At 72.3% G+C, this 57,454-nt stretch carries 47 protein-coding genes and 1 pseudogene (2 of these 48 only partly in view); 27 read left to right on the forward strand and 21 right to left on the reverse strand.

Annotation, left to right across the window (positions count from 1 at the left end):
- Window positions 1-250: the 3' end of a peptide-methionine (S)-S-oxide reductase MsrA gene (gene msrA / locus AY578_RS31525; RefSeq protein WP_019527300.1), read on the forward strand. Its footprint begins 263 nt before the window's first position; only the last 250 of its 513 coding nucleotides appear in the window; the start codon falls outside the window, past its left edge; it ends in the stop codon at window positions 248-250.
- A 74-nt stretch (window positions 251-324) separates the two neighbouring features.
- On the opposite strand, the gene AY578_RS31530 is transcribed toward msrA, so the two are convergent.
- Genes AY578_RS31530 through AY578_RS31550 form a run of 5 tightly spaced genes read right to left on the reverse strand, consistent with a single transcriptional unit; the run spans window position 325 to window position 5,777 of the window.
- Window positions 325-1,206: a Gfo/Idh/MocA family protein gene (locus AY578_RS31530; protein ID WP_019527301.1), complete on the reverse strand. Its 882-nt coding sequence runs from the start codon at window positions 1,204-1,206 to the stop codon at window positions 325-327.
- Window positions 1,203-2,435 carry an ROK family transcriptional regulator gene (locus AY578_RS31535; protein WP_028961009.1) on the reverse strand — a complete coding sequence of 411 codons (1,233 nt, stop codon included), beginning with the start codon at window positions 2,433-2,435 and terminating at the stop codon, window positions 1,203-1,205. The genes AY578_RS31530 and AY578_RS31535 overlap by 4 nt, the downstream gene beginning before the upstream one ends.
- Window positions 2,436-2,439: 4 nt before the next feature.
- On the reverse strand, window positions 2,440-3,324 hold the full coding sequence (locus tag AY578_RS31540) for a carbohydrate ABC transporter permease (RefSeq protein ID WP_019527303.1): 885 nt from the start codon (window positions 3,322-3,324) through the stop codon (window positions 2,440-2,442).
- The gene (locus AY578_RS31545; RefSeq protein WP_019527304.1) at window positions 3,321-4,340 is read right to left on the reverse strand and encodes a carbohydrate ABC transporter permease; all 1,020 of its coding nucleotides are present in this window, start codon (window positions 4,338-4,340) and stop codon (window positions 3,321-3,323) included. Before AY578_RS31545 ends, AY578_RS31540 begins: the two co-directional genes overlap by 4 nt.
- 30 nt (window positions 4,341-4,370) lie before the next feature.
- Complete coding sequence (locus tag AY578_RS31550) at window positions 4,371-5,777, reverse strand: ABC transporter substrate-binding protein (protein WP_136237488.1); 1,407 nt, start codon at window positions 5,775-5,777, stop codon at window positions 4,371-4,373.
- A gap of 127 nt (window positions 5,778-5,904) precedes the next feature.
- Here AY578_RS31550 and AY578_RS31555 point away from each other — a divergent pair, with 127 nt between their 5' ends.
- From AY578_RS31555 to AY578_RS31570, 4 genes are read left to right on the forward strand one after another with little or no spacing between them, the layout of a single operon-like run.
- Window positions 5,905-6,951: a zinc-dependent alcohol dehydrogenase gene (locus AY578_RS31555; RefSeq protein WP_019527306.1), complete on the forward strand. Its 1,047-nt coding sequence runs from the start codon at window positions 5,905-5,907 to the stop codon at window positions 6,949-6,951.
- 20 nt (window positions 6,952-6,971) lie between these two features.
- Entirely contained in the window at window positions 6,972-7,772 is an 801-nt protein-coding gene (locus AY578_RS31560; protein WP_136237487.1) for a sugar phosphate isomerase/epimerase family protein, read from the forward strand.
- On the forward strand, window positions 7,769-9,199 hold the full coding sequence (locus AY578_RS31565) for an MGH1-like glycoside hydrolase domain-containing protein (RefSeq protein WP_136237486.1): 1,431 nt from the start codon (window positions 7,769-7,771) through the stop codon (window positions 9,197-9,199). The genes AY578_RS31560 and AY578_RS31565 overlap by 4 nt, the downstream gene beginning before the upstream one ends.
- Complete coding sequence (locus AY578_RS31570; RefSeq protein WP_136237485.1) at window positions 9,196-11,106, forward strand: amylo-alpha-1,6-glucosidase; 1,911 nt, start codon at window positions 9,196-9,198, stop codon at window positions 11,104-11,106. Before AY578_RS31565 ends, AY578_RS31570 begins: the two co-directional genes overlap by 4 nt.
- Window positions 11,107-11,153: 47 nt before the next feature.
- Here AY578_RS31570 and AY578_RS31575 read toward each other — a convergent pair whose 3' ends face one another.
- Window positions 11,154-11,627, reverse strand: a complete 474-nt coding sequence (locus tag AY578_RS31575; protein WP_019527310.1) for a carboxymuconolactone decarboxylase family protein — start codon at window positions 11,625-11,627, stop codon at window positions 11,154-11,156.
- 183 nt (window positions 11,628-11,810) lie between these two features.
- Between AY578_RS31575 and AY578_RS31580 the strand changes: the two genes are divergently transcribed.
- The 6 genes from AY578_RS31580 to AY578_RS31605 all read left to right on the forward strand — a co-directional run bounded on the left by AY578_RS31580 (window position 11,811) and on the right by AY578_RS31605 (window position 20,155).
- On the forward strand, window positions 11,811-12,041 hold the full coding sequence (locus AY578_RS31580; protein WP_019527311.1) for a hypothetical protein: 231 nt from the start codon (window positions 11,811-11,813) through the stop codon (window positions 12,039-12,041).
- Window positions 12,042-12,352: 311 nt separating this feature from the next.
- Window positions 12,353-14,629 (forward strand): catalase, encoded by a 2,277-nt coding sequence (locus tag AY578_RS31585; RefSeq protein ID WP_028961016.1) that lies wholly within the window; start codon window positions 12,353-12,355, stop codon window positions 14,627-14,629.
- 388 nt (window positions 14,630-15,017) lie between these two features.
- The gene (locus tag AY578_RS31590) at window positions 15,018-16,175 is read left to right on the forward strand and encodes a spore photoproduct lyase family protein (protein WP_258906646.1); all 1,158 of its coding nucleotides are present in this window, start codon (window positions 15,018-15,020) and stop codon (window positions 16,173-16,175) included.
- Between the two features lie 132 nt (window positions 16,176-16,307).
- Entirely contained in the window at window positions 16,308-17,108 is an 801-nt protein-coding gene (locus AY578_RS31595) for an ABC transporter ATP-binding protein (protein WP_052183362.1), read from the forward strand.
- Window positions 17,105-18,085, forward strand: a complete 981-nt coding sequence (locus AY578_RS31600; protein ID WP_258906648.1) for an ABC transporter substrate-binding protein — start codon at window positions 17,105-17,107, stop codon at window positions 18,083-18,085. The genes AY578_RS31595 and AY578_RS31600 overlap by 4 nt, the downstream gene beginning before the upstream one ends.
- A 3-nt stretch (window positions 18,086-18,088) precedes the next feature.
- On the forward strand, window positions 18,089-20,155 hold the full coding sequence (locus AY578_RS31605; RefSeq protein WP_258906649.1) for an iron ABC transporter permease: 2,067 nt from the start codon (window positions 18,089-18,091) through the stop codon (window positions 20,153-20,155).
- Window positions 20,156-20,245: 90 nt separating this feature from the next.
- Here AY578_RS31605 and AY578_RS31610 read toward each other — a convergent pair whose 3' ends face one another.
- From AY578_RS31610 to AY578_RS31630, 5 genes are all read right to left on the reverse strand, one after another.
- Window positions 20,246-20,698, reverse strand: a complete 453-nt coding sequence (locus tag AY578_RS31610) for a phospholipase (RefSeq protein WP_019527317.1) — start codon at window positions 20,696-20,698, stop codon at window positions 20,246-20,248.
- 327 nt (window positions 20,699-21,025) lie between these two features.
- Window positions 21,026-23,068 (reverse strand): beta-galactosidase, encoded by a 2,043-nt coding sequence (locus AY578_RS31615; protein ID WP_028961021.1) that lies wholly within the window; start codon window positions 23,066-23,068, stop codon window positions 21,026-21,028.
- 74 nt (window positions 23,069-23,142) lie between these two features.
- A complete protein-coding gene (locus AY578_RS31620) occupies window positions 23,143-24,480 on the reverse strand; it encodes an ABC transporter substrate-binding protein (RefSeq protein WP_019527319.1) in 1,338 nt (445 codons plus the stop codon).
- Between the two features lie 96 nt (window positions 24,481-24,576).
- Entirely contained in the window at window positions 24,577-25,518 is a 942-nt protein-coding gene (locus tag AY578_RS31625; protein ID WP_019527320.1) for a carbohydrate ABC transporter permease, read from the reverse strand.
- 4 nt (window positions 25,519-25,522) lie between these two features.
- The gene (locus tag AY578_RS31630) at window positions 25,523-26,449 is read right to left on the reverse strand and encodes a carbohydrate ABC transporter permease (protein WP_019527321.1); all 927 of its coding nucleotides are present in this window, start codon (window positions 26,447-26,449) and stop codon (window positions 25,523-25,525) included.
- Window positions 26,450-26,808: 359 nt separating this feature from the next.
- Here AY578_RS31630 and AY578_RS31635 point away from each other — a divergent pair, with 359 nt between their 5' ends.
- Both AY578_RS31635 and AY578_RS31640 read left to right on the forward strand, forming a co-directional pair.
- Window positions 26,809-27,801 carry a LacI family DNA-binding transcriptional regulator gene (locus AY578_RS31635; RefSeq protein WP_037779402.1) on the forward strand — a complete coding sequence of 331 codons (993 nt, stop codon included), beginning with the start codon at window positions 26,809-26,811 and terminating at the stop codon, window positions 27,799-27,801.
- Between the two features lie 130 nt (window positions 27,802-27,931).
- Window positions 27,932-28,738, forward strand: coding sequence for an SAM-dependent methyltransferase (locus AY578_RS31640; RefSeq protein ID WP_019527323.1), 807 nt, complete (start codon window positions 27,932-27,934; stop codon window positions 28,736-28,738).
- 76 nt (window positions 28,739-28,814) lie between these two features.
- On the opposite strand, the gene AY578_RS31645 is transcribed toward AY578_RS31640, so the two are convergent.
- Window positions 28,815-29,426: an HAD domain-containing protein gene (locus tag AY578_RS31645; RefSeq protein ID WP_258906654.1), complete on the reverse strand. Its 612-nt coding sequence runs from the start codon at window positions 29,424-29,426 to the stop codon at window positions 28,815-28,817.
- A 360-nt stretch (window positions 29,427-29,786) separates the two neighbouring features.
- Between AY578_RS31645 and AY578_RS31650 the strand changes: the two genes are divergently transcribed.
- The 4 genes from AY578_RS31650 to AY578_RS31665 all read left to right on the forward strand — a co-directional run bounded on the left by AY578_RS31650 (window position 29,787) and on the right by AY578_RS31665 (window position 34,118).
- On the forward strand, window positions 29,787-31,550 hold the full coding sequence (locus AY578_RS31650) for a DEAD/DEAH box helicase (RefSeq protein ID WP_420341325.1): 1,764 nt from the start codon (window positions 29,787-29,789) through the stop codon (window positions 31,548-31,550).
- Window positions 31,490-32,020, forward strand: coding sequence for a GNAT family N-acetyltransferase (locus AY578_RS31655; RefSeq protein ID WP_258906656.1), 531 nt, complete (start codon window positions 31,490-31,492; stop codon window positions 32,018-32,020). Before AY578_RS31650 ends, AY578_RS31655 begins: the two co-directional genes overlap by 61 nt.
- A gap of 71 nt (window positions 32,021-32,091) precedes the next feature.
- Window positions 32,092-32,856 (forward strand): sulfite exporter TauE/SafE family protein, encoded by a 765-nt coding sequence (locus AY578_RS31660; RefSeq protein WP_136237478.1) that lies wholly within the window; start codon window positions 32,092-32,094, stop codon window positions 32,854-32,856.
- A gap of 143 nt (window positions 32,857-32,999) precedes the next feature.
- On the forward strand, window positions 33,000-34,118 hold the full coding sequence (locus tag AY578_RS31665) for a glycoside hydrolase family 5 protein (protein WP_258906658.1): 1,119 nt from the start codon (window positions 33,000-33,002) through the stop codon (window positions 34,116-34,118).
- A 76-nt stretch (window positions 34,119-34,194) separates the two neighbouring features.
- Here the strand turns inward: AY578_RS31665 and AY578_RS31670 are convergent, their stop codons facing one another.
- Window positions 34,195-34,989: an SDR family NAD(P)-dependent oxidoreductase gene (locus tag AY578_RS31670; protein ID WP_136237476.1), complete on the reverse strand. Its 795-nt coding sequence runs from the start codon at window positions 34,987-34,989 to the stop codon at window positions 34,195-34,197.
- A 233-nt stretch (window positions 34,990-35,222) separates the two neighbouring features.
- Here AY578_RS31670 and ppk2 point away from each other — a divergent pair, with 233 nt between their 5' ends.
- Window positions 35,223-36,221 (forward strand): polyphosphate kinase 2, encoded by a 999-nt coding sequence (gene ppk2 / locus AY578_RS31675; protein WP_019527332.1) that lies wholly within the window; start codon window positions 35,223-35,225, stop codon window positions 36,219-36,221.
- Window positions 36,222-36,293: 72 nt separating this feature from the next.
- On the opposite strand, the gene yicI is transcribed toward ppk2, so the two are convergent.
- Window positions 36,294-38,570 carry an alpha-xylosidase gene (gene yicI, locus AY578_RS31680; RefSeq protein ID WP_161232177.1) on the reverse strand — a complete coding sequence of 759 codons (2,277 nt, stop codon included), beginning with the start codon at window positions 38,568-38,570 and terminating at the stop codon, window positions 36,294-36,296.
- A 295-nt stretch (window positions 38,571-38,865) separates the two neighbouring features.
- On the opposite strand from yicI, the gene AY578_RS31685 reads away from it, so the two are divergent.
- Genes AY578_RS31685 through AY578_RS31700 form a run of 4 tightly spaced genes read left to right on the forward strand, consistent with a single transcriptional unit; the run spans window position 38,866 to window position 43,341 of the window.
- Window positions 38,866-40,131, forward strand: a complete 1,266-nt coding sequence (locus tag AY578_RS31685; protein ID WP_020700230.1) for an ABC transporter substrate-binding protein — start codon at window positions 38,866-38,868, stop codon at window positions 40,129-40,131.
- A gap of 11 nt (window positions 40,132-40,142) precedes the next feature.
- Window positions 40,143-41,096 (forward strand): carbohydrate ABC transporter permease, encoded by a 954-nt coding sequence (locus AY578_RS31690; RefSeq protein WP_161232178.1) that lies wholly within the window; start codon window positions 40,143-40,145, stop codon window positions 41,094-41,096.
- Window positions 41,097-41,101: 5 nt separating this feature from the next.
- Window positions 41,102-41,929, forward strand: a complete 828-nt coding sequence (locus AY578_RS31695) for a carbohydrate ABC transporter permease (protein ID WP_136237473.1) — start codon at window positions 41,102-41,104, stop codon at window positions 41,927-41,929.
- Window positions 41,930-41,961: 32 nt separating this feature from the next.
- Window positions 41,962-43,341 (forward strand): GH1 family beta-glucosidase, encoded by a 1,380-nt coding sequence (locus AY578_RS31700; RefSeq protein ID WP_136237472.1) that lies wholly within the window; start codon window positions 41,962-41,964, stop codon window positions 43,339-43,341.
- 13 nt (window positions 43,342-43,354) lie between these two features.
- On the opposite strand, the gene AY578_RS31705 is transcribed toward AY578_RS31700, so the two are convergent.
- The 3 genes from AY578_RS31705 to AY578_RS31715 all read right to left on the reverse strand — a co-directional run bounded on the left by AY578_RS31705 (window position 43,355) and on the right by AY578_RS31715 (window position 45,662).
- A complete protein-coding gene (locus AY578_RS31705) occupies window positions 43,355-44,554 on the reverse strand; it encodes a PP2C family protein-serine/threonine phosphatase (protein ID WP_370879025.1) in 1,200 nt (399 codons plus the stop codon).
- A 91-nt stretch (window positions 44,555-44,645) separates the two neighbouring features.
- Window positions 44,646-45,398 (reverse strand): IclR family transcriptional regulator, encoded by a 753-nt coding sequence (locus AY578_RS31710; RefSeq protein ID WP_019527339.1) that lies wholly within the window; start codon window positions 45,396-45,398, stop codon window positions 44,646-44,648.
- 99 nt (window positions 45,399-45,497) lie between these two features.
- The gene (locus AY578_RS31715; RefSeq protein WP_158693606.1) at window positions 45,498-45,662 is read right to left on the reverse strand and encodes a hypothetical protein; all 165 of its coding nucleotides are present in this window, start codon (window positions 45,660-45,662) and stop codon (window positions 45,498-45,500) included.
- Here AY578_RS31715 and AY578_RS31720 point away from each other — a divergent pair.
- The 5 genes and pseudogenes from AY578_RS31720 to AY578_RS31740 all read left to right on the forward strand — a co-directional run bounded on the left by AY578_RS31720 (window position 45,646) and on the right by AY578_RS31740 (window position 51,034).
- Complete coding sequence (locus AY578_RS31720; RefSeq protein WP_370879027.1) at window positions 45,646-46,464, forward strand: GntR family transcriptional regulator; 819 nt, start codon at window positions 45,646-45,648, stop codon at window positions 46,462-46,464. The genes AY578_RS31715 and AY578_RS31720 overlap by 17 nt on opposite strands.
- A gap of 149 nt (window positions 46,465-46,613) precedes the next feature.
- Window positions 46,614-47,819, forward strand: a complete 1,206-nt coding sequence (locus tag AY578_RS31725) for a glycoside hydrolase family 64 protein (protein ID WP_161108654.1) — start codon at window positions 46,614-46,616, stop codon at window positions 47,817-47,819.
- Between the two features lie 124 nt (window positions 47,820-47,943).
- A pseudogene (locus AY578_RS31730) lies at window positions 47,944-49,041 on the forward strand (AI-2E family transporter); the annotation flags it as partial.
- 133 nt (window positions 49,042-49,174) lie between these two features.
- Window positions 49,175-50,395: a cysteine desulfurase-like protein gene (locus AY578_RS31735; protein WP_136237468.1), complete on the forward strand. Its 1,221-nt coding sequence runs from the start codon at window positions 49,175-49,177 to the stop codon at window positions 50,393-50,395.
- Between the two features lie 66 nt (window positions 50,396-50,461).
- Window positions 50,462-51,034, forward strand: coding sequence for a GNAT family N-acetyltransferase (locus tag AY578_RS31740; RefSeq protein WP_136237467.1), 573 nt, complete (start codon window positions 50,462-50,464; stop codon window positions 51,032-51,034).
- Window positions 51,035-51,095: 61 nt separating this feature from the next.
- On the opposite strand, the gene AY578_RS31745 is transcribed toward AY578_RS31740, so the two are convergent.
- The 4 genes from AY578_RS31745 to AY578_RS31760 form a co-directional block, all read right to left on the reverse strand.
- Window positions 51,096-53,012, reverse strand: coding sequence for an AMP-dependent synthetase/ligase (locus AY578_RS31745; protein ID WP_136237466.1), 1,917 nt, complete (start codon window positions 53,010-53,012; stop codon window positions 51,096-51,098).
- Between the two features lie 117 nt (window positions 53,013-53,129).
- Window positions 53,130-54,680, reverse strand: coding sequence for a vWA domain-containing protein (locus AY578_RS31750; RefSeq protein WP_026244195.1), 1,551 nt, complete (start codon window positions 54,678-54,680; stop codon window positions 53,130-53,132).
- Window positions 54,681-55,051: 371 nt separating this feature from the next.
- Window positions 55,052-56,140: a lytic polysaccharide monooxygenase gene (locus AY578_RS31755; RefSeq protein ID WP_019527348.1), complete on the reverse strand. Its 1,089-nt coding sequence runs from the start codon at window positions 56,138-56,140 to the stop codon at window positions 55,052-55,054.
- 347 nt (window positions 56,141-56,487) lie between these two features.
- Window positions 56,488-57,454: the 3' portion of a glycoside hydrolase family 12 protein gene (locus AY578_RS31760; RefSeq protein WP_019527349.1), read on the reverse strand. 182 nt of this gene lie beyond the right edge of the window; only the last 967 of its 1,149 coding nucleotides appear in the window; the start codon falls outside the window, past its right edge; its stop codon occupies window positions 56,488-56,490.

A 57,454-nucleotide genomic window follows, 5' to 3' on the forward strand; every position in this document is an offset into this window, starting at 1 on the left:
CATCGGCATGAGCTACCGCTCCGCGATCTTCTACTACGACGACGAGCAGAAGCGCGTCGCCGAGGAGACCATCGCCGACGTCGACGCGTCCGGACTGTGGCCGGGCAAGGTGGTCACCGAGGTGACGCCGGCCGGTGACTTCTGGGAGGCCGAGCCGGAGCACCAGGACTACCTCCAGCGCTACCCGGACGGCTACACCTGCCACTTCCCGCGGCCCAACTGGCGGCTGCCGAAGCGCGCGGCGTCCTGAGCCGACGGCCCGACACGACAGGGGCGCGCCCGCCGAGCGGGCGCGCCCCTGTCGTACGCGGACGTGACGCGACGTCACACCACGCGTGAGATCAGCTCCTGGAGGTACAGCCCGCGCGCCGCGTCCGGGGCGGTCGTGACACCCGTGCGCACCGCCGTGGCGAACTCCCGGCGCAGCACCGGCCAGCACTCCTCGTGGTCGATCTCCGCCGTGTCGTACACCAACGGCTCCCCGGCGCCGAACAGTTCGACGCGGGTGATCGCGCGCGGCACGTTCACCGCGCCGGACAAGGACGCCTGGCTGACCGCGCCGTTCTCGTGCTCGCAGGTCAGTTCCAGCCAGGTGCGGGAGTCGCCGGTGCCGCGGATCGCCTTGACCGGCCCGACCGCCGCGTCCAGCAGGTCCAGCAGATGCGGGCCCAGGTCCAGCAGCGCGCCCTGCTCCAGCCGCCAGCCCGTCGCGAACTCCCCGCCCAGGAAGGCGCCGTGGAGATAGCAGGAGCGGGCGCCGGACACCTCGGCGTCCCGTGCGGCGGCGAGGAACGCCCGGGTCACCGGGTGGTACCGCTTGGTCAGCACGAGCTGCGAGACCACGCCCGCCTCGGCCACCGCGTCCGCGACACGCCGGGCCGCGTCCAGGCCGGGGCCGAGCGGCTTCTCCAGCAGCAGCGCCTTGCCGCGCCGCGCGGCCAGGGGAGCCAGCTCGGCCTGCACGGCGGGCGGCACGGCGAACGCCACCGCCTCGCACCGGTCGAGCAACTCCTCGAAGGATGCGGCCACATGGGCCCCGTACGGGACCGCCGTCTCGTGAGCGGCTTCGGCGCGGCGGGCCCAGACGGCGGTGAGCCGGGTCTCGGGTCCCGCCGCGAGGATCCGGGCGTGCATGGCGCGAGCCCAGGGGCCGGCGCCGACCAGGCCGACCTCGACGGGCCGGCGGGTCCAGGGGGAGAAGGTCACGGTCGTCCTGACTTCGGCGCGAGGATCCCGGCGAGCCGGGCGTCCGCACGCGCGGGGGAGTAGAGATGCTCGACGACCGTGGTCGCGGCCCCGATGAGGCCGGCGTGGTCGCCGAGGCGGGAGGTGACGATCTGGAGGTTGGCCGTGGTGCGGGGCATGGCCCGCTGGTAGAGCAGCTCGCGCACGCCGGTCATGAACGGCACCCCGGACAGGTCCCCGGCGAGCATCAGCACCCCGGGGTTGAGCAGGGTGACCACGGTGACCAGCACCTCGCCCACCCGGCGGCCCGCCTCACGCGCGAGCCGGATCGCGTCCGGATGGCCCTCGGCGAGCAGCCGCCTGACGTCCGAGCCGGACGCGGCGTTGCCGTCCGCCCCGGACAGCTCCTTCGCCAGGGCCCGGCCGCTCGCCACGGCCGCCAGACAGCCGTACGAGCCGCACATGCACAGCGCGTCGGTGCGGTCGTGCACCCGGATGTGCCCGATGTCGCCGGCGCCGCCGTCGATGCCCCGGTACACGTGCCCGTCGACGACCACGCCGGCGCCGATGCCGGTGGACACCTTCACCAGCACGAACGCGCCGCAGTCCCGGTGGTTGGCCTGCTGCTCGGCCAGCGCCATCAGGTTGGCGTCGTTGTCCACCAGCACCGGCACCGGCCCGCCCTCCAGACTCGCGCCCACGTGCCGCGCGTACGCCTTCTGGAGGCGCTCGCGGATGGGGTAGCGGTCCCAGCCGGGCATGATGGGCGGCTCCACGACCTGGCCGACCTCCCAGTCGACCGGGCCGGGCACCGACAGGCCGACCCCGCAGACCCGTGAGGCGTCGGCGCCCGCCGCGGCGATCAGGTCGGGGAACCACCGGGTGACGTGGTCCAGGACGTGGTCCGGGCCCTCGGTGATGTCCAGCGGCCCGGTGTGCTCGGCGAGGATCGTGCCGGTCAGGTCGAGCACCGCCGCCCGGGCGTGACGGGTCTCCAGGTCCACGGCCACCACCGAGGCGTGCGTGGGGTCGAAGACGATCCGCTCCGACGGGCGGCCCCCGGTGGATGCGCCCGTGGTGTGCCGCAGCCAGCCGGCCCGGTTCAGCAGGTCGAGCCGCTGCCCCACGGTGGACCGGGACAGCCCGGTGGCGCGTTGCAGGGCGGCCCGGGTGTTGGCACGGCCGCTGCGGATCAGGTCCAGCAGTCCGCCCGCGCTGACCGGCTGCGGCGTCGTCACACGTTCCCCCATGGCGTCAGCTCTTGTCGGCGCCGCTGGTGAGGCCTTCGGTGAGCAGCCGTTCGGCGGCGAAGAACAGGAATACCACGGGGATCGTCAGCACCACCGAACCGGCCATCAGAACCGTCTTCGGCACCTCGACGCCGTTGGACAGCTGCGCGAGACCCAGCGACACCGTCCACGAGTCGGGGTCGGCGGCCAGGAACAGCAGGGCGAACAGGAACTCGTTCCACGCGATCATGAAGACGTACAGGCCGGTCGCCATCAGCGAGGGCAGCGCCAGCGGCAGGATCACCTTCCGCACGGTCTGCAGCCTGCTGCACCCGTCCAGCGCCGCCGCCTCCTCGATCGAGTACGGGATGGTGACCAGGTAGTTCTTCAGCATGTACACCGACACCGGCACCGTCTGCGCCACGTACACCACGGCGAGGCCCACCAGGCTGGAGGACAGCCCCATCCTGGCGAAGATCACGAACAGCGGGACGGCGAGCAGCGTCGCGGGGAACAGGTAGACGGCCAGGAACAATGCGCTGACCTGCCGGTGACCGAAGAACTTCAGCCGGCTCACCGCGTAGGCGCCGGGCACCGCCGCCGCCAGCGTCAGCAGCACCGTACCGAGCGACACCAGCGCCGAGTTGAGCAGGAACCGCATGAAGCCCTGCCCGCCGGCGTCGGTGGACCGCAGCACGTCCTGGTAGGTGGACACGGTGAAGTCCTTCGCCGACAGCCACAGGGACCCCGGGTCCAGCAGCAGCGCGTCGATGGGCTTCAGGGACAGCAGGAGCATGTAGTAGAAGGGCAGCAGGGTGATCGCCGCGAGGAACGCGATCACCAGCCACTTCAGGACGCCGAGGACGCGGTCCTCGACCTGGGCCCGGGACAGGGCGGTCTTGCCGGTCACGCTTCCTCCTGGACCTTGTTGCCGAAGAACTTGAAGTAGAAGCCCAGCAGGATCATCAGCGAGGCGGCGAGCACGAGGGCCTGGGCCGCGGCGGCGCCGACGTCGTAGCGGGCGGTGAGGAAGTCGTAGACCCGGACGGCCGCGACGTCGGTGCCGGCGCCGCCGCCGGTCAGCAGGTAGACGTCGTCGAACTTGTTGAACGTCATGATGAACCGCAGCACGCACAGCAGCGCGATCACCGGCATCAGCTGGGGGAGCAGGATGTGCCGGAAGCGCTGGAGCGGCGTCGCGCCGTCGACGGTCGCGGCCTCCTCCAGCACGGAGGGCACGGCCTGGAGCCGGGCGAGGATGAACAGGAACGCGAAGGGGAAGTACCGCCAGCACTCGAACGCGATGACGGTGAGCAGCGCGAGCGGAATGTCGAAGTGCGCCCCGAGGACGTTCACTTCGTACGCGCGGGTGGACAGGAAGGCGATGGGGTCGTCCCAGCCGAACAGGCGGCTGCCCCAGTCGTTGACGATGCCGTACTGCGGGCTGAGCGCGACCTCCCACACGAACGCGACGGCCACTACGGGCGCCACGTACGGCAGCAGCATCGCGGCCCGCAGCAGACCGCGCCCGCGGAACGGCTTGCGCAGCGCGAGCGCGGCGACCAGCCCCAGCAGCACCGAGCCGGCGGTGCTGCCCGCGGTGTAGATGAGGGTCGTCTTCAGGCTCGACCAGAAGCCGGCCGAGGCGAACACGTCGGAGAAGTTGTCCAGCGACCAGTTGCCGAACAGGCCCATGCCCTGGATGTCGACGAGCTTGGCGTCCTGGAAGGCCAGCAGCACCGTCCAGGCGATGGGCAGGACGACCACCACCAGGACGACCAGGAAGGTGGGGGAGACGAAGGCCAGGCCCGCGCGGTTGGCGCGGCTGCGGGCGGTCGCGGGGCGGCGGTCCGGCCGGCCGGGGCCGCCCGTGGGCCGGGGCGAGGGGGTCCGGCGCTTCTGCGCGCCGGCGGGGGCAGTTGTCATGGAAGGACCTTTGTGGCGTGCGGGCGGCTGCTACTGGAGGGACTGCTGCAGTTCGGAGATCTCTTCGTCGGCCTCGCGTGCCGTCTCCCCGGGCGAGGACTGACCGCTGGTCATCGCGCCCACGGCCTTGGGGACGGGCAGCTCGCCGTTGGTCGCGCCGACCAGGGCGCCGTCGCCCTGGGTGATGCCCCAGCGGCGCAGGTTCGTGATGCCCTCGGCGAGCTGGTCGAGCAGCTCGGGCGGGTAGACCTCGTCGAACGGCTTCTTGGTGTCGACGCCGATCTCGCTGTTGCGCCAGGCGTCGAGATAGCGGTCGGGGTCCTCCTGCGTGCCGCGCCGGACCGGGATCTTGCCCTCGGGGGCCATGCCGAACCACGACTCGTAGCCGTCGCTCGTCATGTACTGGATGAACTCGCGGGAGGCGGCCGTCTCGGCGGTCTTCGTCGTCACCCAGGAGGTGATCTCGCCGAACTGCGCGGGCTCGGCGGCGTCCGGGCCCTTCATCGAGGTCACGATGCCGCTGTGGTCGGCCAGATAGCTCGGGTCCTTGCGGCACTCGGGGCAGCTGGGCAGCGCGTCCTTGCGCAGACCGGCCAGCTCGTCCAGCAGGAACGAGGACCAGACGATCATCGAGGACCGGCCGGAGAAGTAGGTGGCGCGGGTGGAGTCCACGGTCTGCGTGCCGGGGGCGCCGTACTCCCGGGCCAGCCGGTCGTAGGTGCGGAACGCCGTCTCGCACTGCGGTGAGTCGAGGGCCACCTCGTGCTGGTCGTCGACCAGTTGGCAGTCGTTGGCGAGCGCGATGCTCTCGAAGCTCTGCGAGGTGAAGACGTCGCCGGGGTCGGTGGCCGCGGAGACGCCGTCGTGCCCCTTGGTGGTGAGGGCCTCGGCGGCGGTCAGCGCCCGCTCGTAGGTGTCGGGCGCGGCCAGCTTCTTCCGGTCGAAGTCGTCCTGACGGTAGACCATCAGCTGGAGCCAGGAGTCCGAGGGGACGCTGAGGCTGGTCGCGCCGTCCGAGGTCAGCTCCAGGGCGTTGGCGTTGAACGTGTCCCGCCCGTGCCCGTCGATGACCTGCTTCGGGATCTCCGTGTTGAGCAGGCCGTTGCTGTACATCTGCCAGACCTGCCCCATCGGCACGGCGCCGATGACGTCCGGCAGTTCACCGGCCGCCGCGGCGGACATGATCAGCTGGGGCAGCTGGCCCTCGTCGACCGTGACGAGCTGGACGTCGATCCCGGTCTTCTTCTCGAACCCGGCGACGGTCTTCCGGGTCGCCGCGGCCCGGTCCGGGAGGTTCTCCAGGGACCACACCTTGATCTTGCGGTCCGGGGCGCCGGGCCCGGTGGTGCCGGTGGAACAGCCGGCCAGCAGCCCGCTTCCCAGGGCTGCCGCGACGCCGACCGCGGTCATCCGCGACCGCAGGGTCCTCAAGCGCATTGCACGTCCTCGTGTCGACTTACGTCTGCTGACAGCGCATCTCAGCATCACTTTTGCTTGTTGACAAGACATAAGTTCGGGATATCGTCGACGCAACCTGCCCACCGCACCCTCCGGAGAGCCATCCGTGGAACGCGTCGTCCAGTTCACCGGCCCCCGTCACGTGGAGATCGCCGAGCACGAGAGAGAGCCTCTGCCGCCGGGTCACCTGCGGGTGCGCACCCGCTATTCGGGCATCTCCGCGGGCACCGAACTCACCGCGTACCGCGGCACGAATCCGTATCTGACCCGTACCTGGGATCCTGAGGCGCGCCTCTTCCGTGAGGGTGCGGCCGGCATCGAGTACCCGGTCGCCGGCTGGGGCTACTCCGAGGTCGGCGAGGTCGTCGAGGTCTCCCCGGAGTTGGACGGCACCCCTGGACTTCCCGTCACAGGTGACCTCATATGGGGCATATGGGGGCATCGCAGTGAAGGAATCGTCCCCGCCGAACGTGTCATCGGTCACACCCTCCCGGACGGACTCGACCCGCTCGCCGGCGCCTTCGCCCGGGTCGGCGCCATCGCCTACAACGCCGTCCTGGCAGGCGACATCCACCTCGGCGAGGACGTCGCCGTCTTCGGGCAGGGCGTCATCGGCCTGCTCACCACCCGCCTCGCCCAGCTCAGCGGCGCCCGCGTCACCGCCGTCGACGCCCTCGACGGCCGCCTCGGCACCGCCCGCCGCTACGGCGCCCACACCACCCTCAACGCCCGCACCGACCAGGTCGCCGAACGCGTCCGCGAGGCCACCGGCGGACTCGGCGCCGACCTCGCCATCGAGATCAGCGGCGCCTACCCCGCACTCCACGAGGCCCTGCGCTCCGTCGCCGTCGGCGGACGCGTCGTCGCCTCCGGCTTCTACCAGGGCGACGGGATCGGCCTGCGGCTCGGCGACGAGTTCCACCACAACCGCGTCCAGCTCGTCTGCTCCCAGATCGGCGGCGTACCGCCCCAGCTCTCCGGACGCTGGAGCGTCGAACGCCTCCAGCAGACCTTCCTGCGGCTGGTCGCCGAGGGCCAGGTCGACGTCACCTCCCTGGTCAGCCATGTCGTCCCGGCCGCCGACGCGGCGGACGCCTACGTCCTGCTGGACGAGCGGCCCGCCGAGGCCCTTCAGGTCGTCCTGGAATTCTGAGAGCCCGAAAGGCCCCCCACATGCTCAAGACCGCCGTACAGGAGCAACTCCTGCCCGGAGACACCCTCCAGGCCAAATGGGAGTTCGCCCAGCAGGCCGGATACGACGCGATCGAACTCCGCGGCAAGGGCGGCCTGCACTTCGCCTCCCGCCTCGACGAGCTGAAGCAGGCCCGCAAGGACGGCGTCGTCATGCCGACCGTGTGCGTCGACATGCTCCACTTCCTGGGCGCCTTCGACGAGGACCTGCGCCGCGACGCCCTCACCCAGATGAAGTCCCAGCTCACCGCCATCGCCGAGATCGGCGGCACCGGCGCGCAGACCCCCGCCTCCTACGGCATGTTCTCCCGCCGCCTGCCGCCCTTCGAACCGCCGCGCAGCGAGGCCGAGGACCGCGAGATCCTCCTCGCCGGACTGACCGAACTCGGCGAGCACGCGCGCCGGGAAGGTGTCACGCTCTTCCTCGAACCGCTCAACCGCTACGAGGACCACATGGTCAACCGACTCGACCAGGCCGCCGACCTGATCCGCGCCACCGGCCTGGACTCGGTGCGGATCGGCATCGACAGCTACCACATGAACATCGAGGAGCCCGACCCCGCCGCCGCGATCCTCGCCCACGCCGACCTCATCGGCCACGCGCAGGTCTCCGACTCCAACCGCTTCCAGCCCGGCGCGGGACACCTCGACTGGCGTGCCTGGCTCACCGCCCTGCACACCATCGGCTACGACGGCCACCTCGCACTGGAATGCCGGCTCACCGGCGACCCCGTGGAGGCCGTCCGCTCCGTCCCCGCCTTCCTGAAGAGGTCCGGCGCGTGAAGACCACCCTCCTCGACCGGCAGACCCCCCTCGACCGGCCCGCGCCCACCGCGTCCGCAGACCACCTGACACTGCGGCGCGGTGCGGCGCGGGTCCTCCTCGGCAACTGGACCGGAGCCTCCACCGTCCCCTCCCGCACCCTCTACCCGCACCAGTGGAGCTGGGACTCGGCGTTCATCGCCATCGGCCTGCGCCACCTCTCCGTGCGCCGCGCCCAGCAGGAACTCGAGTCGCTGCTGGCCGGCCAGTGGGCCGACGGACGCCTCCCGCACATCGTCTTCAACCCCGAGGTCCCGTACGGCGCCTACTTCCCGAGTCCCGACTTCTGGCGGTCCTCCCGCGCGGGCCACGCCGCGGGCGCCCCCGCCGCACCCGAGACCTCCGGCATCGTCCAGCCCCCGGTGCACGCGCTCGCCGCCTGGCTGGTGCACCGCGCCGACCCCGCCGAGTCCGCCCGGCGCGGCTTCCTGGCCCGGGTGCTGCCCCGCCTCACCGCCTGGCACGACTACCTCCTGACCCGCCGTGACCTCGGCGGCGGGGGACTGGCGGCGGTCGTCCACCCGTGGGAACCCGGCATGGACAACAGCCCCGCCTGGGACCGCGCCCTCGCCCGCGTCGAACCGGCCGCCGGCACCTTCCGCCGCGCCGACCTCGACCACGGCGACCCCGCCGACCGGCCCACCGACCTGGACTACGGCCGCTACGTACGGCTCGCGTCCACCTACCGCGAGGCCGGCTACGACGACCGCGCCACCCGCCACGAGTTCGCCCTGGAGGACCCCGGCTTCAACGCCCTCCTCGTCACCGGCGAACTCGCCCTCGCCCGCATGGCGGACCACCTCGGGCAGGACGGCGCCCGCCACACCGAACGAGCCGCCGAGCTCACCCGCCGGCTCGTGGACCGCCTGTGGGACGACGACGCCGGGATCTTCCGCGCCCGCGACCTCGTCGACGGCACCCTCGTCGACCACACCGGCATCGCGGGCCTCCTCCCGCTGGTCGTCCCCGGACTGCCCGCCGACGTCGTCCGCGCCCTGACGGACACCCTGGACGGCCCGCACTTCGAGGCGCCCGCCACCGGGCTCGTCCCCAGCAACGACCTGACCGGCACGACCTTCGACGCCACCCGCTACTGGCGCGGCCCCGCCTGGTTCAACACCGCCTGGCTCGTCGAACGCGGGCTGCGCACCCACGGCCGGGACGCACGGGCCCACACCCTGCGCGAGGCAGTGCTCGCGGAGGCCGGACGCACCGGCTTCGCCGAGTACGTCGACCCGCTGACCGGCGAGGGCCGCGGCGCCCGCCAGTTCTCGTGGACGGCCGCCCTCGCCCTGGACCTGCTCCACACCGGCCACGACCCGGACGTGCCGGCCTCCCACCACGACGCGCCCCTGTCCCGCACCGACCAAGAGGAGCTCTCCCGATGACCGAGACCACCGGGCGCGTGCAGCTCGTGCGCGACGGCACGCTCGCCCGACTGGGCCCGGCCGGCGACATCGACGGCGTGGGCGGCACCGCCCCCGACGGACTGTTCGCCCACGACGCGCGCCACCTCAGCCGCTGGCAGCTCCGCGTCGCCGGGGCCGCGCCCGTCACGCTCCGGCCCGCCGAGGAGGACCCGGCCGGCGCCTCCTCCGTCAGCGTCCTGACCCCCGCCGGCACCCGCGAGGCCCCGCCCGCCTACACGGTGTTCCGCGACCAGAGCGTCACGGGCGGCGTCCTCACCGAGCGCCTGACCTTCGTCAGCAACCTCCCCGAGCCGGTCACCGCGGAACTGGAGCTCACCGCCGACGCGGACTTCGCCGACCTCTTCGAACTCCGCGCCGACCGGCGGACGTACGAGCGGCCCGGCGCCGAGCACACCGCCCAGCCGGTGCACGGAGGCGTCCGGTTCGACTACCGCAGGGACGACTGGCACTCCCGTACGGTCGTGGAGTGCGAGCCCGCCCCCGAATCCGTGCGCGAGACGCCGGACGGCGGCACCGCCCGCACCCTGCGCTGGCAGCTCGCCCTCGAACCGCACGGCAGGGCCGAGCTGCGCCTCCTCGTCCACGCCCGCCCGCACACGCCCGTCCTGCCCGTCCCCCGCAGGACGGCGCACGTCCCGTCGCCCTCGGGGCCCGGCGCGTCCGACCTGGACCGCGCCTTCGACCAGGGCATGACCGACCTCGACCTGCTGACCGTCCACGCCACCGGCGTCGACGGCGAGGACCTCGCGGTCCCCGCGGCCGGCAGCCCCTGGTTCCTCACCCTGTTCGGCCGGGACTCCCTCCTCACGTCCCACTTCCTGCTGCCCTACGCGCCGGAGACCGCCGCCGCCACGCTCAGCGCGCTCGCCGCCACCCAGGGCCAGACCTACGACGCGTTCCGCGGCGAGCAGCCCGGCCGCATCGTCCACGAGGTCCGCAAGGGCGAACTCGCCCACTTCAAGCAGATCCCCTACGGGCGCTACTACGGCACCGTCGACGCCACCCCCCTCTTCCTGGTCCTGCTGCACGCCCACCACGAGACCACCGGCGACCGCACGCTCGCCGCGCGCCTGGAGCAGCACGCCCGCCGCGCCGTCGACTGGATGCTCACCGACGGCGGACTCCAGGAGCGCGGCTACCTCGTCTACACCCCGGACCCGGGCGGCCTGCTCAACCAGAACTGGAAGGACTCCCCGGGCTCGATCTGCTTCGCCGACGGCACGGTCGCCGAGGGTCCCCTCGCCGTCTCCGAGGTGCAGGGCTACGCCTACGACGCGCTGCTGCGCACCGCCCGGCTGGCCAGGGACGTCTGGGACGACGAGGACTACGCCCGCCGCCTCGACGACCTCGCGGCCGGACTGCGCGAGCGCTTCCTGCGGGACTTCTGGATGCCGGAGGCCGGCTTCCCCGCGCTCGCCCTGGACGGCGAGGGCCGGCAGGCCGACGCCCTGGGCTCCGACGCGGGCCATCTGCTGTGGTCGGGCATCCTCGACGAGGATCGGGCCCGTGTCACCGGGCGGCGGCTGCTGGAGCCGGACTTCTTCTCCGGCTGGGCCGTACGGACCCTCGCGAGCGGACAGGCGCCCTACCATCCGCTGTCGTACCACTGCGGCAGCGCCTGGCCGCACGACAACGCGCTGATCGCGCTGGGCCTCGCCCGGTACGGCCTCGGCGACGAGGTGCGCGCCCTCGCCGACGGGCTCGCCGCGGCCGCCGCCCGCTGCGGCCACCGGCTGCCCGAGGTGTTCGCCGGGTACGGCCGCGCGGACGCCCCCGCCCCGGTGCCGTACCCGCACTCCTGTTCGCCGCAGGCGTGGGCGGCGGCCACCCCGGCGGCCCTGCGCACCGCGCTCGGCCAGGTGTGACGGAAGGGGCTCCTCCCGGTGGGAGGGGCCCCTTTCCCCGGTGAGGCTCAGCCGAACATGCCGGGCTGGTAGTCGCCCGCGGGCTGCTGGTTGATGACGTTGATCCGGTTGTAGGCGTTGATGATCGCTATCAGCGAGATCAGCGCGGCGAGCTGGTCCTCGTCGTAGTGCTTCGCCGCGTTCGCCCACGCCTCGTCGGTGACCCCGCCGGCCGCGTCCGCGATCCGGGTGCCCTGCTCGGCCAGTTCGAGCGCGGCGCGCTCCGCCTCCGTGAAGACGGTGGCCTCGCGCCAGGCGGCGACCAGGTTGAGACGCAGCTGGGTCTCGCCCGCGGCGGCGGCGTCCTTGGTGTGCATGTCGGTGCAGAAGCCGCAGCCGTTGATCTGGCTGGCGCGGATCTTCACCAGCTCCTGGGTGGCGTGCGGCAGACCGGCGTCCCCCGCGGCCTTGCCCGCCGAGTTGATGTGCCGCAGCACCTTGCCTGCGACGGGGTTGGCGAAGAAGTCGATACGCGCGTTCATGTGCTCTCCATGGTCGGTCCGTCGTGACGGTGTCGCTTCACTGACGGAACAGCCCCGCGATGTGTGACAGCCCCCGCCGTGTGACCTACGTCTCATCGCTCCGTGTCGTCGTACGACGCGGCGTCCGGCGGGCACCGGACCTGCCGATAACCTTTCCGGGTGGACGGGGAGCGGGGGTGCCGGGTGGGCGAGCGTCGGGAACGCGACTGGACGGCGATGACGCCCGGGGACTTCGACAGCGAGGCCCCGCTCTGCCTCAACGTGGGCACCGGCCCCGTCGTCGTCCCCGCCGAACCGGACGAGTACGGCACCGCGCCGCTCTTCGGCGACGAGGTCCCGGAGCGCCGTCCCGCCCCGCGCCGCGCCGGCCCGCGCCGGCCTGGCCCCGAGGCCGAACAGGGGCAGCTCTTCTGACACCGGATCACTCCCGGACCGCTTCGGCGTGAAATCGGTGTGCCTTGAAACGGTCGTGAGGGGTACGCGGCGGGAGCGGTCGGATCACCGGGAGGGAAGGTGCGCGGAGACCCGGACGGTGTGACGCGGGGGCCGGGGGGCCCGAGGTCACTCCAACGGCGGGCGTCTCCTGCGCGGGGCAACGAGCCATGAGACGTTGACGGAGGTCGACGTCCCTTTCGCACCTTGCGTCCCGAGGTCACCCGCAGTCGGCAAGTGAAGCAGCACGGCCACCCCGTCGTGGCCGGTCCGAAGCGGAGGAGCAACATCCAATGAGCGAGGCCAACCCCGTCCGTCGCGCCGTCAAGAAGGTCGCCCAGGCCCTGGAGGACGGCGTCTCGGCACCGTCCGACGGCATCCCCGGCCGTCCCGCCCCCGAACCGCCCACGGTGGAGCGGCCGGTGGAACCCCGTGAGCCGCTGCCGCCCAAGCCCGACCAGAGCGGCCCCGCCACCGTCTCGCCCACCGGTTCCCCCACGGGCGCCGACCAGGCCCGTATGGCCCAGTCCGGCAGCCATCTGACGAACGCCCAGGGCACCCGGCTGTACGACACCGACCACTCGCTCAAGGCGGGCCCGCGCGGCCCGGTCCTGCTCCAGGACCACCATCTGCGCGAGAAGATCATGCACTTCGACCACGAGCGCATCCCGGAGCGCGTGGTCCACGCCCGCGGAGCCGGCGCGCACGGCGTCTTCCAGAGCTACGGCACGGCCGCCTCCGTGACCAAGGCCGGCTTCCTCGGCCCGGACGTCGAGACACCGGTCTTCGTACGCTTCTCCACGGTCGTCGGCTCGCGCGGCTCCGCCGACACCGTGCGCGACACCCGCGGCTTCGCGACGAAGTTCTACACCAGCGAGGGCGTCTTCGACCTGGTCGGCAACAACATCCCGGTCTTCTTCATCCAGGACGCCATCAAGTTCCCCGACGTCGTGCACGCCGCCAAGCCGCACCCGGACCGGGAGATCCCGCAGGCCCAGAGCGCCCACGACACCTTCTGGGACTTCGTCTCGCTGCACACCGAGGCCACCCATCACACCATCTTCTTCATGGGCGACCGGGGCATCCCGCGCTCGTACCGGATGATGGAGGGCTTCGGCGTCCACACCTTCCGCCTCGTCAACGCGGAGGGGAAGACGACCCTGGTCAAGTTCCACTGGAAGCCCAAGCTGGGCGTGCACTCCCTGGTGTGGGACGAGGCGCAGCTCATCAACGGCAACGACCCCGACTTCCACCGCCGTGACCTCGCCGACGCGATCGAGGCGGGCGCCTACCCGCAGTGGGAGCTGGGCATCCAGACCTTCCCCGACACCCCGGACCAGACCTTCGAGGGCATCGACCTGCTCGACCCGACGAACATCGTCCCGGAGGAGCTGGCCCCGGTGCAGCCCGTCGGGCTGATGACGCTCAACCGCAACCCCTCGAACTTCTTCGCGGAGACCGAGCAGGTCGCCTTCCACGTCGGCCACCTCGTGCCCGGCATCGACGTCACCGACGACCCGCTGCTCGCCGGCCGGCTGTTCTCCTACCTCGACACCCAGATCACCCGGCTCGGCGGCCCCAACTTCCCGCAGCTGCCCATCAACCGGCCGCACGCGCCCGTCAACGACATGCTCCGCGACGGCATGCACCAGACCGCCGTGCACCGGGGCGTCGCGCCGTACCAGCCCAACTCCCTCGACGGCGGCTGCCCGTTCACCGCGGGCGCCGACATGGGCGCCTTCGTCGAGACGCCGGTGACCGTGCCCGAGGGGCGGAAGGTGCGCGAGGCGCCGGAGTCCTTCTCCGACCACTTCAGCCAGCCCCGCCGCTTCTGGCTCTCCATGAGCCCGGTGGAGCGCGAGCACATCATCGGCGCGTACATCTTCGAGCTGGGCAAGTGCTACGAGGAGGCCATCCGCGTCCGCACGCTCCAGGTGCTGGCCAACATCGACCCCGAACTGTGCTCCCGGGTCGCGGACGGGCTCGGCCTGCCCGCGCCGGAACCGACGGTGCCGCTCGCCGACGTCGAGCCCAGCCCGGCGCTGTCCCAGCTCGGCGGGACGTGGCCGGTCGACGGGCGCGTCATCGGCATCCTCACCGGCCCCGACGGCGACCTGGAGGGCGTGCACGCGGTGCGGGACGCCGTGCTGGAAGCCGGGATGATCCCGCTGGTCGTCGCGCCGAAGGCCGGCACGGTCGGTACGGGCGACCACGCCCTGACGGCGCAGCGCAGCCACGTCACGGCGCGGTCGATCGAGTTCGACGCGGTGCTGCTCGCCGGGCCGCCGGCCGTGGGTCCGGACGCGGTGGGGGCGACGGACGGGAAGGGGGCGCCGGGGGCCGGGGCGGCTGCTCCCGACCCGCGGGTCGCGCAGCTGCTCCAGGAGGCGTTCCGTCACGGGAAGGCGATCGGGGCGTGGGCGGGAGGTGAGGCGGGGCTGGAGGCCGCGGGCGTTCCCGTCGACGCGCCGGGTGTCGTGGTGACGGACTCCGGCCCGTCGGCCCTGGACCAGATCCGCACGCTGCTCGGTTCCCACCGGGTGTGGGAACGGTTCACGCCGGGGGCGTGAGGGCCGCCTGCGGCGCGCGGACGGCTGCGGGTACGTAGTGGCTGGTCGCGCAGTTCCCCGCGCCCCTAAGGCGTTGCACTCACGGTGAGCGCAACCCACCCAAGGGACGCGGGGAACTGCGCGCTAAGCCCCCACCGGACCCGCACCCGCACCGGACGGGCACCCCCTCGGGGGCGCGGGGAACTGCGCGATCAACCCCCACCGACCCGCACGTGCCCGGGACCGGTGCCACCCGCCCCTTCAGGGGCGCGGGGAACTGCGCGATCAACCCCCACCGACCCGCACCCGCACCGGACGGGCACCCCCCTCAGGGGCGCGGGGAACTGCGCGACCGGCCCCCACCGGCCCGCGGCCGTACCCTGGAAACCCCCACCCCGGAAGCCGCCCCATGCCCCCGCAAGACCCCCTCTTCGGCATCGACCAGCTCCCCCTCCCGGAGCCGCAGCCGGCGGAACCGACAACCACCTCCTTCCGCGACTCCCGCGAAGCCCACCGCCTCCTCGCGGTGAAAGAGATCCACGCGGAACCGGCGGCAGCCGCCTCCCCCCGAGGCCGCCAGATCCTCGCCCGCTACCCCGAGGCCCGCCTCATCGAGGTCCCCTCCCACTGGCGCATCCCCGACCTGCACGGCAACGAGGGCAGCGCCGACCGCTGGATGCGCATCAAGCGCGAAACCCTCGTCCTCGGCGTGAGAAAGAAGCTCACCACCCGCCCCAACGGCCGCTCCGCGGACTGGATCGCCCCCGGCCCCTCCAACGGCTGCGCCCTCTCCTGCGTGTACTGCTACGTCCCCCGCCGCAAGGGCTTCGCCAACCCCATCACCCTGTTCACGAACATCGACGCGATCATCGCCCACCTCGGCCGCCACGTCGCCGCGCAGGGCCCCAAGACGGAGCCGAACCAGTGCGACCCGGAGGCGTGGGTGTACGACATCGGGGAGAACGGCGACTGCTCGGTCGACGCCCTCGTCTGCGACAACACCGCCGACCTGATCCACGCCTTCCGCGACTGGCCCACCGCGAAGGCGTCGTTCGCGACCAAGTTCGTCAACCCGGACCTGCTGGAGCTGGACCCGCGCGGCCGGACCCGTATCCGCTTCTCGGTGATGCCGGGCGACGACTCGCGTCTGCTGGACCTGCGCACCAGCCCGGTGGACCGGCGGATCGCCGCCGCCGCGGACTTCCTCGACGCGGGCTACGAGGTGCACTTCAACCTGTCGCCGGTCGTCGTCCGCCCCGGCTGGCAGGACGCGTGGGACGAACTGCTGCGGCAGATGGACGACGTACTGCCCGAGCGGGTGAAGCGCCAGGCGCTGGCCGAGGTCATCATGCTCACCCACAACGCGGACCTGCACGAGGTCAACCTCCGCTGGCACCCGCGCGGCGAGGACGTCCTGTGGCAGCCCGAGCTGCAGGAGACCAAGCGCTCCCAGAACGGCGCCCTCAACCTCCGCTACCACGCGGGCGTCAAACGCCAGGCCCTCGCCGAGCTCCGCGAGATCATCGAGCGCCGCACACCCTGGTTGGGCGTCCGGTACGCGTTCTGAGGCGATGTCCGCCGGCCTCCGAAGACCCCGCAGGTCACCCCCCTGTCCCGAGAAATAAGGTTAGGCTAACCTTGCCTCGTGATTCCAGGTGACAACACGTCCTCGGGCCTGAGAGGGCATGAACTGGCGGCCATGGGCGTGACCGTGGCGTACGACGGCACGGACGTCGTGCACGACGCGGAGCTGACGCTGCGCCCCGGCGAGGTGACCGCCCTCGTCGGCCCCAACGGCAGCGGCAAGTCGACCCTGCTGCGGACCGTCGCCCGGCTCCAGCGCCCCCGGCACGCCGCCCTCACGCTCGACGCGGCCACCGACGCGCTCGCGCTCGGCCCCCGCGAGTTCGCCCGCCATGTCGCGCTGCTGCTGCAGAGCCGGCCCACGCCGAGCGGACTGAGCGTGCGCGACGTCGTGGAGTTCGGCCGCTACCCGCACCGCGGCCGCTGGGGCGGCGCCGACCCGGGCGGCCGGGCCGCCGTCGACCGCGCCCTCGCCCTCACCGGCGTCACCGACCTCGCCGACCGCGGCGCCGAACACCTCTCCGGCGGACAGCTCCAGCGCGTCTGGCTGGCCGGCTGCCTCGCCCAGGAGACCGGCGTGCTCCTCCTCGACGAGCCGACCACCTTCCTCGACCTGCGCTACCAGGTCGAACTCCTCGACCTCGTACGCGATCTGGCGGACGACCAGGGCATCGCCGTCGGGGTCGTGCTGCACGACCTCGACCAGGCGGCCGCCGTCGCCGACCGCATCGTGCTCCTCGCGGACGGACGCGTCGTCGCCGAGGGGGCACCCGAGGACGTCCTCACCCCCGAGCGGCTGACCGACGTCTACGGCATCCGCATCGAGGTCGACACCGACCCCCTCACCGGCCGTCTGCGCACCCGTGCCCTCGGCCGTCACCACACCCGAAGCGAAAGGCTCAGCACCACCTCATGAGACGCCTCCTGTGCACCGCGCCCCTGGCCGCCGCCGCTGCCCTGCTGCTCGCCGCCTGCGGCACCACCGAACCCGCGGCCGACGACGCGCCCAAGGCGTCGTCCCAGCCCGTCACCCTCACCGACGCGTCCGGCGCGAAGGTGGAACTCGACGGCCCCGCCACGAAGGTCGTCGGCACCGAGTGGAACGTCGTCGAGCACCTCCTCTCCCTCGGCGTGGAGCCCGTCGGCGTGGCCGACGTCAAGGGCTACAAGACCTGGGACAGCGCCGTGCCGCTCACCCACGACGCCAAGGACATCGGCACCCGCGGCGAGCCCAGCATGGACACCGTCGCCGCGCTCGACCCCGACCTCATCGTCGCCACCACCGACCTCCAGGCCGGCGCCGTGAAGCAGCTGCGGAAGATCGCCCCGGTCCTCGAGGTGAAGTCCGCCGACGCCTCCGACCCGGTCGGGCAGATGCTGGAGAACCTCGACCTCATCGCGAAGGCCACCGGCACCACCGAGCGGGCCGCCACCCTGAAGAAGGACTTCGACGCCAAGCTCGCCGAGGGCGCCGAGGCGATCGAGGACGCCGGCCTCAAGGGCGCCGGGATCGCCTTCGCCGACGGCTACGTCGTCTCCAACCAGGTCTCCCTGCGCCCCTACACCTCCGGCTCCCTCGTCGGCGGGATCAACGAGCGGCTGGGCCTGAAGAACGCGTGGAAGCTCAAGGGTGACGAGGCGTACGGCCTCGCCGCCACCGACGTCGAGGGCCTGACCGCCCTGGGCGACGTGCAGTTCGCCTACATCGGCAACGAGCAGGACACCGCAAGCGACCCGTTCGGCAAGGAACTGAGGAACAACTCCGTCTGGAAGTCCCTGCCGTTCGTGAAGTCCGGCGACGTGCACCGCCTGGACGACGGCATCTGGATGTTCGGCGGCACCGGCTCGATGGAGCGTTACGTCGACGCCCTCGTCGCGGCGCTGACGAAGTAGCCGATGGCCGTCACCGCCACCCCTCCCACCGTCCGCCCGGAGACGGTTCCGTCCCGGGCGGGCGCGGCCGCGGTGACGACCGCGCTCGTGCTCCTGGTCGCCGCCCTCGCCGTCGCCGACATCACCCAGGGCACGGCCGCGGTCGGCCCGGCCGAGGTCCTCAAGGCCCTCACCGGCCGGGCCGACCCGGGAGACGCGTCCGTCGTCATCGCCTCGCGGCTGCCCCGGACGGCCGCGGGTCTCCTCGTGGGCGCAGCCCTCGGCGTCGCGGGCCTCGCCCTCCAGGCCGTCAGCCGCAACGTCCTGGCGTCCCCGGACACCCTCGCCGTCAACGCGGGCTCCTACTTCGCGCTCGGCGCCGTCACCGTCACCGGCCTGTCCCTGCCGCTGGTCGCCTCCTCGGCCGTCGCCTTCGCGGGCGGCCTGGGCGCGGCGGCCGTCGTCCTCGGCCTGTCCGGACTCGGCGCCGGCACCGTACGCCTCGTCCTGGCCGGCACCGCGCTCGCGCTCGGCCTGACCGCCGTCACCGAAGGGCTGCTCCTGCTGTTCCCGGAGGAGACCGAGGGCCTGTACCAGTGGAACCAGGGCAGCATCGGCCAGAACGGCTTCGACGGCGTGCTGCAGATGCTGCCCGTCGTCGTCATCGGCCTCGCCGGGCTGCTCCTCGTCGCGCGCCGGGTGGACGCCCTGGCGCTCGGCGACGACACCGCGCGCGGCCTCGGGGTGCCGGTGCGGGCCACCCGTGTCACGGCCGTCGTGCTGGCGACGCTGCTGTCCGCCGCGGCCGTCACCCTCGCGGGACCGATCGGCTTCGTCGGCCTGTGCGCCCCGGCGCTCGCCCGCCCTCTCGCCCGGTGGGTCCGCGGCGCACGGCGGCTGCGCGTGGGCGCCCTGGTCACCGGTCTCGTCGGCGCCGCGCTGGTGCTCGGCGCGGACGTGCTGCTGCGCGCCCTGGTCGAGGCCGACACCGCCGTCGCGGTGCCCACCGGCGTGGTCACCAGTTTCGTGGGTGCGGCGTTCCTGGTGGTGATGGCGGCCCGGCTGCGCGACACCGGAGGCGCCGCCGCGCCCGACAAGCTCAGCATCCGCAGCCGCACGGCGTTCGTCGTCACACTCGTGACGCTGGTCCTCGTTCTGGCCGGAGTCACCGTCGCGGGCCTGCTGCTCGGCGACCACGAACTGCTGCTGGGCGACGTGGCCAACTGGGCGCAGGGGAACGCAGGACGGACCGTCTCCTTCGTCCTGGACACCCGCACTCCCCGGGTGCTCGCCGCGCTCCTCGCCGGCGCGGCCCTCGCGCTGGCCGGCACGCTCGTCCAGGCCGTCACCCGCAACCCCCTTGCCGAACCCTCCGTCCTCGGCGTCTCCGGCGGCGGCGCGCTCGGCGCGGTCGTGCTGGTGACCACCGTCCCGACGGCCGGGGGATGGAGCATCTCGGCCGCCGCCTTCGCGGGGTCCGCGCTCGCCTCGGTCCTCGTGTTCGGGCTCGCGGCGCGCGGGGGCTTCCAGCAGAACCGGCTGGTGCTCGTCGGCATCGGCGTGGCGTCCGGGACGACCGCCGTGATCAGCCTCCTGATCGTGCTCACCGACCCGTTCAACGCCACCAAGGCGCTCACCTGGCTGTCCGGCTCCACCTACGGCCGCGACCTGCCCGACGTACTGCCCCTCGCGGCCGTGCTCGCGGGCGGTGTGGCGGTGGCGGGCGTACGGCACCGGGAACTCGACCTGGTCGCCCTGGACGAGGACACGCCGAGGCTGCTCGGCCTGGACCTCGCGCGGGGCCGGCTCGGCTTCCTCGTCCTGAGCGTGCTGCTCACGGCGACCGCCGTGGCCGCGGCGGGCACCATCGGCTTCGTCGGCCTGGTGGCCCCGCACGCCGCGCGCGCCCTGGTCGGCCGCCGGCACAACCGGGTGCTGGCGGTCGCGGTGCTGCTGGGCGCGGTCCTGGTGTGCACGGCGGACCTGCTCGGCCGCACCGTCATCGCCCCGGCCCAGCTGGGCGCCGGCCTGATGACGGCGGTGATCGGCACGCCGTACTTCCTCCACGTGCTGGTGCGCGCCCGCCGTTGACGGGCGCGAGAGGTCACGATGTCACCGCGGGCCTCGCGGCGAGGGGTTGCCCCCGGCCGCGAGGCCCGACGTGTCTGTCCGGTGTGACGGTCAGCCGAAGGCCTTGACGGCCTGGTAGTAGGTCCACGCGGTGCTGTTGCAGGCGGTCGCGGTGGCGCCGCTGTAACCGTTGCACACACGCTTGAGGTCCTCGTAGAAGGCGCTGTCGAGCCGGGACTTGTTGGCGCTGAAGGAGCCGGCGGCCTTGTAGTTGCGGTAGCCGAAGTCGTGACGGGCGCAGGCGTTCTGGAACGGGAAGCCGAAGGGGTTGTCGGGGGAGGAGGAGCAGTAGTCGGTGGACCAGTCGAACCCGTAGGCCGCCCAGGCGCCCTGGTTGGCGCGGGCGGCGGCCCACTGGTTGTAGCTCGATGCGCTGGTCTGGGTCCAACTGGCCAGGACCTGCGGCTTGTCGGCGGGAGCCGCGTCGGCGGCGGTGGCCGTGCCGAGGACGCCGACGAGGGCGAGGGCCGGGGTGGCGAGTGCGGCGGCGAGTCTTCGGTGCATCCCACACCTCCATGAGGCTGCGGCCCGACCACCGGACCGCAGGTTCATGACAATTGATGCCCGTACGGATGGTCGGTTTACACCGCAACTACCGCAGATACTTGGCGACATGGTGGCCCGGTTCCGGAAAAACCACGCGAGTCACCATCGATGACCCGGTACGAATGAGCGGCCCGATGGTCACCCACCGGGCCGCTCGTCACAGGGGAGGCGGGGAGCAGTCCGTCACGTCCGCACTCTGGTGGTACGCCCGGCCGCGGGCACGGCCGGGAGGGAACGCCCCCGCAACGGCACAGGCCGTTCCGGGGGAGGTGCGGCGGCCGCCCGTCAGGAGGCGGGCTGCCGCAGGACGGCGACGGCACGCGGTCCGAGAGTGAGGGAGCCGTCGGCGCCTGTCTCGCCGAGCAGCACCTCGCCGTCGAGCCCCGGCACCGGGACGGTCTCGTCGGTGCGGTTCACCAGGAACACGAACCGTCCCCCGGGACCCCGGCGCACCACCGGCTCGACCGATCCCCGCGCCCCGGCAGGCAGTTCGCTCTCCACGCCGGCCGGTTCCAGCAGACGCGGCAGCAGCGACGCGAGCCCGTCGACGCCGAGCCGTGTGGAGACGTAGGCGGCGGTGCCGCGGCCCGACGGGCGCCGGGTGACGGCGGGCCGCCCTGCCTGCTCGCCGGTGCGGTAGCGGACCAGGACGTCCGTGTCGTCGGCGGTCACCGTGATCCGGTCGGTCCACAGCGTGCCGGTCGTGGCGTCGTCCAGCTCCACGCTGTCGCCCGCGAGCAGCGGCGCGAACTCCTCGACCCGGATGCCCAGCAGGTCCCGCAGGGCGCCCGGATAGCCGCCGAGCCACACATGGTCGTGCTCGTCGACGACCCCGGAGAAGTACGTCGTGATCAGATGGCCGCCCTGCTCGGTGTAGCGGGTGAGCGTCTTGGCCAGGTCGGCGGGCACCATGTGCAGCACGGGCGCGATCAGCACCTGGTGGCGCTGGAGGTCCGAGCGGGTGGTGACCAGGTCGGCGCGGATGCCGAGACGCAGCAGCGCCGAGTACCAGTCGAGGGCCTCCTGCCGGTACTGCAGCAGCGCCGTGGGGTGCGAGTCCTGCTCGCTCGCCCACCAGGAGTCCCAGTCGTACATGATGCCGACCTTCGCGGGCTCCCGCTCGCTGCCGGCCACCGGAGCCAGCTTCCCCAGCGTGGCGCCGAGTTCGGCGACCGCGCGGAACAGGTCGCTGTCCGCGCCGGCGTGCGGCACCATCGCCGAGTGGTACTTCTCGGCGCCCGCCGCCGACTGCCGCCACTGGAAGAAGCACACCGCGTCCGCGCCGTGCGCCACGTGCAGCAGGGAGTCGCGGGCCAGTTCGCCGGGGCGCTTGGCCACGTTCACCGGCTGCCAGTTGACGGCGCTGGTGGAGTGCTCCATCAGGAACCACGGCCGGCCGCCGGAGATGCCGCTGGTGAGGTTGGCGGAGAAGGACAGCTCGTCGCGGTCCTGCGGACCGGGGTGCACGTAGTGGTCGTTGGAGACGAAGTCGATCTCCTCCGCCCAGTCCGCGTAGTCCATGCCCTTGGTGTTGCCCATCACCATGAAGTTGGTGGTGACCGGAACGTCCGGGGTGATCTCGCGCAGCAGGTCCCGCTCGGCGCGCAGATGGTCCTTCAGCGCGTCCGACGAGAACCGCTTGAAGTCCAGCTGCTGCGTCGGGTTGGGGTGCGAGGCGGCCAGACGCGGCGGCAGGATCTGCTCCCACGCGGAGTAGCGCTGCGACCAGAACGCCGTGCCCCAGGCGTCGTTGAGCGCGTCCAGCGTGCGGTACCGGGCGCGCAGCCACTCCCGGAAGGCGCGGGCCGCGTCGTCGGAGTAGTCGTACACGTTGTGGCAGCCCAGCTCGTTGCTGACGTGCCAGGCGACGAGCGCGGGGTGGTCGCGGTAGCGCTCGGCGAGCGTCCGCACCAGGCGCAGCGCGTGCTCGCGGAAGACGGGGGAGGTGGGGCGCCAGTGCTGGCGGGCGCCCGGCCACAGGGTCTCGCCGGTCGCGGTGACCGGGAGGACCTCCGGGTGGGCGGTGGTCAGCCACGGCGGCGGGGAGGCGGTCGCGGTGGCCAGGTCGACGCCGACGCCGCCCTCGTGCAGCAGGTCGAGCACGTCGTCCAGCCAGCCGAAGTCCCAGCTGTCCGCCGTGGGCTGGAGCCGGGCCCAGGAGAAGATCCCGACGGACACGACGTTGACGCCGGCCTCCCGCATCAGCCGGACGTCCTCCTCCCACACGGACCGGGGCCACTGCTCCGGGTTGTAGTCGGCGCCGAAGAGGAGACGGGGGGCGGTGTCACCGTCCGGCCCGGCGCTGCGGGACAGGAGGGTGGAGATCATGGTGGTCCTTCCGGTGGGCGCGTCGGGGGCGGCGCGCGGCATGGTGCGCGCCGCCCCGCGGGTGGTGCGTGTGGCTACTTCTCGACGGTGAAGCCCTGCTCCTCGCCGTACTTCACCGAGGCGTCCTGCCAGGCCTTCAGACCGTCCTCGAGGCGCGTGCCGGAGATGTAGGCCTTGCCGACGGTGTCGTTGAAGATCGAGTTGGCGTACGCCTGGAAGGGCAGGTACGACCAGTCGTCGGCGACGTTCGCGGCGGAGTCGGCGAAGATCTCGTTGGCCTTCTGGCCGCCGAAGTACGGGAACTCCTTGCCGAGGAACTCGGCGGACTTCAGCTCCGCCTGCGTGGCGGGGAAGGCGCCCTCGGAGACACGGGAGGCGACGCCCTCACCGGAGTTGGCGTACTCCACGAAGGCGTAGGCCAGTTCCTTGTTCCTGGCGAGCGCCGGGACGGTCAGCGCGCTGCCGCCGTTCTCCGCGCTGGCCTTGTCGCCCTTGGTCCACGCGGGCAGCGGGGCCACGCGCCACTGGCCGGAGGCGTTCGGCACGCCGGACTCGAAGTTGGCGGGCATCCAGGCGCCGGTGGACAGCGTGGCTATGGAGCCGTCGCCAAGGCCCTTGTACCAGTCGTCGGTCCAGCTGGTGACGGGCGCGAGCAGCTTCTCGTCGATCAGCTTCTGCCAGACGGTCGTGAACTTCTTGGCGCTGGCGTCACTGAAGTCGATCTTCACACTGGTGCCGTCGACCTTGTAGGGCCGCGAACCGGCCTGCCACAGCAGGCTGGTGGTGAAACCGGCGTCACCGGTGTCGTTGGCGATGTACGCCTTCGGGTCGGCCTTGTGCAGCTTGCGGGCCGCGTCCAGGTACTCGTCCCAGGTGGTCGGGACGGCGATCTTGTACGTGTCGAAGACCTTCTTGTTGTAGAACAGCGCCATCGGACCGGAGTCCATCGGCAGGCCGTACACCTTGTCGCCCTCGGTGACGGCGTTCCACGGGCCCGCCGTGTACTGCGAGGCCAGCTTGCCCGCGCCGAAGCCCGACAGGTCGGTCAGGCCCTTGGTCAGGGAGTACTGGCCGACCGAGAAGTACTCGAGCTGCGCGACGTCCGGGACCCCCTTGCCCGCCGATATGGCGTTCGACAGCGCCGTGTAGTGCTTGTCGCCGGAGCGCTCGCTCACCAGGTTGATCTTGACCTTGGGGTACTTCTTCTGGAAGTCGGCGGCGACCGTCTTCAGCGTGGGCTCCCACGACCAGACGGTGACCGTGCCGCCCTTGTCCAGGGCCGCCTGGATGTCCTCGGCGGAGACCGACTCGGTGCCGGCGCCGTCGTCCGAGCCGCCGCAGGCGGTGGCGCCCAGGGCGAGGGAGGTCACGAGGGCGATGCCGCCCAGCAGGCGGCTGGTCCTTCTGCGCATGAGTGTGGATCCACTTCTTCGTGGTGGGACAGGGCAGGGGTGGGGGAGACAGACGTGGGGAGGGAGAGGCGTGAGGGCGGCCGGAGGGCCGCCGGGTCACTCCTTGACGCTTCCGGCGGCGAGACCCGACTGCCAGTACTTCTGCAGGAACAGGAACGCGACGACGAGCGGCAGGATCGTGAGGAGGGAACCGGTGATCACCAGGTTGAAGACGACCTCGCCGCCGACGGTCTCCGCCTGGGAGTTCCACGCGCTCAGGCCCAGCGTCAGGGGATACCAGTCCGGGTCCTTGAGCATGATCAGCGGCAGGAAGTAGTTGTTCCAGGTGGCGACCGTGGTGAACAGCAGCACGGTCACGATCCCGGGGGCGAGCAGCGGAAGCGCGACCGTGAAGAACGTCCGCGCCTCGCCCGCGCCGTCCATCCGGGCGGCCTCCAGCAGCTCCGTGGGGATCGCCTCACTGGCGAAGACCCACATCAGATAGAGGCCGAACGGCGACACCAGCGACGGCAGGATCACCGCCCATGGGGTGTCGGTGAGCCCCATCTTGCTGAACATCAGGAAGGTGGGGACGGCCAGCGCGGTGCCCGGCACCGCCACCGCGCCGATCACCGTGGCGAACACGCCGCGCTTGCCGGGGAAGTCGAACTTCGCCAGCGCATACCCGCCGAGCACCGCCAGCAGGGTCGCGCCGCCCGCGCCCAGCACCACGTACAGCAGGGTGTTGAGCAGCCAGCGGGTGAAGATGCCGTCGCCGTAGGTGAACGTGTCCCGGATGTTCTCCCACAGTGCGAAATCGTCCGCGAACCACAGGCCGCCTGAGTTCGCCAGACCCGACTGTGTCTTGGTGGCGTTGATCACGAGCCAGATCAGCGGGACCACGGTGTACAGGACGACCAGCGAGGTCAGCACGGTCAGCAGCTTGCTGCGCCGGGGCCGGCCCGGGCGGTGGTCCTTGACGCGCCGCAGACGCGGGGGGCTGCTCACGCCGGCGGGGGCCGCGGCGGCCGGTGCGGGGGTGGTGACAGGGGTGGTCATCGGGTCACGCTCCCTTGCGCATGCCGCGAAGCTGCACGACATAGGCGACCACCATCGTGATCAGGCCCATGATGATGGCCACGGTCGCGGAGTAGTTGTGCTGCTGGCCGCTGAAGGACAGCGAGTACGTGTAGAAGTTCGGCGTGTAGTCCGTCGTGATGGCGTTGCGGGCCAGCGGACGCAGGATGCTCGGCTCGTTGAAGAGCTGGAAGCTGCCGATGATGGAGAAGATCGTCGCGATGACCAGCGCGCCGCGGATGGCGGGCAGCTTGATCGCGGTGATCACCCGCCACTGGCTCGCGCCGTCGATCTCCGCCGCCTCGTACAGGGAGTGCGGGACGACCCGCAGCGCCGCGTAGAAGATCAGCATGTTGTAGCCGACGAACTCCCACGTGACGATGTTGCCGATGGAGGCCAGCACCAGGTCGGCGGAGAGCGGGTCGGGCAGCGACCAGCCGAAGGCGGAGTTGAAGTCCCCGACCAGGCCGTACTTGGTGCCGTACATGAAGCCCCACATCAGGGTGGCGACCACGGCGGGCACCGCGTACGGCAGGAAGATCGTGATGCGGAAGAAGCTCTTGCCGTAGAGCCGGCCGCTGTCCAGGGCGAGCGCCACCAGAAGGGCGATGCCCAGCATGATCGGCACCTGGATCACCAGGAACAGCGCGACCCGGCCCAGCGACGCCCAGAACAACTCGTCCTTGATCGCCTGCTGGTAGTTCTCCAGACCGACGAACGTGGTGCCGCCGATGAGCTGGTCGCGGAACAGGCTGAGGTAGACCGAGTAGGCGATCGGTGCGAGGAACACCAGGGCGAACACGGCCGCGAACGGGCCGATGAACCCCCAGCCCTTCCATGAGCGCCGGTCCCGTCTCACCGGAGGCGGGGCCGGCCGCGGCTCTGCGGCCGCCGGCGGTTGCAGCGTCGTCATGAGATTCCTCGCTGTTCGGCGTTCCGGTAACCAGCGGCTCGGCACCCGGCACGAAGCCGGGCGGCAGGTCGCCCGGTCCGGATGGTTGCGTAAACATCACCCGGCCGGGAAACGCCGTGAGCTGTTATGTTTACGTAAACATCCGGTGGCGGCATGTCTACACTGCCCCGATGACGACGGTCAAGGGTCCTCAGACGGACCGTGACACGAGAGACAGGAAGGCGGGGGGGAAGCACGTGGAGACGGTCGACGACGCGGCGGTGAACCCGGGCGGCCCGGCCGCCACGGCGGCGGGAGACGGCCGGGGGACGGCCGCGCCCGCACCCCGGCGCCGCACCCGGGCCCGCGCCACCGCCTCCATGGCGGACGTGGCCCGGCTCGCGGGGGTGTCGGCCCAGACGGTCTCCCGCGTCTCCAACGGCTACCCCGGGGTGACCGAGGAGACCCGCCGCCAGGTGCTCGCCGCGATGAAGGAGCTCGGCTACCGGCCGAACAGCGCCGCCCGAGCCCTGAAGCGGGGCGAGTTCCGCACCATAGGCGTGATCACGTTCTCGCTCTCCACCACCGGAAACGTGCGCACCCTGGAGGCCATCGCCAACTCCGCGGCGAGCGAGGGGTACGCGGTGACGCTGCTGCCGGTCGCCGTGCCCACGCAGGACGAGGTGCGCGGGGCGTTCACGCGCCTCGAGGAGCTCGCCGTCGACGCCGTGATCGTCATCATGGAGGTGCACCTCCTGGACGCGGCGACGGTCCAACTCCCGCCGCACGTGCAGGTGGTGGTCGTCGACTCCGACGCCGGCGACCGCTACACGGTCGTCGACACCGACCAGCACGGCGGTACCCGCGCCGCCGTGCAGCACCTGCTCGGCCTGGGCCACCGCACGGTATGGCATCTCGCGGGCCCCGACGACTCGTTCGCGGCGCAGCGCCGTGAGGACGCGTGGCGCGCCGCGCTCACCGAGGCGGGCCGGGAACTGCCGCCGCTGGTGCGCGGCGACTGGTCGGCCGAGTCCGGCTACCGGGCCGGCCTCGAACTCGCCGCCCGCGAGGACTGCACGGCCGTCTTCGCCGCCAACGACCAGATGGCGCTGGGGCTGTTGAGGGCACTGCACGAGCACGGCAGACGGGTGCCGGAGGACGTCAGCGTGGTCGGCTTCGACGACATCCCCGAGGCGTCGTCGTTCCTGCCCCCGCTGACCACCCTGCACCAGGACTTCGCCGAGGTGGGGCGGCTGTGCGTGCAGGCGGTGCTGCGGAAGGTGCGGCAGGAGGAGTGGGAGGGGGGCACCACGCTGGTGCCGGCGCGGCTGGTGGTGAGGGAGAGCACGGCGCCGCCGCCACCGGGGCGCTGAAAGGCGCGTCCGTCGACGGGTCCTGTCGGTCGTCGAGGAATCAACCACCCCTGTCGGCAGGGACGTTGGTGTGCGAGACTCATGATCGTCAGGGCGCCAGAGCCGTCGCACTCATCGGAACGGACGTGTCATGCCGACGGGCACACCCCCCACCTCGCCACGGACCGACACCAGCAGGGCCCAGCCCGCGCGGGTCTACGACTGGCTGCTGGGCGGCAAGGACAACTACCCGGTCGACGAGGCCGTCGGGCGTAAGCTGCCGCCGCAGGCCAAGGACGCCGCCCGGCAGAACCGCGCGTTCATGCACCGCGCCGCCGCCTGGCTCGCGGACCAGGGCGTCGACCAGTTCCTCGACATCGGCACCGGCATACCCACCGAGCCGAACCTCCACCAGATAGTGCAGCGCGTGGTCCCGGCGGCGCGGATCGTATATGTCGACAACGACCCGATCGTGCTGCGTCACGCCGAGGCGCTGCTCGTCAGCAGCCCCGAGGGCACCACGGACTACGTCCAGTCCGACGTCCGCGACCCCGGCGAGATCCTGCGGCACGCCCGCGACGTACTCGACTTCTCGCGGCCGATCGCCGTGTCCCTGATCGCCCTTCTCCACTTCCTCCCCGACGACCAGGACCCGCAGGGCATCGTCCGGGAGCTGGTGGGCGCGCTGCCGCCTGGCAGCCACCTCGTGCTGTCCCACGCCGCGTCCGACCTCCACTCCGACCTGGCCGCCAAGGTCACCGAGGAGTACGCCCGCGCCGGCATCCGCCTCGGCTTCCGCACCCGCGACGAGGTCGCCCGCTTCTTCGACGGCCTCGAGCTGGTCGATCCGGGCCTGGTGACGGCCCCGGAGTGGTTCCGTGGGGAGCCCGCGCCGGCGGCGGAGGACAGCGGGATCTACGCGGGCGTGGCGCGGGTGCCGGCCGGCGGGACGGCGTAAGAGGCCGGCCGGCTCACCGAGTTGGTGGTCGGCTGCCACGACCCGGAACGGCTGGCGGCCTTCTGGTTCCTGCCCGTCATCGGGGGTACCAGGAGCGGAGCGGCGAGGCTGTGACCCTGGCCTGGCGGAACAGCCGCGGGCCGGAGTCCTGTGAGTCGTCCACGGAGCGTGCGAAGTCCGTGAGGGCGTGGAAGCCGTCGTCGCGGAGGCCGATGCGCGGGTCGACGTGGTGCAGGAGCGCCGGTCCGGGGTGATGGGCGTCGACGTACGCCCGGTCCGGTGCGGTCTGTTCGTCGTCCACCCAGGCGAAGGGGCGGCCGGCGGCGTGCTCGACCAGCGACGCGGTCTTCCAGTGGACGCCGTCGGGGCGCTCCCGGAAAAGCGCGTCGCCGAAGTCGACGTAGGGGAGTTCGGGGAGGCCGAGGACCGGTGCGATCCAGTGGTTGGCCTCGGCCATCCATGTCGTCGCCCAGCACAGGTCATATCCCAGCCCGAGCAGGGCACGTCCGTGGGCCGGATTGAGCCAGACCCGCACGGTGCGCCGGCGGGACGACAGGCTCACCTCGTCAACCAGGGCGGCGTCACGGGGGACCCTGAGGGTGGTGTATCCCTCGGGGCGCCTCTCGGGCTGGGCCGCGTAGGGATTGAGGGGGCCGTCCACGTCCAGGAACAGCAACGGTCGCTTCACGGACCGGATCTTTCCCGTCGCGGGCGGCGATTTCCAGCCCGGGGGAGAGGGGCGGGCGACGCCCGTCACAGTGCTTCCGCGATCGCCGTGCTAGTGTCGATCTCTGTTGTAGTCGTGCGGTCATCGACCCGCGGGGTCGGAGGGACCGGCACTGCGCCAGCACCGGCGCCTACTGCGCAGCAAGATCTCACACGGATCACACGGAGAGGTGCACACTCCCGTCGCTGCTTCTCAAGGGTCGCGCCCTCACCGGGCGGAACCGCCCCCGCGACCCCATTCACCCAGGCTCGTTCTTGCAATTCCCCGCGTTCCACTGCGGCGGACATTCCTTGAGACGCGCCACATCAAGGAAGGTTCACCGTGACACAGGCACGCGCGAACGATCGATCCGGCCGTACCCGCTCCTCCTACAAGGGCGCCCCCAAGAGCGGCGGCCGCCGCGGCGCGCCCCGACAGGGGCAGGGCAGGGGCGGCTCGGGCCGCAGGACCGTGACGTCCGGGGAGTTCGCCCTCCCCGAGACGATCACCCCCGCGCTCCCCGCCGTCGAGGCCTTCGAGGACCTCGGCCTCCCGGGCGAGATGCTCGCCACCCTCGGCAACGAAGGCGTCACCGCGCCGTTCCCCATCCAGGCGGCCACCCTGCCGAACTCCCTGGCCGGCCGTGACGTCCTCGGCCGTGGCCGCACCGGCTCCGGCAAGACCCTCGCCTTCGGCCTGCCGCTGCTCGCCCGCACGGCCGGCCGCCGTGCCGAGCCCCGCAAGCCGCTCGCCCTCGTCCTCGTCCCCACCCGGGAGCTCGCCGGGCAGGTCAACGACGCGCTGACCCCGTACGCCCGCTCCGTGCGGCTGCGGATCGCGACGGTCGTCGGCGGCCTGTCGATCGGCAAGCAGGCGTCCGCGCTGCGCGCCGGCGCCGAGGTCGTCGTCGCGACGCCGGGACGGCTGAAGGACCTGGTCGACCGGGGCGACTGCATACTCGACGAGGTCGCCATCACGGTGCTCGACGAGGCCGACCAGATGACCGACATGGGCTTCATGCCCCAGGTCACCCGGCTGCTCGACCAGGTGCGCCCCGACGGCCAGCGCCTGCTCTTCTCCGCCACGCTCGACCGCAACGTCGACCAGCTCGTCCGCCGCTACCTCAGCGACCCGGTGGTCCACTCCGTCGACCCCTCCGCGGGCGCGGTGACCACCATGGAGCACCACCTGCTCCACGTCGACGAGACGGACAAGCGCCAGACGACCACGGAGATCGCCGCGCGCGACGGCCGGGTCATCATGTTCCTCGACACCAAGCACGCGGTGGACCGCCTCACCAAGCACCTGCTGAACAACGGCGTGCGCGCCGCCGGCCTGCACGGCGGCAAGTCGCAGCCGCAGCGGACGCGGACGCTCACCCAGTTCAAGGACGGTCACGTCACCGTCCTGGTGGCGACGAACGTCGCCGCGCGCGGCATCCACGTCGACGACCTCGGCCTGGTCGTCAACGTCGACCCGCCCGGCGACCCCAAGGACTACCTCCACCGCGGCGGCCGCACGGCCCGCGCCGGCGAGTCCGGCAGCGTGATCACCCTGGTCACCCGGGACCAGCGGCGCGACGTCACCCGGCTGATGTCCCAGGCGGGCATCACCCCGCGCATCACGCAGGTACGGCCGGGCGACGAGGAGCTGACCCGCATCACCGGTGCGCGCACGCCCTCCGGCGTCCCGGTCGTCATCACGGTCCCGGTCGTGGAACGCCCCCGCCGCACCGCCTCCGCCCCCTCCCGCAACCGCCGCCGTCGCGGCGCACCGGGCCGTCAGGGGCAGGGCCAGGGCGGCACGGCCAAGGGCGGCGCCCAGAGCGGCCAGGACCGCGCCGCCGGGACGCCATCTGCAGCAGGACCTCCGTCCGGGCGCGTTGGCGGTGGCCGGCGACTTCGCCGGCCACCGCCGTTCCTTTTCCCTCCGGCAGGACTCAGCCCTGGCGCCCCGGCAGACGCGCCACCGCCTTCGTACGCCGGGCGACCAGCTCGTCGTACGTGCCGTCCCGCTCGGCCCGGCGGCGCCGTAGCCTGGCGATCATGGGGGACTGGGAGATGCGGCCGGCGTCGGCGGCGGACGTCGAGCCGGTGGCCGAACTGAGGGCCGTGGTGCTGAGGGAAGACCTGGAGCGGCTCGGGCGGTACGACGGGCGGCGAGTGCGGCAGCGGCTGAGGGACGGGTTCACTCCGGCGCACACCTGGGTGATCGAGGTGGGCGGCCTGTTCGCCGGCTGTGTGTCGCTGCGGCCCGCCGAGGACGCCCACTGGCTGGAGCACTTCTACCTGGCTCCTCACCTGCAGGGCAGCGGCATCGGTACGGCCGTGCTGTGTGAGCTGCTGGAACGGTGTGACCGCGAGGGCGCCCTGGTCCGGCTGAACGTGCTGAAAGGCAGCCGGGCCCGGCGGCTGTACGAGCGGCACGGATTCACACCCGAGTCCGAAGATCCGGTGGACGTGTTCATGGTGCGCGCGCCGGCGTCGGCCGCGCTCCCCATGAACAGCGGGCCGGTTCGCGGAGCCGGAGGCCCTGGCAGCCATGTTTCGGCGGGTGCCGAACCGACCGCCAGCTAGCGTGCCCTCATGAGCGACCCCACGGCCCCCTGCGACCACCACCGCCCCACGCAGCCCGCCCGAGGCGTGGCATGACCCCCCTCGAGATGCTCGGGGTGTTCGGCGCCGGGGTCGGGGCCGGGGCCCTGAACGCCGTCGTGGGGTCCGGCACCCTCGTCACGTTCCCCGTGCTGCTCGCCGCCGGGCTGTCGCCCCTCACCGCCACCGTCTCCAACGCCCTCGGCCTCGTGCCCGGCGCCGTCAGCGGGGCCGTCGGGTACCGCCGCGAGCTCGCCGGGCAGGGCCGCCGCGTCCGCAAACTGGCCGTCGGCTCCGCGCTCGGCGGGATCACCGGCGCGGTCCTCCTGCTCGCCCTGCCCGCCGAGGCGTTCGAGACGATCGTGCCCTGTCTGGTCGGGCTGGCCCTCGTCCTCGTCGCCCTCCAGCCGCTGATCGGCCGCAAGGTGCGGGAGCGCCGGTCCGCGGACCGGCCCGTGCAGCGGGACGGCGGGCGGACGCTGTTCGCCGGGCTGACACTCGCCAGCGTCTACGGCGGCTACTTCGCCGCCGCCCAGGGGATCATCTACATCTCCCTGATGGGACTGCTCCTCGACGAGCCGCTCCAGCGGCTCAACGCCGTCAAGAACGTCCTCGTCGCCGTCGTCAACACGGTCGCCGCCGCCTTCTTCCTCTTCGTCGCCGACTTCGACTGGACGGCCGTCGCCCTCATCGCCGGCGGCTCCACCCTGGGCGGCCAGCTCGGCGCCGCGACGGGCCGCCGCTTCCCGCCGGCCCTGCTGCGTGCCCTGGTCGTCGCCGTCGGGACGATCGCCCTCCTCCAGCTCGTCCTGCGCTGAGCACCGAGAGGCTGGCGCGGCCCGCGGGGGCGCGCACCCTTCGCCACGAAGGCTCCCTCACGCCTCTTGCCGTCGGGGCGCGCCCGCAGTTCCATCACGTTAGGAAACTTTCCTAACCATCCATCCGGACGGAGTCCCCCCACATGACACCGGCCCCCCACACGGCTTCCGCCTGCCCGGAACCGAAACCCGATCCGAGTCCGACGCCGAGAACCCGTCCCGCCCTCCTCCTCACCACGCTCGCCGGCGCCCTGCTCCTGCTCCTGACCGCCGCCCTCCCCGCCACCGCGGCCCGCCCCGCCACCGGCTACGGTGCGGACGTGCCGATCACCCACCGCGAAGCCACCCCCGTCGACGCCAACGGCCGCCTCCAGGTCTGTGGCACCCAGCTCTGCAACCAGCACGGCGCCCCCGTCCAGCTGCGCGGCATGAGCACCCACGGCACCCAGTGGTACGCCCAGTGCCTCACCGACGCCTCCCTCGACGCCCTCGCCCACGACTGGCGCGCCGACGTCCTCCGCGTCTCCACCTACGTCCAGGAGGGCGGCTACGAGACCGACCCCGCGCACTTCACCGCCCTCGCCGACCGGCTGATCCGGCAGGCGAGCGACCGCGGGCTCTACGTGATCGTCGACTGGCACATGCTGACCCCCGGCGACCCCATGGCCAACCTCGACCACGCCACCCGGTTCTTCACCGACATCGCGAGCCGCCACAAGGACCGCGTCAACGTCCTCTACGAGATCGCCAACGAGCCCAGCGGCGTCAGCTGGTCCCGCATCAAGGAGTACGCCGAGCGGATCATCCCGGTCGTCCGCGCCCACGACCCGGACGCGCCCGTCCTCGTCGGCACCCGTGCCTGGTCCTCGTTCGGCGTGTCCGAGGGAGCCGACGAGTCGGAGGTCGTGAACGACCCGGTCGAAGCGGCCAACATCATGTACACGTTCCACTTCTACGCCGCCTCGCACCGCGACGAGTACCTCGCCGCCCTGACCCGCGCCGCCGACCGGATCCCCGTGTTCGTCACCGAATTCGGCACGCAGAACTACGCGGGGGAGGGCGCCGACGACTTCGCGATGTCGCGGCGCTACCTCGACCTCATGGCGCAGAAGAAGATCAGCTGGGTCAACTGGAACTTCTCCGACGACCACCGCGGCGGAGCGGTGTTCACCCCCGGCACCTGTGCCGCGAACGGCCCGTGGACCGGCACCCAGTCGCTCAAGCCCGCCGGCGTCTGGATCCGCGACCGGATCAGGGCGTAGGACCCGCTCGGGAGGTCGTACGGCCGGCACCTGCTCGCCGCGGGTGCCGGCCCGCCCCGACAAGGCCGGGGTCACCTCACGGCAGGATCGAGTCCACGTACCCGCCGTCGACCCGCACCGCGCCGCCCGTCGTCGCCGACGCCTGCTCCGACGCCAGGTACACGACCATGTTCGCGATCTCCTCCGGCTCGATCAGCCGCTGCAGCAGCGACTGCGGCCGGTACTCGCGCATGAAGGCGCGCTGCGCCTCCTCCCACGGCAGGTCGCGGTCCACCAGCCCGTGGACGAAGTCCTCCACCCCGCCCGTGTGCGTGGGACCCGCGATCACCGAGTTCACCGTGACGCCCGTGCCCGCCGCCTGCTTGGCGAAGCCGCGGGTCACGGCCAGCAGCGCGGTCTTCGACATGCCGTAGTGGATCATCTCCGCCGGGGTGACGATCGCCGAGTCGCTGGCGATGTTCTGCACCCGGCCCCAGCCGCGCTCCGTCATCCCGGGCAGCAGGAGGCGGATCAGGCGGACCGCCGACAGGACGTTCACCTCGAAGTAGCGGCGCCACTCGTCGTCGCTGATCTCCAGCGGGTCGGCGGAGCCGAACACGCCGAGGTTGTTCACCAGGACGTCCACCTGGGCGAGCGTCTCCACGACCCGCCGGGCGCCCTCCTCCGTCGTGACGTCCGCCGCGACCGGCACCACCTCGGCGCCGGGCACCTCCCGCTCCAGCACGGCCGCGCTCTCCCGCACCCGCTCCTCCGAGCGCCCGTTCACCGCGACCCGCGCCCCCGCCCGCGCGAGCCCGGCGGCGATCGCCGCGCCGATGCCCTGGGTGGAACCCGTGACCAGCGCCGTACGGCCCTTGAGATCGATCCGCACGTCCCTCACCTCTCCCAGCCGGATGCGACGGCGCGGCCCCGGGGTCACGGACCACCGCCCGCGCGCCTTTCGACCCGCCACGACTTCCCCTCAGCCCGCGGCCGAATCACCGCCCGCCGGCCCGCTTCGGCGCGCCTCGCGCGGGCACTCGCCCACACATCACCGCACGCCCGTCCGGGCATACGCTGCACAAGGGGGGCCCGGTGAGACGGGACCGAAAGGCGGGAGACGACGTGACGGCCGACCACCCGGACGAGCGACCGGCGCGCGACACGGGAACGGGGCGGTCGCGCACCACCGGCGAGAACCTGCTGCACGGGCTGGAGGTGGACGCCCGGCGGCCGGAGCGCCCCGTGCTGCTGGACGCCGACGGCGCCCCCATCGAGACGTGGCGCGAGAACCACCCGTACGACCGGAAGATCCGCAGGCCGGAGTACGAGCGCACGAAGCGCGTGCTGCAGATAGAGCTGCTGAAGATGCAGCGGTGGGTGAAGGACACCGGACAGCGGATGGTCGTCGTCTGCGAGGGACGCGACGCGGCCGGCAAGGGCGGCACCATCCAGCGGTTCATGGAACGCCTCAACCCGCGTGGCGCCCGCGTGGTCGCCCTGGAGAAACCGACCGAGCGCGAGGCGGGGCAGTGGTACTTCCAGCGCTACGTGGCCCATCTCCCGGCCCGCGGCGAGATCGTCTTCTTCGACCGCTCCTGGTACAACCGGGCCGGCGTCGAGCGGGTCATGGGCTTCTGCACGGAGGAGGAGTACCGGCTGTTCCTGGAGCAGACCCCGCTGTTCGAGAAGCTGCTCACCGACGACGGCATCATGCTGGTGAAGTTCTGGTTCTCGGTGTCCCGGGCCGAGCAGCGCACCCGCTTCGCCATCCGCCAGGTCGACCCGCTGCGGCGCTGGAAGCTGTCGCCGATGGACCTGGAGTCGCTGGACCGCTGGGACGACTACACCAAGGCCAAGGTGGAGATGTTCCGCGCCACCGACACCCCGCACGCGCCGTGGACGGTCGTCAAGAACAATGACAAGCGGCGCGGACGGCTCGAGGCGATGCGCAGCCTCCTCGACCGCTGCGACTACCCGGCCAAGGACCACGAGGCGCTCGGCAAGCCGGACCCGCTGATCGTGGGCGCGGCGGACACCCTGCTGGAGCCGGGCGAGGAGCCGGCGGCGCTCTCCCCGACCCCCCTGGCCGGTCCCGGCCACAGCCCGGGCAGCCACCCGTAGGACGACGCGTGCTGACAGGGCGAGTCGGCGCGACCGGGGAGGCCGGCCGACACGCTCACCCTGCCGACACCCTCAGTCCGGGGCGACCGCCACCGTCACCTCACCCGCCCCCGAAGCCTCCGCCCCGCCCGGCACGCGCACCGTGAACGGCCGGTCCGTGCCCGATGCCGTCACCCGGAGCAGGTCCCCGTCCCGCCGGACGTGGAACGTCGCCGCGGGAAGGCCCGCCGTGTCCGGCACGGTGACCTCTGCCGTGTAGTCGGTCGCGTCCGACGGGTGCACCAGCAGCACCGGCGCGTCCAGCCAGTCGCCGTCCGGGCGGGAGTCGTCCCCGGCCAGCGGCAGCACCGCGCCCTCACGGACGTACAGCGGGAGGCTGTCGTAGCCGTGGCGCTCGGTGCGCCAGCACGGGCCCGTCACCCGCTCGCCGCTCAGCAGATGCGTCCAGGTGCCCTCCGGCAGGTACACCTCCACGTCGCCGTCCCGGCTGAACACCGGCGCGACCAGCAGGTCGGGGCCGAGCATGTACTGGCGGTCCAGCGGGCGGCACGCCGGGTCGTGCGGGAACTCCAGCAGCATCGGCCGCATCATCGGCACGCCCGTGCGGTGCGCCTCGGCCGCCGCGCCGTACAGGTACGGCATCAGCCGGTGCTTGAGAAGCGTGAACTGCCGGGCGACGTCCACCGCCTCGTCGCCGAACTCCCACGGCACCCGGTACGACGTGGAGCCGTGCAGTCTGCTGTGCGACGACAGCAGACCGAACGCCAGCCAGCGCTTGAACACCTCGGGGTCGGGCGTGCCCTCGAAGCCGCCGATGTCATGGCTCCAGAAGCCGAACCCGCTCAGCGACAGCGACAGACCGCCGCGCAGCGACTCCGCCATCGCCTCGAAGGACGACCAGCAGTCGCCGCCCCAGTGCACCGGGTACTGCTGGCCGCCGGCGGTCGCCGACCGGGCGAAGACGACCGCCTCGCCCTGCCCGCGCTCCTTCTCCAGCAGTTCGAACACGGTGCGGTTGTACAGGTGCGTGTAGTAGTTGTGCATCCGCTCGGGGTCCGAGCCGTCGTGCCAGACGACGTCCGTCGGGATGCGCTCGCCGAAGTCCGTCTTGAAACAGTCCACCCCCTGGTCGAGCAGCGTCTTCAGCTTGCCCTGGAACCAGGCGCGGGCGTCCGGGCCGGTGAAGTCGACCAGGCCCATGCCGGCCTGCCACAGATCCCACTGCCACACGTCGCCGTTGGGCCTGCGCACCAGGTGACCGAGCGCGGCGGCCTCGTCGAACAGCGGCGACTTCTGCGCGATGTACGGGTTGATCCACACGCTGATCCGCAGGCCCTTGTCCTTGAGTCGGGCCAGCATGCCCTCCGGGTCCGGGAACACCTCCGGGTCCCACCGGAAGTCGCACCACTGGTACTCGCGCATCCAGAAGCAGTCGAAGTGGAACACCGACAGCGGGATGCCCCGCTCCGCCATGCCGTCGACGAACGAGGTCACCGTCGCCTCGTCGTACGAGGTGGTGAACGACGTGCTCAGCCACAGGCCGAACGACCAGGCGGGCGGCAGCGCCGGGCGGCCCGTGAGCGCGGTGTACCGGCCCAGGACGTCCTTCGGCGTCGGGCCCGCGATCACGTAGTACTCCAGCGTCTGGTCCTCGACGCTGAACTGCACCTGCCCGACGGACTCCGAGCCGACCTCGAAGGAGACCTGTCCGGGGTGGTTGACGAAGACGCCGTAGCCGCGTGAGGAGAGGTAGAACGGGACGTTCTTGTAGGCCTGTTCGCTGCTGGTGCCGCCGTCGGCCTGCCACACGTCGACGGTCTGGCCGTTCTTGACGAACGGGGTGAAGCGCTCGCCCAGGCCGTAGACGTTCTCGCCGACGCCGAGGGACAGCCGGCTCAGCATGTGGTGCGCCCCGTCGGCAGTGGTGGCGTACGCCGTGCTCTTGGCGCCCGCGCGGGTCAGCTCCCGCCCGTCCGCGTCGAGGAAGGTGAGTCCGAAACCGCCCTCCGCGTCCAGCCGCAGGGTCAGCGGGCCGCTGGTCAGCTCCGTGACCGCGCCGTCCCGGCGCACCTCGCCCGCACCGCCGGCCTCCGCGGCCAGCGCGAAGTCCGGCCCGGGCTCGCGCTTCCCGGCGTGATGGGTGACCCGCACGCCGACGACGCCCTCGGCGGGGGAGAAGCAGTCGACCGTGACCAGCGGGGCGTTCAGGGTGTCGCCCCGACGCGTCACCTGCTTCGTCGACGCATAGCTGGTGAAGCGCTTCGATTCCGCGCGGACATCTCGCACCTCGGTGGCGTACGAGATCTGGACACCGTCGCGGATGCGCCAGAAGCCGTCGGTGAATTTCATGGTCTTCCTCGGGATGGGGAGGGCGAAGGAGGTGCGAGGGGAACCTCTGACCAGGAACTATGACAGGATCTGCGGAACCTGTCACGCCCCGGCGCAGGGAGGTCGTGCCGCTGGGGGGCTAGCGCGACCGAGTCGCGCTGACGTATTAGTTATCAGGCAAAACAAATTACACCCCGGTGCAGCGCCAGACGAGACCCCGATCGCGGAGGCTTGTTGTCGAAGCGCTTCACCTACCCTTCCACAGAGCCGCCGGCCTCGGTACCCGCCGGGCCGGTCCCACCCAGGGGCACCCACCGTGACAGCACATCCAACGGTTGCCGCACGCCGTCCGCGCCCCCGCGGGCGCGCCCGCAGAGCCGTCACCTCGCTCGCCGCCGCCGCGGCCCTCGTCGCCCCGGCGGCGCTGACCGGCTGCGCCGCCGAGCGCGACGACGACGTGTACACCGTCCTGAACTCCTCGACCGACGAGACCTATCACCGCTGGGACGCGCAGGCGATGGCCCGCTGCGGCAAGCGGCTCGGCGTCACCGTCGAGCAGCAGAGCGTCCCCGCGTCCCAGGTCATGACCAAGGCGCTGCGCATGGCCTCGTCCAAGTCGCTGCCGGACGTCGTCCAGTTCGACGCCTCCGAGATGCCGGTGTTCGCCGAGGCAGGCGGACTGGTCGACCTGCGCACCCTCGGCCTGTCCACCGGCCATGTGCCCGACGGCATCGTCGACTTCGGCTCCTACCGGGGCACGTACTACGGGGCCGCCCGCTCCGTGAACACCCTCGCCCTCTTCTACGACAAGGACGTCCTCGCCGAGGCCGGCATCCGCACCCCCGCCACCTGGGACGACCTGCGGGAAGCCGCGCGTGAGCTGACCCGCGGCAAGCGCTACGGCATTGCGCTCAGCGCGGGCGGCGCCGAGGACGGCGTCTTCCAGTTCACCCCGTTCATGTGGTCCAACGGCGGCGACGAACGCGAACTCGACAGCCCGGAGGTCGTCGAGGCGCTCGACTTCTGGAAGGCGCTGCTGAAGGACGGCTCGCTCTCCCGGTCCACGGTCAACTGGACCCAGGCCGACGTCAACGACCAGTTCATGGCCAAGAACGCCGCCATGATGATCAACGGCCCCTGGCAGGTCGAGACCCTCAACAGCGACCCCGACCTCCACTGGGGCCTCGCCGAGATCCCCGTCCCGGAGGAGGGCGCCGACTCGGTCGCCCCGCTCGGCGGCGCCGTGCTCACCGTGCCCCGCACCGGCGACGACGGCCGCCAGCGCATGGCAGGACGGATCGTCGCCTGCCTGACCGGCGAGAAGGAACAGCTCAGCTACGCCCTCAACAGCTGGATGGTCCCCGCCGACGAGCGGGCCGCCGCCGCGTGGCGGTCGAAGGTGCCCGAACTGGACGCGCTGGCCGACCAGGTCGCCGCCGCCCGCTCCCGCACCGCACAGGTCGGCGCCGGCTGGCCGGCCGTCTCCCTCGCCCTGCAGAGCGCCTTCCAGTCCGCCCTGACCGGCCAATCCAGCGAGGCCGCCCTGAAGCGCGCCCAGCAGCGGGCCACGAGCGGGAACTGAGGTAAGCGCCCATGACCACGTCCACCGCCACCGCCCCGCCGACCGCCGCCGCGCCCAAGAAGAACACCCCGCCCGGCCCGGCCCGCGCCCGGCTTCGCCGCAGGCTCGCCCGCTGGGGCTTCGTCGCCCCCGCCGTCGTCTTCATGCTGCTGTTCTTCGGCTACCCGCTCGTCCGCAACATCGTGATGAGCTTCCAGCACTACACGCCGAAGACCTTCTTCACCGGCGAGGCCCCCTTCAACGGCGCCGACAACTGGTCGTCCGTCTTCCAGGACGCCCTGTTCGGCAAGGCCCTCCGGCACACCCTCGTCTTCACCGCGGGCTCCCTGCTCGGCCAGTTCTGCGTCGGCCTCGCCCTCGCCGTCTTCTTCAACCGCCGCTTCCCCCTCGGCGGCGTCCTGCGCTCCCTGATCCTGCTGCCCTGGCTGGTGCCCATGGTGGTGTCCGGCGTCGTCTGGCGCCGCATCCTCGACCAGGACACCGGCGTACTGAACACCTTCCTCGACACCCTCGGCCTCGGCGGGCACACCCCGTGGCTGACCAGCCCCGACATGGCGCTCATCTCGGTGATCCTGGTGAACGTCTGGATCGGCATCCCGTTCAACATGGTCATCCTCTACGGCGGCCTCCAGGAGATCCCCAAGGAGCTGTACGAGGCGGCCTCCCTGGACGGCGCCTCCGCCTGGCGCACCTTCCGCTCCGTCACCCTGCCGCTGCTGAAGCCGGTCATCACGGTCGTGCTGGTGCTGGGCTTCATGTCGACGGTGAAGATCCTCGACCTGATCCTCGCCCTCACCGACGGCGGCCCCGCCGACGCCACCCAGACCCTGGGCACGCTCACCTACCAGAACTCCTTCGTGGAACTGGACTTCGGCGCCGGCGCGGTCGTCGGCAACGTCCTGATCCTGATCTCCGCCGTGTTCGCGGTGTTCTACCTGCGGGCCAACCGCACCGAGGGGAAGTGACCGCCATGGCCGTCCACGCGCCCACCGCGCCCCGCCGCCGCTGGGGCTCCACCGCCGCGGGTCTGCTCGTCCTCGCGGTGATGCTGTTCCCGCTGTACTGGATGCTCAACACCGCGCTCCAGCCCGACTCGGGCCTCCTCCAGGTCGACCCGGTCCCCTCGGGACTCGACCTCTCCGGCTTCACCAAGGCGCTCACCGACCAGGGCGGCAACCTGCTGACCTCCCTGCTGGTGTCCGCCGGCGCCGTCGTCATCTGCCTCGCGATCGCCGCGCCCGCCGCCTACGGGCTGGCCCGCTTCGGGCTGCGCGGCTCGCGCACCATCGTGTTCGGCACCCTGATCACGCAGATGGTGCCGGGCATCGTCATCGCCAACGCCCTCTACACCTCGTACGTCGACCTCGGCCTGGTCAACTCCTACGCCGGGCTGATGCTCGCGGACGCCGGGCTCGGCATCCCCTTCTCCATCGTGCTGATGCGCTCCTTCATGGTGTCCGTCCCCGGCGAGGTGATCGAGGCCGCCGAGATCGACGGGGCCGGACCGGTCCGGGTGTTCCTGCGGGTGGTGCTGCCGATGAGCCGCAACGCCCTGATCACCTCGGGCCTGTTCGCCTTCCTGTTCGCGTGGAGCGACTTCATGTTCGCCCTCACCCTGAACACCACGGACGACGTCAAGCCGATCACGCTGGGCATCTACCAGTACATCGGCGCGCACATCGGGGACTGGGGCTCGGTGATGGCCGCGGCCGTGCTCTCCGCCGTGCCCGCCGCGGTCCTGCTCGTCCTCGCCCAGAAGTACATCGCCGCCGGCATCACCGGAGGATCCGTCAAGTGACCGCAGAATCAACCGATATGGACCCGAACCGCATGAAAGACTTCCCCCGGTTCCCGCCCGGCTTCGTCCTCGGCGCCGCCACCGCCTCCTACCAGATCGAGGGCGCGGCACGCGAGGACGGACGCGGCCCGTCGATCTGGGACACCTACAGCCACACCCCCGGCCGGGTGGCAGGCGGCGACACCGGCGACGTCGCCTGCGACCACTACCACCGCTACCCGGAGGACGTGGCCCTGCTGCGCGACCTCGGCGTCGGCTCGTACCGCTTCTCCGTCGCCTGGCCGCGGATCGTGCCCGACGGGTCGGGACCGGTGAACCCCAAGGGTCTGGACTTCTACTCCCGGCTGGTCGACGAACTCCTCGCCGCCGGCGTCGAACCGGCCGTCACCCTTTACCACTGGGACCTCCCGCAGGCCCTGGAGGACCGGGGCGGCTGGCGCGTACGGGAGACGGCGGAGCGGTTCGCCGAGTACACGGCCGTCGTCGCCGACCATCTGGGCGACCGTGTGCCCCGCTGGATCACCCTCAACGAGCCCTGGTGCAGCGCTTTCCTCGGCTACTCCGTCGGCCGCCACGCTCCCGGCGCCCAGGAGGGCCGGGGCGCACTCGCCGCCGCGCACCACCTGCTCGTCGGCCACGGGCTCGCCGTACAGGCGCTGCGCGCGGCCGGGGTGCGCGAGGTCGGCATCACCCTCAACCTCGACCACCACCTCCCCGCGACGGACTCCGACGCCGACCGGGCGGCGGTGGTGCGCGCAGACACCCTGCACAATCTGGTCTGGACGGAGCCGATCCTCGCCGGGCGCTACCCGGACACCGAGGAGGAGACCTGGGGCGAGCTGATCACCGGGCAGGACTTCCGCCGTGACGGCGACCTGGAGCTGATCGCCCGGCCGCTGGACTTCCTCGGCGTCAACTACTACCGCCCGATCGTCGTGGCCGACGCCCCGCACCGCGAGAGCGACCCCGCCCTGCGCGTGGCCACCGACAACCGGTACGCCGAGGTGCCGATGCCGGGCGTCCGGCGGACCGCCATGGGCTGGCCGGTGGCGCCCGGCACCCTCACCGACCTCCTGGTGGAGCTGAAGGAGCAGTACGGGGACGCCCTGCCGCCCGTGCACATCACGGAGAACGGCTCAGCCGAGGAGGACCGGGTGAGCCCCGACGGGGCGGTGCACGACACCGACCGCGTCGACTATCTGCGCGACCATCTCACCGCGCTGCGGGCCGCGCTGGACGCGGGCGTCGACGTCCGCGGCTACTACGTGTGGTCCCTGCTGGACAACTTCGAGTGGGCCTTCGGCTACGACAAGCGGTTCGGCATCGTCCACGTCGACTACGCCACCCAGCGGCGCACGCCGAAGGACAGCTACCACTGGTACCGGCGTCTCATCGCCGCCCAGCGGCCCTGACGGGGGACGCGCCTCAGGCGGCCGTGGCGCCGTCCACGTCCGCCACGGGGCGCACCCCGGCGGCCTCCCCGGGCTGCACGGCGGCGGGCCTGCGCAGCAGCAGCAGCAGCGCCGCGTCGTCGTGCAGCCGGCCGCCCACATGGTCCAGCAGGTCCTCGTGCAGCGCGGCCAGCGTCCGGTCCAGCTCGTCGCACAGGTGCCGGGTCAGCCCCTCGGTCAGGGGGTAGAAGGCGCGCTCGTCGTCCCGCGCCTCGGTGACGCCGTCGGTGTAGAGGAGCAGCTGGTCGCCGTCGCCGAAGGGCACCACCTGGAGGCGGGGGGAGTGGTCCGACAGGGCGCGCAGTCCGAGCGGCGGCGCGGGGTGGTCGGTCTCGACGGCCGTCACGTCGTCGCCGTGGATCAGCAGCGGGGGAGCGTGACCGCAGTTGACCATCTCCAGCCGCCCGGGCTCCGGGCAGCCGGCGACCACGGCGGTGACGAAGTCGTCGCCGCCCAGGTTGCGGGCCAGGCTCCGCTCGATCCGGCACACCACGTCCAGCAGGTCCGGCTCGTCGTACGCCGCCTCCCGGAACACGCCGAGCACCAGCGCGGCCGTCCCCACGGCCGGCAGCCCCTTGCCGCGCACGTCGCCGACGATCATCCGCACGCCGTGCGGAGTGGGGACGAGGGCGTAGAGGTCGCCGCCGATCCGGGCCTCGGCGGCGGCCGCGCTGTAGCGCACCGCCACCTGGAACGGGCCGACCCTCCCCGGCACCGGCTGGAGCAGCGCGTGCTGCGCGGTCTCCGCGACGGAGCGCACGGCGGCCAGCACCCGCTCACGGCGTGCCCGCAGGGCGCTGGCGAGGGCGCTCGCCAGGGTGACGGTCACCAGGGCGGCCAGCACGACGGACAGGTGCGGCACGGCCATGTCGTGCCGGTAGGCGATGCTCGCGCCGAGAAGTATGGCCAGGGCGCCTACGCCCAGCACCCCGCGGGGCCGGCTGGTGGCGGCGGCCAGCGCGGGACCGGTGGCGAGCAGCGGCAGCCAGATCCGGCCGGTGCCGGCCGCCATGTCGATGGACACGATGATGACCAGGATCGCCACGGGCAGAGCCGGCGTCTCGGCGACCCGGTGCGCGCACGCCCGGGTGCGGGGCGATCGGAGGCATGCCAGTCCGCGCGGGTACGGCCGTATGGGCGAGCGGTCGCGTCCATGCTGACGGGCGTGACTCATGTGCTGTCGGGTTCCTCACCTGTGTGCGTGTCCGAATTGCGTGCTTCTTCAAGAGAAGGTGATGGTGCCCGGCATCACAAGGACGCGGATTTCACATAGTGAGTGACAGGCTGCGGGTGACCCGGCGGGCGGTCGGCAGCAGCCGCTCGCGGACCTCGTCGATCCGGTCGAGCCGGGTGCGCGGCATGGACACGCCGATGGAGCCCAGGGTGCCGCCGCTGTACACCGGCACCGCCACGCACACCGTGCCCAGCGCGTACTCCTCCAGGTCGGTCACGGCCGGGGCGAGGGGTGTCGACTCCAGCCGGCGGACCAGCTCCACCGGGGTGGTGACGGTGTGCGGGGTGAGGTCGTTCAGCGTGTGCCGCGACAGGTAATCCTTGCGGGACTCGTCGTCCAGCTCGCGCAGCACGGCCTTGCCGAGCGCGGTGGCGTGACCGGCGTCCTCGAACCCCACCCACAGGTCGACGCGCGGGGTGCGGGGGCCGTCGACGATCTCGGAGACCCGGATCTCGCCGTCCTCGTAGAAGGTGAGGTAGGCGGCGCTGTTCAGCTCGTCGCGCAGCGCGGAGAGGACAGGCCGGACCCGGGCGAGCAGCGTCTGGCTCCGGCCCCCGGAGTACAGGGTCTGCAGCCGGTCGCCCAGGACGAAGCTGCCGTCGTCGAGTTTCCGCAGGTAGCCGTCGTGCACCAGGGTGCGCAGCAGGTGGTAGGCGGTGCCCAGGGGCAGCCCGGTCTCCCGCGCCAGCTGCTTGGCCGGCGCGCCCGTCTCGTGCGCGCTCGCCGCCTCCAGCAGCCGGAAGGCCCGCTGCACGGAGGAGATGAGCGTCGGGCTCGCACCCATGTGTCCAGCGTGCGCCCCCCGTCCGCCGACGGCAAGGGAAGCCCCCGCTCCATTTGGAACGGGGGCTTCCGAGCGCTGTGCGGGGACACGGCCGGCAGGTCAGCCGTCCTGCCCGTTTGCCGCGACCGGCCGGTCGGTGAGCGCCACGTCGAAGACATGCATCACGCCCCGGTCGGTGCCTCGTGGCAGCACCACGGCCACCACCCGCTTCCCCGGGTCCAGCGCCACGGGCCGGGTCCCGAACACCTTGGTCTGCCGGCGCACCGGAAGGTCAGGGCGCGGGCACCTCGTCCACGAACGATGTGCCCGCGGCGCGGTACGCGTCGATCCGGGCCGCGACCTGAGCGGGTGTCAGCACCTACGCCCGACCGTGCGGGCTGCGGTCGACGAACTCGTCGTCGCCGGGCTGCTGGTGCGCGAGCACGGCCGGGGCATGTTCGTCGCCGCCGAGAAGATCACCCGGGAACTCGTCCCTGAGCACGGCTCGTTGACCGCGCCGCAGGCCAAGGGCGCGTGGACCAGCCGCATCCTCGAGTTCCGCACCCTCCCGGCCGGCGCCCGCGTGGGCCGCAGACTGCGGATGTCACCGGCCGCCGAAATCCGGTACGCGGCCCGGCTGCGGCTGGTGGACGGCGCCCCGATGGCCATCGATCACCTGCATCTCCCCGCCGCCCTGGTGCCCGGCCTCACCGAGGCGGAGCTCGAACAGGGCGACCTCTACGAGCACTTCCGTGACCGGCGCGGCGTGCGGGTCAGCGAGGCCGTGCAGTCCGTCGAGCCGACCGTGGTGACCCGCGCGGAGGCGGAACTGCTCGACGTGCCCGAGCTGTCGCCGGCCCTCCTGTTCGAGCGCCTCACCACCGACACCGAGGGGCGTCCGGTGGAGTACGTCCACTCCGTCCACCGGAGTGACCGCTACCGCATCGTCTCCCGGCTCGTCCTGAACCCCGCCGCCCCGCGCGCGAGCGAGGCGCAGGGCGATCACCACCCCGGCTTCCCGCCCGGCGACCTCACCTCCCGCGGCCCGGTCACCTTCTCGGCGCACGGCGTCGTCCAGCACGGCTGAGCCACAGCCCGGGGCGCGCCGGCGCGAGATGTGGAACCTTCTCCTCCCCAATGTGTGCTTGAACCGTTGACAGGTCCATACCAGCGGGGGACTCTCCTTGAGAGCGCTCTCACACCCGTAGTCGGCCACTCGTCGAACGGAGAACGACCATGCTGCGCACCCTCAGACGCCGGGTCACCGCCGTGGCTCTGGGCATCGCCACCGCGCTGGGCGGCGGCTGGCTCGCCGCCGGGGTCCCGTCCACCGCGCACGCCGCGGTCCCGGCCACCATCCCGCTGACCATCACGAACAACTCGGGCCGCGCCGAGCAGGTGCACATCTACAACCTCGGCACCGAGCTGTCGTCCGGCCGGCAGGGCTGGGCCGACGCGAGCGGCGCCTTCCACCCCTGGCCGGCGGGCGGCAACCCGCCGACCCCCGCGCCCGACGCCTCCATCCCGGGCCCGGCCCCCGGCCAGTCCACCACCATCCAGATCCCCAAGTTCTCCGGCCGCATCTACTTCTCCTACGGCCGCAAGATGGAGTTCCGGCTCACCACCGGGGGCCTGGTGCAGCCCGCCGTGCAGAACCCCACCGACCCCAACCGCGACATCCTCTTCAACTGGTCCGAGTACACGCTCAACGACTCCGGACTGTGGATCAACAGCACTCAGGTCGACATGTTCTCCGCGCCCTACACGGTGGGCGTGCGCCGCGGCGACGGCTCCACGCCGACCGCCGGCAAACTGCGCGCCGGCGGCTACAACGGCGTGTTCAACTCCCTCAGAGCACAGGGCGGCGGCTGGGGGAACCTCATCCAGACCCGCTCCGACGGCACCGTGCTGCGCGCCCTGTCCCCGCTGTACGGGGTGGAGACCGGCGCCCTCCCGGCGTCCGTCATGGACGACTACATCAACCGCGTCTGGGACAAGTACACGGGCACTGACCTGATCGTCACGCCGTTCACCGACCGTCCCGACGTCCGGTACACCGGCCGGGTCTCCGGCGGCGTGCTGCGCTTCAGGGACGGCTCCGGCAACGAGGTCACCGCCTTCCAGAAGCCGGACGCCTCGTCCGTCTTCGGCTGCCACCGCCTCCTCGACGCACCCAACGACCAGGTACGCGGCCCCATCTCGCGCACCCTCTGCGCGGGCTTCAACCGCACCACCCTGCTCACCAACCCGAACCAGCCCGACCGCAGCGCGGCCGGCTTCTACCAGGATCCGGTCACCAACCACTACGCGCGGATCGTCCACGCGCACATGGCCGACGGGAAGGCGTACGCCTTCGCCTTCGACGACGTCGGCGCCCACGAGTCGCTCGTGCACGACGGCGACCCGCGCGGGGCGTCCCTGACGCTCGACCCGCTGGACTGACCGCGCCTCCCGCGCCGTGTCCGGCCGGCCCTCCGGCCGGGCGCGGCGCACCCGACGCCCCGTCGGCACACGTCCTTTGCGTCCCGCGATCACCACGGACGCGCGGGCACCATAGGGTGCCACCATGTCTGCCTCGCTGAACGCCGGTAAAACCCGCGCCGCGCTGCGCACCTCGGCACGCATCTCGGGGGAACTGCTGCTGGTCCTGGTGGCCACCGGGGTGGCCCTCTGGCTGCTGGGCCGGATGTGGTCGGTGGTCTGGCCCCTGATAGTCGGCCTGCTGCTCACCACGCTCACCTGGCCCCCGACCCGCTGGCTGCTGCGGCGCGGACTGCGCCCCGCGGTCGCCGCCTCCCTGGTGACCGTGCTGTTCCTGCTGGTCGGCGCGGGCACCGTGGCGCTCATCGCCGTGCCCGTCGCCTCGGAGGCCGGTGAACTCGGCGACGGCGTCGTCAAGGGCGTGCAGAAGCTCCGCGAGTGGGCCGAGGGCCCGCCGCTGAACATCGACGACGCCCAGATCACCGGCGCCTTCGACGCGGCGACCGCCCGCCTCCAGGACAGCGCCGGGTCCATCGCCACCACCGCCGTCACCGGCGTGAGCACCGTCTTCAGCGGCGTCGTCACCGCCGTCCTGGCGCTCTTCCTGATGTTCTTCTTCCTGAAGGACGGGCCGCGTTTCCTGCCGTGGCTGCGCCGCCAGCTCCCCGGCCGGCTCGCCACCGACGTGCCGGTCGTCGCCGCGCGCTGCTGGAACACCCTCGGCGCGTTCGTGCGGTCGCAGGCGCTCGTCGGCCTGATCGACGCCGTGCTGATCGGCCTCGGCCTGTGGATCCTCGACGTGCCGCTGGTCCTGCCGCTCGCGGTGCTGACCTTCGTGTCCGCGTTCGTGCCCATCGTCGGCGCCCTGTTCGCCGGACTGGTCGCCGTGCTCATCGCGCTGGTGTCCAACGGCTTCATGGACGCGCTGCTCGTGCTGGTCGTCATCGTGGTCGTGCAGCAGCTCGAGGGCAACGTGTTCCAGCCGATGATCCAGAGCCGCGGCCTCGGTCTGCACGCGGCGGTCGTCCTGCTGGCGGTGACGCTGGGCGGCAGCCTGGCCGGCATCGTCGGCAGCCTGCTCGCGGTGCCGGTCGCCGCCCTTGTCGCGGTCGTCTGGAACTACCTCCGCGAACAGCTCACCGACCCGCCCGGCACCGCAGCCCCCGGCCCCGGAGCCGTCGTCGCCCGGACCTCCCGAGCCGTCGTCGCCGGAACCGTCCGCGCCGGAACCCTCGGCACCGCGGCCTCCCGCGCCGCAGTCCCCGGCGCCCGACGCCCCCGCCGCCTGACCGCCCTCCGACCCCCGGGAAGCTTCCGTGACCTACGACCTCACCGCCCTGCGCGCCGACATCCCCGCGCTGGCCGCGGGCACCGCCCACTTCGACGGACCCGGCGGCACCCAGACGCCGCGCCCCGTCATCGAGGCGATCGCCGACGCCCTGGCGCGGCCGCTGTCCAACCGGGGCAGCCTGCTGCCCGGCGAGCGCCACGCCGACTCCCTCGTCGTCGAGGCCCGCCAGGCCCTGGCCGACCTGCTCGGCGCCGACCCGGCGGGGATCGTCTTCGGCCGCAGCGCCACCCAGCTCACCTACGACATGGCCCGCACCCTCGCCGCCGGCTGGTCGGAGGGCGACGAGGTGGTCGTCACCCGGCTCGACCACGACGCCAACATCCGTCCCTGGGTGCAGGCCGCCGAACGGGCCGGCGTCACCGTCCGCCGTGCCGACTTCGACCCGGCCACGGGGGAGCTGACCGCCGACCACATCCGCGCCCAGCTCTCCGACCGCACCCGCCTGGTCGCGGTCACGGCCGCCTCCAACCTCATCGGCACCATGCCCCCGGTCGCCGAGACAGCGCGGCTGGTCCACGAGGCGGGCGCCCTGCTGTACGTCGACGGCGTGCACTACACGGCGCACGCGCCGGTGGACGTGAGGGCACTGGGCGCGGACTTCTTCGTCTGCTCGCCGTACAAGTTCCTCGGCCCGCACCACGGTGTCCTCGCCGCCGCCCCGGAGCTGCTGGAGACCCTGCGCCCGGACAAGCTGCTGCCCTCCTCGGACGCGGTGCCCGAGCGGTTCGAGCTGGGCACCCTGCCCTACGAGTTCCTGGCCGGCACCCGCGCCGCCGTCGACGTCCTCGCCCGGCTCGGCGGGCCGGCCGACGGCGACCGACGCACCCGGCTCGGGGCGGCGTACGAGGCGATCGGGGCACACGAGGCGCGGCTGCGGGCCCGCCTGGAGGAGGGCCTGGCGGCGCTCGACGCGGTGACCGTCCACTCCCGGGCCGCCCGCCGCACGCCGACCCTGCTGCTCACCTTCGAGGGCCGCCGCACCGAGGACGCCTACCGCTTCCTCGCCGGACGGAACGTCCACGCGCCCTCCGGCCACTTCTACGCCCTGGAGGCCTCCCGCCACCTGGGCCTCGGTGACACCGGCGGCCTGCGTGTCGGCCTCGCCTGCTACACCTCCGACGAGGACGTCGACCGCCTGCTCGACGGCCTGGGCGACTTCCTCAAGGAGACCCCGGCCGCGCACTGACGCAAGGGCCCGCCGTGCGCCGTACATACGGCGGCGCAGGCGGGCCGTTCGTGCCATCGTGGACGCATGACCGTCGAAGTCCGTCCGGCCTCGAAGTTCGAGGACGTCCGTGCCCTGCTCGGTCCCAAGTCGCCGCAGGCGAACGTCTTCTGGTGCCTGAGCTACCGCATCCCCTCCAAGCTCAACCGCGAACTGCGCGGCCCCGCCCGCGGCGAGTACGTCGCCGGGCTGCTCCGCTCCGGCGCCCCGCTCGGTGTGCTCGCCTACGAGGACGGGGAGCCCGTCGGCTGGGCCGCCGTCGCCCCGCGCGCGGACACCTCCTTCGCCCGCAACCGCAAGATCCCGCACGTCGACGACCTGCCGGTGTGGTCCCTGTGGTGCATCCGGGTGCGCCCCGGCCACCGCGGCAAGGGCCTCTCGCACGCCCTGATCGCCGGCGCCGTCGCGTACGCCCGCGCGCAGGGCGCCCCCGCCGTCGAGGCCTACCCCCTCGACAGCGGAGACGCCCGTGTCGACCTGACCATGGCCTACCCCGGGCTCCGCAAGAACTTCGAGCGGGCCGGGTTCACCCACGCCGCCGACACCGCCTCGGTGCTGTCCGGCCACTCCCGCGTGCTGATGCGGCTCGACCTGCGCTGACGGCGGACGCGCACGGCACGGGCGGCCCGGCCCGACTGAGCGGCACGCGAGGGCGCCCGCCTCACGCGTACAGCGCGGCGATCTCCTCCGCGTACGCCTCCTGCGCCGCCTTCCGCTTGACCTTCAGCGACGGGGTGAGCAGTCCGTTCTCCTCGCTGAACTCGCCCGCTACGACGACGAACTTGCGGATGGACTCCGCGCGGGAGACGGCCTGGTTGGCGTAGTCCACGGCCTTCTGCACATCGGCCTGCATGCGCGGGTCGGCGATCACCTCGGACATCGGGGTGCCGGCGGGCATCCTGCGCACCGACAGCCAGTGGGCCACCGTCTCCGGGTCGAGGGTGATCAGCGCGGCCACATAGGGCCGGTTGTCGCCGACGACCAGGCACTGCCCGACCGGCGGACGGCTGCGCAGCCGGTCCTCGAGGACGGCGGGGGAGACGTTCTTGCCGCCGGAGGTGACGATGATGTCCTTCTTGCGGCCGGTGATGGTCAGATAGCCGTCCTCGTCGAGCGCGCCGAGGTCCCCGGTGGCGAACCAGCCGTCGCGCAGCACCTCCTCGGTGGCCTTCGGGTTGTTCCAGTACGACCCGAAGACGATGCCGCCCTTGATCAGCACCTCGCCGTCGTCGGCGATGCGCACCGCCGTGCCGGGGACCGGCAGGCCGACCGTGCCGGGGCGCGGGGACAGCGGCGGGACGACGGTCGCGGCGGCGGTGGTCTCGGTGAGGCCGTAGCCCTCGTAGATCATGATGCCGGCCGCGTAGAAGAACAGGTTGAGGTCCTTCTCCAGCGGGGAGCCGCCGCTGATCGCGTACCGCAGGCGCCCGCCGAGCTCCTTGCGGACCCTGCGGTAGACCAGCAGGTCGTACAGCGCCCACGCGGCGTAGAGGCGGAGGCCGGGGCCCTCGCCGCGGCCGAGGAAGCGGTCCAGGTGCGCCCGTGCGAAGCGGACGGCGATGCGGTGGGCGCGTTCGAAGGACGCGCCGCGCCCGATCTTCTCGGCGGTGGCCCGCCCGGTGTCGTGGATCTTCTCGAAGAGGTAGGGCACGCCCACGACGAACGTGGGGCGGAAGGACTTGAGCGCGGGCCGCAGTTCGTCCGGCTTGATGCTCGGGCAGTGCCCCGTCTCGATGCGGGCCATGAGACAGGAGATCTGCAGGGTGCGGCCCAGGATGTGGGCGAGCGGCAGGAACAGCAGCGTCGAGGCGGTCTGGGAGGTGACCGCCTTGAAGACGGGGTGCAGCAGCTCGACCGTGTTCGCGGACTCGGCGTACAGGTTGCCGTGGGTGAGCACGCAGCCCTTCGGGCGTCCCGTGGTGCCGGAGGTGTAGCAGACGGTCGCCACCGTGTCGGCGGTGAGGGCGGCGCGCCGCTTGGTGACCTCCTCGTCCGGGACGTCCCTGCCCCGGGCGACCAGCTCGTCGACGGCGCCCGCGTCCAGCTCCCACACCTCCGGCGGCGCGTCCACGGCGGCGGTGCCGGCGCGGACCGTGGCGGTGTTGTCCGGGGTCTCCGTGACGACGTACCGGACGCCGGCGTCCCGGACGATCCACTTCACCTGCTCCGCCGAGGAGGTGGGGTACACCGGCACGGTCTGCCCGCCGGCCGCCCAGACCGCGAAGTCCAGCAGCGTCCACTCGTACCGCGTGCGGGACATCACGGCGACCCGGTCGCCCGGCTCGAGACCGGCCGCGACCAGGCCCTTGGCCACGGCGGTGACCTCCCCGGCGAAGGCCTCCGCCGTGACCGGGCGCCACGCGCCCCCCTCCTCGCGGCGCAGCACGACCGCGTCGGGCGCCTCGTCCGCGTTGGTGAACGGGATGTCGGCGGTCGTGCCGGAGGCGGGGTGTGCGGCCAGGACCTTCGAACGGACCTCGCGGACGGTCCCGTTCTCGTCCTTGACGGTCTCGACGGTGGTGCGGCCCGCCAGATCGGCCCGTCGTTTCGCCCGTTTCAGATCCTTGCGTACGCCCATGACGGCTCCCGGTCGCGGCTGACTGTCCTGCTGGTGCTGTCCGTACTTGCTTCCGTGCATACTTACTCGGGAGTCAACTTACCCGTGCGTAAGAACGAGTCAACGGTCCCGTCGCGATCAGTCCAGTCCGTCCGCCGTACGGATCGCCTCCGCCAGCTCCCGCACGTCCGCGTCCTCGGTCCGCGCCGCCAGCCCTTCGGCGCGCTCGGACAGTTCACCGAGACCGGGGGCGCCGGGCAGCGAGCTCTCCCGGTGGCCGTCGGAGCGCAGCGCGTCGGCGAAGTACGCGGCGGTCGCCGTCACCGTCAGCCGGGGCCGTGCCCGCCACACCGACTCCGCAAGCCCCTCGGCCTCCAGGCCGCCGGTCTCCTCGTGCGGGGTGCGGCTGGCGGGGTCGAGCCAGCGCACGGTCGCCGTGGCGAGGTGCCCCTCGGCGCCGGGCCGGGTGCGCACCGCGTACAGGGCGGTCACGGTGTGGCCGGGGCCGACCTCGCCGCCGTCGACCCGGTCGTCGCGGAAGTCGTCGTCGGCCACCCTGCGGTTGTCGTAGCCGACCAGGCGGAACTCGGCGACCGTCTCCGGGTCGAAGGCCACCTGCGCCTTGGCGTCACGGGCGGTCAGCTCGATGTTGCGGGGCAGCTCGTCGCAGAACACCTCCCGGGCGTCCTCCTCGTCGGACACGTACACGGTGTGCCCGTCGCCCCGGTCGGCGAGCTGCTCCATGAGCGCGTCGCCGTAGTCGCTGCCGACGCCCACGCCGAACAGGGTGATGCCGTGCTCCCGCCGGGACTCGGAGATCCGCTCCAGAATGGCGCCCGCCTCCGTCTCGCCGGTGTTGGCGAGGGCGTCGGACACCAGGACGACCCGGTTGGTGGCGCCCTTGCGCAGCCCCTCCACGGCGGTCTCGTAGCCGGTCTCCACGCCGGCGCCGAGGTTGGTGGAGTCGATCGGCTCCAGGCTGTCGATCGCGTCGTGGATCTCGCCCCGGTTGCCGTCGAGCCGGGTCATCGGCAGCACGGTCTCCGCCTCGTCGCTGAAGGTGACGAGGGCGACCGAGTCGTCGTCGCGCAGCCGGTCGGTCATGGTGCCCAGCGCCTCCTGGGCGAGGTCGAGCCGTCCCGGTTCGCCCATCGACCCGGAGATGTCGATGACGAACGTGAGGGCCGCGGGCGGCCGTTCGGCGTCCGCCTCGGCGTTCCGGGTGGCGAGCCCGACCCGCACCAGCGACCAGTCCTCCTCGTCGGTGCGCGCACCGTCCACGGTGACCGTGAAGCCGTCGCCGTCGGGGCGCGGGTAGTCCTGCCGGAAGCTGTTGACGAACTCCTCCGGGCGTACGGTCGACGGGTCGGGCAGCCGGCCCTCGTCGAGGGTGCGCCGGGCGTAGCCGTAGGAGGCGGTGTCGACGTCCAGCGCGAACGTCGACAGGTAGTCCGGCTCCGGCGCCACGTCCCGGGACTCCTGCTCGCCCTCCCGCTCACCGCCCTCGTACCGGCCCGAGCCTTCCGGGGCGGGCGGGCGTGGCACGTCGCGGGTGGCGCCGTCGTAGGAGGCGTCGCTCTTGCGCGCCCCGCTGTCGCCGTCCCCGCCGCATCCGGTGAGCAGCAGCCCGCAGGCCGCGGTGAGTGCCAGCAGCACCCCGGCCGGCCGTCGTGTTCCGTGCCGCTTCATCCTGTGTACCCCCTGTGTCGGTCGACGCCGCTTCAGTGACTGTGACGGCGCGGCAGGCGGAAACGTGCGGTACGAGGTGTTGCAGGTGCGTCTCGATGCGGGAACAGCGGTGTCCCGGCGAGACCGGTCGGTGATCTTCCGTTGACCCGGGCGAGGCCCTTTCACACGAAGGGCCGGTGCGGCCCGGGGTGACGCCCCCGGACCTCACTGGCCCTTCCGCCACGCGGCCGCACCGGTGCGGGAACCGGCTCCGGCGGAGTGAGCTCGAGGACAGGGGACCCGGCCCTGAACGGCGAAGCGCCGTCCGCCCTCCCGGTGGGGGAGTGGCGGACGGCGCACCGGACGGGGACCTGTCACCCGTTCATCGGGTGTTACGGATTGACGCAACCGATCGTGCCCACCGGGAAGTTGTTGCCGCTGGATGTGGCCGTGAAGCCGAACGACACACTCCCGTCGGGCGGGATCACTCTGTTGTGGTCGGCGTTCCGCACCGTCACCGTGCCGTCCGAGCCCTTCGTCAGGGTGCCGTTCCAGGCGCTGCCGATCGTGGTGCCCTGCCCGGGCTTCCACTGCACGGCCCAGCCGTTCAGCGGGGACGTCCCGTGGTTCATCACCTCGACGGAGCCCTGGAAGCCGCCGCTCCAGGAGTTGGTCACGCTGTAGACGGCCATGCACTCACCGGTGTGCGGCGGGTCGGTGGGGTCGGTCGGGTCGGGGGTGGGGTCGGTGCCGGGGTCCGTGCCGGAGCCGCGGATGCCGGTGACCTCGCCGTTGCCGCCGTCGAAGACCACGTCGGAGCAGGAGAAGAAGTTCTCCTTACTGTCCGAGCGCACCCACTGCATGAAGATCAGCGCGTCACCGGAACGGCCCGAGGGCAGCTGCAGGTTCCAGTAGTAGTGGCCCCCGTTGGCGCCCGGGGAGCCCTGCTGGGGCGGGTCGGTGACCGTCTGGATCAGCTCCAGGTCGTTCCACCCCAGCTGCGAGGTGGGCGACCAGCCGGGCTTGGTGATGTACACCCGGAAGTCACCCGGGTGCGCGGCCCAGTTGCTGTACTGCACCTTGATCGTCGAGCCCGATGTCAGGTGGGTGCGCGGCCAGTCGGAGCGGGCCGCGTTGTAGGCGGAGAAGTCGTAGGGGGAGCGGTCGCCCGCGCTGCAGAGCGTGCCGTCCGGGACGTAGCCCTGACCGCGTCCGCCGGCCTGGGAGTCGAGGACGGCGAACCAGTTGTAGAGGGCCGTGGCGCCGCTCTGGTTGAGCGCGGCCTTGCAGGCGGGGTTGGTCGGGTCGAGCGCGCCGGTGCCGGTGACGGCGTCCAGCTGGCACAGGTAGGTGCGCGACCCTGGCATCATCGCCACGCCGTGCGCCTGCGCGTCCTTCTGCCAGAGGAAACTGAGACCGAGCCCTCCGAGGAGGGTCGCCAGTACCGCTGCCAGAGAGACCAGTCTGCTTCTCAGAGCCATGGAGTCTCCTGTCCCGATGCTGAGTTCTTCATGGGCGGTGCGAGAGGGGTGGGGGAGCCGGCGGTTGAAGCCCCCGCCCGGCCGGGGAGGGCGCCAGCCGGACGGGCGGGGGGTCGAGGGGCCGTCGCGCCGCGGGACGGGACCGGCCGGCGGCGGGTGCGTGCGTGGGCACCCGTCCGCCGGTACGGCCGTCCGCGGCGCGGACGGGAGGGGGCGGCGGTCGCGGCTCACGGGCCGCCCCCTGGGCGGGACGTACGGGCTTGCGGGGCCCGCCCCGTCGGCGCAGGGAGGGAAGAGCGGGCCCCGGAAGCGTCGGGGTCACGGCGGGAGGGGGCCCGCCGCGGTCCTCACACGGTGCTGCAGGCGGTGCCGTTCAGCTGGAAGGCGGCCGGCTGCGCGAAGCTGCCGCTGTAGGCGCCCTGGAAGCCGAAGCTCTGGCTGCCGCCGGCGGCGATCCGTGCGCTCTCGGCCGGTCCGGTGGCCGTGACCGCGCCCGAGGAGGGGGAGACGGACGCGTTCCAGGCGTGCACGACGCTCTGCCCGGAGGGCAGGGTGAAGGCGAGCCGCCAGCCGTCCACGGGAGCCGAACCGTTGTTGGTGACGGTGACGTTCGCGGTGAAGCCGCCCGGCCACACGTTCGTCGCGTACGACACCGTGCAGGCGGCCGGCGTGCCCGGATCACCCGGGCCGTTCGGGTCACCAGGGTTCTGCGAGCCGCCCGTGTTCACGGTCGACGAGAAGGAGTTGACCGCGAGACCCGCACCGTTCTGCCAGGGCTCGAAACCGGCCTGGATGCTCGTCAGGTACCAGTCGTTGCCCGCCAGCCCGCGGGCGACGGTCGCCCGGACGAAGTCCATCACGTCGAAGCTCCAGCTGCTCATCGCGGACGGAGCGACGAACGACAGCACGTCGTTGGTGCCGTTCCCGCCGGACCACACCTCCCAGGTGCGCCCGGCCACGGAGGCCGTGCCGACCTGCGAGCCGATCGGCTGGATCTGCCCCACCCGGTTGAACCAGATCATGATCTCGGTCCGGTTCACCCCGTCGGTGCGGGGCGTCGGGTCCAGCCAGATGTCGTACGAGGCGTTGTACACGGCGTTGTCGACGAAGCCGTACGAGATGCTGCTGGGCGCGGAGGAGATGCCGCTGATCCGCGCGGGGAGCGCGGTGCCCGGCGAACAGTTCGTGTAGTGACAGCCGTTGAAGACCGACGGGTACGACTTCGGCGCGCCGTTGGTCGGCACCGAGCCGTCGGCCTGCGTGACCCGGAAGCCGGAGTCGGTCGCGGTGACGCACTGGGTGGCGCTGGTGCCC

It is taken from the genome of Streptomyces thermocarboxydus (assembly GCF_024760485.1).
Classification (GTDB): domain Bacteria; phylum Actinomycetota; class Actinomycetes; order Streptomycetales; family Streptomycetaceae; genus Streptomyces; species Streptomyces cellulosae.

What these genes read in the sequence shown, in the direction of transcription:
- AY578_RS31665 (WP_258906658.1), top strand. Translation starts at nt 33,000, where the DNA reads ATGACACCGGCCCCCCACACGGCTTCCGCCTGCCCGGAACCGAAACCC.
- AY578_RS31575 (WP_019527310.1), bottom strand. Translation starts at nt 11,627, where the DNA reads ATGAACGCGCGTATCGACTTCTTCGCCAACCCCGTCGCAGGCAAGGTG.
- AY578_RS31595 (WP_052183362.1), top strand. Translation starts at nt 16,308, where the DNA reads ATGGGCGTGACCGTGGCGTACGACGGCACGGACGTCGTGCACGACGCG.
- AY578_RS31590 (WP_258906646.1), top strand. Translation starts at nt 15,018, where the DNA reads ATGCCCCCGCAAGACCCCCTCTTCGGCATCGACCAGCTCCCCCTCCCG.
- AY578_RS31640 (WP_019527323.1), top strand. Translation starts at nt 27,932, where the DNA reads ATGCCGACGGGCACACCCCCCACCTCGCCACGGACCGACACCAGCAGG.
- AY578_RS31550 (WP_136237488.1), bottom strand. Translation starts at nt 5,777, where the DNA reads ATGCGCTTGAGGACCCTGCGGTCGCGGATGACCGCGGTCGGCGTCGCG.
- yicI (WP_161232177.1), bottom strand. Translation starts at nt 38,570, where the DNA reads ATGAAATTCACCGACGGCTTCTGGCGCATCCGCGACGGTGTCCAGATC.
- AY578_RS31630 (WP_019527321.1), bottom strand. Translation starts at nt 26,449, where the DNA reads ATGACGACGCTGCAACCGCCGGCGGCCGCAGAGCCGCGGCCGGCCCCG.
- AY578_RS31755 (WP_019527348.1), bottom strand. Translation starts at nt 56,140, where the DNA reads ATGGCTCTGAGAAGCAGACTGGTCTCTCTGGCAGCGGTACTGGCGACC.
- AY578_RS31700 (WP_136237472.1), top strand. Translation starts at nt 41,962, where the DNA reads ATGAAAGACTTCCCCCGGTTCCCGCCCGGCTTCGTCCTCGGCGCCGCC.
- AY578_RS31655 (WP_258906656.1), top strand. Translation starts at nt 31,490, where the DNA reads ATGGGGGACTGGGAGATGCGGCCGGCGTCGGCGGCGGACGTCGAGCCG.
- AY578_RS31745 (WP_136237466.1), bottom strand. Translation starts at nt 53,012, where the DNA reads ATGGGCGTACGCAAGGATCTGAAACGGGCGAAACGACGGGCCGATCTG.
- AY578_RS31545 (WP_019527304.1), bottom strand. Translation starts at nt 4,340, where the DNA reads ATGACAACTGCCCCCGCCGGCGCGCAGAAGCGCCGGACCCCCTCGCCC.
- AY578_RS31560 (WP_136237487.1), top strand. Translation starts at nt 6,972, where the DNA reads ATGCTCAAGACCGCCGTACAGGAGCAACTCCTGCCCGGAGACACCCTC.
- AY578_RS31660 (WP_136237478.1), top strand. Translation starts at nt 32,092, where the DNA reads ATGACCCCCCTCGAGATGCTCGGGGTGTTCGGCGCCGGGGTCGGGGCC.
- AY578_RS31600 (WP_258906648.1), top strand. Translation starts at nt 17,105, where the DNA reads ATGAGACGCCTCCTGTGCACCGCGCCCCTGGCCGCCGCCGCTGCCCTG.
- AY578_RS31690 (WP_161232178.1), top strand. Translation starts at nt 40,143, where the DNA reads ATGACCACGTCCACCGCCACCGCCCCGCCGACCGCCGCCGCGCCCAAG.
- AY578_RS31535 (WP_028961009.1), bottom strand. Translation starts at nt 2,435, where the DNA reads ATGGGGGAACGTGTGACGACGCCGCAGCCGGTCAGCGCGGGCGGACTG.
- AY578_RS31705 (WP_370879025.1), bottom strand. Translation starts at nt 44,554, where the DNA reads ATGAGTCACGCCCGTCAGCATGGACGCGACCGCTCGCCCATACGGCCG.
- AY578_RS31740 (WP_136237467.1), top strand. Translation starts at nt 50,462, where the DNA reads ATGACCGTCGAAGTCCGTCCGGCCTCGAAGTTCGAGGACGTCCGTGCC.
- AY578_RS31750 (WP_026244195.1), bottom strand. Translation starts at nt 54,680, where the DNA reads ATGAAGCGGCACGGAACACGACGGCCGGCCGGGGTGCTGCTGGCACTC.
- AY578_RS31610 (WP_019527317.1), bottom strand. Translation starts at nt 20,698, where the DNA reads ATGCACCGAAGACTCGCCGCCGCACTCGCCACCCCGGCCCTCGCCCTC.
- AY578_RS31710 (WP_019527339.1), bottom strand. Translation starts at nt 45,398, where the DNA reads ATGGGTGCGAGCCCGACGCTCATCTCCTCCGTGCAGCGGGCCTTCCGG.
- AY578_RS31625 (WP_019527320.1), bottom strand. Translation starts at nt 25,518, where the DNA reads ATGACCACCCCTGTCACCACCCCCGCACCGGCCGCCGCGGCCCCCGCC.
- AY578_RS31615 (WP_028961021.1), bottom strand. Translation starts at nt 23,068, where the DNA reads ATGATCTCCACCCTCCTGTCCCGCAGCGCCGGGCCGGACGGTGACACC.
- AY578_RS31570 (WP_136237485.1), top strand. Translation starts at nt 9,196, where the DNA reads ATGACCGAGACCACCGGGCGCGTGCAGCTCGTGCGCGACGGCACGCTC.
- AY578_RS31620 (WP_019527319.1), bottom strand. Translation starts at nt 24,480, where the DNA reads ATGCGCAGAAGGACCAGCCGCCTGCTGGGCGGCATCGCCCTCGTGACC.
- AY578_RS31635 (WP_037779402.1), top strand. Translation starts at nt 26,809, where the DNA reads ATGGCGGACGTGGCCCGGCTCGCGGGGGTGTCGGCCCAGACGGTCTCC.
- AY578_RS31585 (WP_028961016.1), top strand. Translation starts at nt 12,353, where the DNA reads ATGAGCGAGGCCAACCCCGTCCGTCGCGCCGTCAAGAAGGTCGCCCAG.
- AY578_RS31725 (WP_161108654.1), top strand. Translation starts at nt 46,614, where the DNA reads ATGCTGCGCACCCTCAGACGCCGGGTCACCGCCGTGGCTCTGGGCATC.
- AY578_RS31695 (WP_136237473.1), top strand. Translation starts at nt 41,102, where the DNA reads ATGGCCGTCCACGCGCCCACCGCGCCCCGCCGCCGCTGGGGCTCCACC.
- AY578_RS31605 (WP_258906649.1), top strand. Translation starts at nt 18,089, where the DNA reads ATGGCCGTCACCGCCACCCCTCCCACCGTCCGCCCGGAGACGGTTCCG.